The following is a 48574-nucleotide window of genomic DNA, read 5'->3' on the forward strand; positions in this document are numbered from 1 at the left end:
GGTGGTCCTCCTCGGGCGAGCCCGGTTCGAGCACGGTGTCGGCGTCCAGCCCAGAGCGGGTCCGGACCGGGCCGCCGGGCGCGGAGCCCGGGGGTGGACCGGCCCGCTCCGTCGTGTTCGGGAGCGGCCCTACCGCCGGCGCTCGCGGGCGGCGGTCAGCCGGCCCCGGACGGCGGCATGGACCTCGGCCTCCTCGGCCGGGTCGGCGGCGAGGCGGCGCAGGCGCTCCAGCACGCGGGCGTCGCCGGTGGTGGCGACGTGCCTCGCGGCGAGCTCCCGGGTCGACTCCTCGCAGTCCCAGAGGCACTCGACGGCGGGCCCCTCCGGGAAGTGCACATCGGTGGCGGCGAGCGCCCGGGCGGCCCGGCCGCGCAGGTCCGAGGAGACGGCCTCCCCGTAGATGTGGCGCAGGACCGGGACGGCCCCGGTGGCGGCCAGCCGCCCCGCGCCGTCGACCAGCGTCCCGAGCCCGGCGTCGGCGCCGGAGACCCCGTGGAGCGAGACCCAGCGGCGCAGCCCGGCCACCACCAGCGGGCCGTCGGCGGGCTCCCCCGCGTCGGCCAGCAGCCGGACGGCGGCCTCGCCGAGGGCGCTGTCGGCGCCGCCGGTGGCCGGGTCGGCCCAGCGGCGGGCCTGGGCCAGCGCCTCCGGGCCGCGCATCCGGCCGAGCAGTTCCAGGGCGAACCGGACCATCCGGTCGTCCACCTCGGCGGCGGCCGCCTCGATCAGGCCGGCGGCGGCCGGGTCGCGCTGGTCGACGAGGTAGCGCAGGGCGGCCCGGCGGGCGCCGGGCAGGCCGCCGCGGGCCGCCTCCAGCACGGCGGGGCGGTCCTCGGGGCGCACCACGGCGGCCAGGCAGCGGGCGGCCGCGGCGGCGCGGCGGTCCACCGCGTCGGGGCGGGACGGCGAGCCGGCGTCACGGGACGCCTCGGGGCGCACCGGGCCCCCGGCGAAGGCGGCGGCGCCGAGGCCGCCGAGCTCGCCCTGGTCGGCCCAGGCGAGGACGTCGGCGGTGGACCAGCCGGGGGTGACGCCGCTGCGGTTCAGCTGGCGCTGCCACAGGTCGAAGGGGGACTGCTCGCTGGCCGCCGCGACTCTCGGGTGGTACGCCGCCCAGAGCCGCCAGGGCCTGGGCTCGTAGGCGCCCCGGATGGTCTCGCGCAGCTCGGCGTCGCCCTCCGGCCCCGGTGGGAAGTGGTCCAGCACCGCGGTACCGAGCAGCAGCAGGCCGCGGTCGTCGTCGCGCAGCGCCAGCTCGTCCAGGGCCCAGGCCCAGTTGGTGCCGGTGGCGGCGTACTCGCGGAGCATGAGGAGGGCGTCCCGGCGGCCGTACGCGGCGAGGTGGCCGAGGACGGACAGGGCGAGGCCGGTACGGGCCTCGTCCTCGTCGAGGAGGTCCTCCGGGGAGTGGAGGTGGTCCTCGATGCCGTCGAGGGAGGCCTCCAGCTCCATGTAGAGGCGGGCGTAGTAGAGGGAGCGGTTCTCGACCTGCCAGTCGGCTCGCGGATCCCTGGTGACGCACTCCTCCAACGCGGCGATGGCCTCGGTGCGGTCGGCGGCCAGCGCATGGAGCTGCCCGTCACCGCGACCTCGCTGCAGGAGGCCGAGGAGGCTGGCACTGGGTGCTATCACTGGCTCGAACATGAGGTCAGCATCCGTTGCGGCGGTCGTAGTGGCAACGGGATTTCCGTCGCCGGGGTCTCTGGTCGGTACTGCGGTGGGCGCCCGGGCGCCGGAATCACCGAAGGTTACCGCCTCGGACAGCCCGTCGCACACAGGGCGACCGACCCTTTGTGCGCACTGGCATATGCCGGGGGAACTTTGTCGGCGTTCTGTCCAAATCGCCGACGGGTGTCGGACCGCTGTGCGACAGTCGTTCCCACGCCCGTCGGCCGACCGCCGCGAACGGATGACCGGACATGCCATGCCCCTGACACCACCGCCCGGCCGCGACCCGGTCGCCGCGGCCGAGTGGGATCTGCGCACCGACGACGTGCGCTGGTCCGCCGAGGCCTACCGGCTGCTCGGCTGCGACCCGGGCCACGGCCCGCTCAGCCTCGACCGGCTGCCCGACCGGCTGAGCGAGGCGGACCGGCCGCAGCTGCGCCGGATGATGACCGACGCACTGGTGCACGGCCGGTCCGCCGTCGGCACCCTCCAGGTCCGCCGGCCCGGCGGCGGGCACGGCATGGTGGAGTGCGCCGGCGAGCCCGTCCTGGGCACCGACGGCACCGTCACCGCCCTGCGCATGCTGCTGCGCCCGGCGAACCCCTGCTAGCGCGAGCGCGCTAGGCGAGCTGCGGCCGGTACTTCGCCCCCACCGTCCTCAGCTCCCGCCCCAGCTCGTCCCGCAGCTCGTCGACCACCGCCACCCCCCGGTAGCGCGCGGTCAGCCGGTACATCTCCCGCAGCCGGTCCCACGTCCGGTGCGAGGAGTTCTGGCCGATCAGGTTCAGCACCTTCTTGACCTGGGCGTCCGCCGCGTCCGGCTCCCCGGTGAGCCAGTGCACCGAGGCCAGCGTGATCCGGTCGAACAGCGCCGAGCGCAGCTGACCCGTCCCCTCCCGCAGCGCGATCACCCGCTCGGCGTGCCGGCGGGCCTCCCCGGCGGCCGACAGGTCGTGCTCGGCGAGCGTGCGCAGCACCAGCGCCTGCATCCCGCGCAGCTCCGCCTCGTCGAAGACCTGCATCCAGGACGGCGGCGGGCCGTCCACCTCCTCCGCGAAGAGGTCCTCCGCCTCCCCCAGCAGCCGCCAGGTCGCCTGCGACTGCCCGATCGAGGCATGCGCCCACGCCTCGACCGTGTTCAGCATCGCCCGCGTCCTCGGCAGCATCCGGCCACCGCCCGCCCGGGCCGCGGCCATCAGGTCGATCGCGTCGTCGGCCCGGCCGAGGTGCACCATCTGGCGGGCCGCCCGGGAGATCGCCTCCCCCGCGCGCGGCCGGTCGCCGGCCTCCTTCGCCGACTCCGCGGCCAGCATGAAGTACTTCTGCGCGGTCGGCTCCAGCCCCACGTCGTGGGACATCCACCCCGCCAGCACCGCGAGGTTCGCCGCGACCAGCCACAACCGCCGCTCCACGGCCGCGCTGTGCCGGTGCGTCAGCAGCCCGCCCACCTCGTTGAGCTGACCGACCACCGCCTTGCGCTGCAGACCGCCGCCGCGGGCCGCGTCCCAGGCCCGGAACACCTGCACCGCGTGCTCCAGCGCCTCCACCTCGTCGGGCCCGACCGGACCCGCGTCGTACAGGTCCACCACCGGCCGGGCACCGCCCTGGGTGACCACCGGTCGCGGACCGGGCACCGAGGCCGCGTACGCGACCGCGTCCCCGCCCAGCCAGCCCTTCAGCGAGTCGGCGATGACCGCCCCGGCCGTGAGCGCGGCACCCGCGCCCACCAATCCACGTCGGTTCAGCATGAGGTCCATTCCCGTGAACTCGGTGAGGACCGCGGCCGTCCGATCCGGCTCCCAAGGCGACGTGGTGGCGGACTGCGCCGCTCCGGTCCTGGTGGGCCGGTGTCGTTCCAGACCGAGGTCCTCAGTGGTGACGACACGGCCGAGCCGCTCCGTGAACACGGCTGCCAGTACCCTCGGCACCGGATCGCGCGGGATCTCCCCCTGCTCGATCCACCGCCGCACCCGCGAGGTGTCGGTGGAGAGCTGCTGCTGCCCCATCGCGGCACCGCGCCTGTTGACCAGCCGCGCCAGCTCGCCCTTCGACCATCCGGTCAGGACGAACAGATCGGCGAGTCGGGTGTTGGGTCCCCTGCTCACGTGAAGCCCCCAGGTTCCTCGGCTGGTCCGAGGCTAGAGGTTCCGTCATGTGCCGGGCGAGCATTCGCCAGGCTTCGCCAGGGTCCGCCACATTACCAACCACCGTCATCCGGGTGTGATGTAGAGGTGCGCCACCTCGCCCCCGGGTCGGGCGGCGTCCCAGGCCGGTTCGGGGGTTCCCCCGCGCGGGTCGCGGGACGTCCCCGGTCGTCACCCGAGGGGGTGGCGCGGCCGGGTGGCGCGGGGGCGCCGGGCACGGCCACGGCAGAACCGGCCATCCGCATTCCCCAGGGTGCGGACGGCCGGTCCACCGCCGCAGCACGGGGTTCCGGCCCCGGCGTCCGTGCCCGGCGCCCGCGCACCACCCGCCGGACCGAACAGGGCCGGCCGCCGGACCAGGAACCCGGCGGCACCGGCCCGGCCCGCCCCCCGCGGGACGCATCCGAGACGGACCAGGAAGGGACTTCCCTCACCCCATGTACTCCTCAGCGACCTCCCCGACGCCGACCGCGATCCGGACCGCGCTGCGACCCCCCACCGCAGCCGCCGGCCGTCCCGGCCCGAAGCAGGTCCCGCCGCCGTCCCGGCCGGCCGCCCCCCGCGGCGCCGTCGACGGCCGGCCCGCGGACCCCCGGGGCCAGGCCGCGCGGACCGCGCTGGGGCTCCGCTCGCCCGAGACCGCCGCCCCGGCCGGGCCCCGCGGCCCCGGGATCCGGATCCCCGCCGCCCGACCCGGCGACGGCCGGTCGCTGCGCCCGCCGACCCGGCCGGGCCAGCCCGTGACGCAGGAGCGGATCGACCCCTCGGCGCTGCAGACGCCGTCGGTCCGGGCCGCGCTCGCCGGCGTCTCGCGGATATGTCCCGCGTTCACCCCGCGCCAGGTGCTGCGTGAGGGGAGCCGCCACATCCTGGTGGCGGGAACCATCGGCCGGGCGCCGGTGGTGGCCAAGTGCCTCGCCCCGCAGGCGGTCCGGAGCGCGTACTTCGACCAACTGGTGGCCGACTTCCACCACGAGGTCGCGGTCTACCGGGCCTTCGTCCGGCACCGCCCGCCGGTGCGGCTGCCCCGGCTGGTGGCGGCCGACCACGACCGCTGCGTGCTCGTCATGGAGCGCGTGCCCGGCCGGCCGGCCGCGCGGGAGCGCCACCCCGCCAACGCGCCCACCCCGGGCGAGGTGCGGGCGCTGCTCACCGCCGTCCGGACGCTCAACCTGTGGCGGCCGCCGACCGACGTGTTCCAGCCGCGGCTGGACTACCAGTTGGAGATCGCCCGCTACCACTCGGTGGGCCAGCTCACCGACCGGGACGCCGGGGACCTGCGCGGCCTGCTGCACGGCCTCGGGCACGCCCCGCTCCAGCTCTGCCACGGCGACGCGCTGCTCAGCAACATGCTGCTGGCGCCGTCCGGTCCGGTGCTGGTCGACTGGGAGCAGGCCGGCTGGTACCTGCCGGGCTACGACCTCGCGGTGCTCTGGAGCGTCCTCTCCGGGGACACCGCGGCCCGCCGGCAGATCAGCCAACTCGCCCAGAGCGGCGGCACCCTGGCCCGGGACGCGTTCCTGGTGAACCTGGTGCTGGTCCTGATGCGCGAGATCCGGCTGTACGACGTGCCGGGCGCCGGCGAGGAGCAGCGGATCATGATCCGCCGGCTCTACGACGACGCCGCGCTGGCCCGCCGCGCGGTCCGGGCCGCCGTCGGCACCCGGTGACGCCGTCCGGGCGCCGGCGCCCGGTCAGGGCCGGGCGCCGCGCTCCAGGGCGGCCCGGCCCGCGGCCTCCAGGACGGCCTCGTCGGGGGCCAGGTGGACCCGGCTGCTGAGCACGTCCCGCAGGTAGCGCTCCAGCGGGTGACGGCGGCTCAGCCCCGGGTTGCCGGTGAGCGAGACGGCCTGCTGGACGGCGGACATCGCCGCCCGGGTGGCCAGCAGATGGGCCGGTCCGGTCCGGGCGACCGCGTCCGGCTCGGCCCGGTCCACCCGGGGCGCCAGGCCGTGGACGAGTTCCTCGGCGCCGATCAGCTGGGCCTCGATCTCGCCCAGCGCGCCCCGGTAGCGGGGCAGGCTGCCGAGCGGCTCGGTGAGATTGGCCGGAGTTCGCTGGTGCAGGAACCGGACCAGCCAGTCCTGGGCCGAGCGGGCGACCCCGACGGCCACCGCGGAGAGCGCCAGATCGTGCCAGGCCCGGGCCAGTTCGGCCGCCGGGACGGCCCCGGCGGCGTCGGACGCGGCGGCCGCACCGGAGCGCGCGGACGAACCGGACGCGCTCTTTCCGCCGCCGCTCCTCGTCGGGTTCAGGCCGAGTGCGAGTTCGGCGGGAACCCGCACCTCGTCCAGCACCACGTCGTGGCTGGCGCTGGCCCGCAGACCGAGCTGGTCCCAGGTCGGGTCGACCTCCAGGCCCTCGCTCTCGCCGCGCACCAGGAAGGTTCCGGTCCGGGGTTCCGCTTCGTCGGTCCGGGCGGTCACCGCCATCCAGGCCAGCGCCTCGGCGCCGGTGCAGTACGTCTTCCGGCCGGTGAGCCGCCAGTCCGCGCCGTCCCAGCGGGCGACCGTGGCCGGCGGCTCGCCGCTGCGGCCGCCGGGCTCCATCCGCAGGGTGTTGACCAGCGCCGGACCGCGCCGGGACTCGGTGAGCAGCCGCCGGTAGCCGGCCGTCGGCCAGTTCGCGGTCCGCGCCTGCTCGGCGTGCTGGAGCAGGGTGAACGCGGTGACCACGGCCACCGAGGCGTCCCCGCGCCCGAGTTGGGACAGCACCTGGACGGTGTCGGCGAGCGAGCCGCCGGGGCCGCCGTACCGGCGGTCGACGGTCAGGGTGAGCAGTCCGGCCTCGTGCACGGCCTCGATGCCCTGGTAGGGGAAGGTCGCGTCGCGGTCGTGCTCCTCGGCCCGGGCGGCCAGCAGGTCGACGACCCGGGGCAGCCCGGCGAGGGCGGCCGCCACGGGGGACGGGACGGCGGGCGGCTGGTCGGCAGCGATGGTGCTCATGGGGCAGGTGCCTCCGGGCGGCAGCGTTGGCTCTGACTCCTCGACACGCCGGGACGGGCGCGCGGTACCGGTAGGCGACCTCGGGGAGCGGCGGAACGCCCGCCCCCGGAACCCGGGCTCGGCGGTTCACCCGCCCCCGGACCGGCGCCGGCCGCTCGGCCGCCACCCGCCGCCTCGGGGACGAATCCCCCTCAGTGGCCCGGACACGCCGCGCTGGCGGTGCGCCGCAGGTCGAGGTAGCTGCGACGGGTCAGCAGCGGGAGACGGCACGACATGTCCGCGACTTTACGAAGCCGTGATCGAGGCCGTCAAGCAGCGTCCGGGGCACGGAACGAACGGGCCGGCGGGAGCGCCGTCGAGAGCCGGACGGGAAGCGGAACCCTGCCCTCCGGGGCGGGGTTCCGACGCTCGTCAGCCCTGCTGGAACATGTCCGCGGGCAGCGGCTTGAGCAACTGGTAGAGGTCGTCCGAAATCGGTCGGTCCCAGGAGGCGATGGTGACCTGCACGCCGTCACTCCGGCCGAACTGGGCACAGAAGACCCGGCCCTCGCTGACCTTGACCTTCTTCACGATCAGCAGGTCGTCCCCGAGCATGACCGGGAAGTCCTCCGCCGAGACGAACTCGACCGGTTCCTCGTCCCCCAGCGCCGCGAGCAGCTGGCGCACCTCGAAGGGCACGCTGTCGCCGGTCTCGCGGGCCGGCGAACCCTCGGGGAGGTTGCCGATGAACATCGCCGGACCTCTGCCGCCGAACAGGTCATAGCGCAGGAAAATCCCCTGGCAGGAGCCGTCCGGGCCGGTCATCATGGCCGCGCCGAAGTCGCCCGGCCAGTCGCCCGGGTCCATGGCGAGCACGTCGAAGTCCGGGCCGGTGGGCTGACCGGAGCGACGGCGGAGAAAAGACATGGGAACATCGTACGTGCCCGGCACACCACGCTCGCGGGGTGGGTGGGGCGCCGGACGGAGATCCACGCTCAGAGACCAATGTTGACTCTGAGCAACCGTCCGGGCTACGTTCGGTTCAGCACGACAGCCGTTCTGGGTTTCACCCTTCGGGGGGACGGCATGTCGCAACGCGGCCCTACACGCGTTTCCCTCACTGTGCACACCGTCGTGCCGATCCGCCGAGCACCCAGCTTCGACGTCGCACACCGCACAGCACACAAGCCAACAGTTCCATGCACCACAGGCAAGGTTCGCGGGGCCCCGGCCCGTCGCTCCCGCGGATCTGCTCGGGACGCCGCCGCGTGGGGGCGTGCGGGTCCCGAGCACCCGGCACCGCCGTCCGAGTCGCTCTCGGATTCGGTGCCATCCTCCCGGCGACTGCCGGCCCCTCGTGGGCCGGGACCGGCCGACGCACCCCCGGTGCGCAGGGGATGACTGGGAGGAGACTCGGCAGCGCTGCCGGGTTGCACAGCAGGCGCCGTGTCTGGCCGCGTGGGGGCGGTGGGCACGGCGTCTGCCTGTGTTCATACTCTGAGCTGCGTTTGTGCAGCAGTCAACAGAAATTATGACGGGGCACGCTCAAATGTGATCGGAACGATGACCACCGGAGACCTTCGGGCACGGCGGGACCCGGTCGTGGTCCTCCGGGTGCGGCCGGACGCCCCGCGGGACGTCCGGCCGGATCCGGTCAGGTGAGGTCGAACTCGCCGTCCCGCGCGCCGAGCACGAAGGCCCGCCACTCCCCGGGCGTGAACACCAGGACCGGACCGTCCTCCTGACGGCCGTCCCGCATGCCGATGTAGCCGTCCACGAAGGCGATCTGGACATCGCCCACGCCCTGGCTGCTGCAGAGCCAGGTCGCCCCGGTGAAGTCCACCTTCGGCTTCCCGTTCGCGCCGAGCCCGGCCGCTCCCGCCGACTCCGCCTCGACCGACTCCACCCCGGTCCCGCTGTTGGCTGCCACTGCTGGTCTCTCCTCCCGACGGCCTGAAGGGCCCCAGCCTAGTCACCCGCACGGCCCCGGTCAGCGGGATCGGAAGGACTCCCCCGGGCGGGGCCGACGGCCCGTCGGCGACCCCGGCCCGGCCCCGCCGGGCGCGTGTCCCGCGCGGGCGGGGGCAGGCGAACTGCCAGAGTGTGGGAAGCCCCCACCGGGCCCCACCGGGCCCCACCGAACGCCCCGAGGAGCAGCCGATGAGCCGCCGGGACGGCACCCGCGCCGATGTCATCCCCATCTCCGACGCCCCCTCGGCCCACCCCCCGGCGCCCCGCACCCCGGCCCCGCTGCCCCGGCCCGCCCCGGGCCGGCCGCCCGCGCACGGCCGGGTCGGCGTCGTCCTGGTCTCGCACAGCCAGGAACTCGCCAACGCCGTACGCGCCCTCGCCCTCGCGCTGACCGGTGACGACTCCCCCGTCCCGGTGGCCGCGACCGGCGGGGACCTGGTGTCCGGCCCCGGGATCAGCGCCGTCCTGGTCGCCGCCGCCACCCGGCGGGTGGACCAGGGCCACGGCGTGGTCGTGCTGGCCGACCTCGGCGGCGCGGTGACCACCGTCCGGGCGCTGCTCGCCGAGGCCGACGAGCACGGCCTGCCGTTCCCGGTCCGGTTCGCCAACGCCCCGTTCGTCGAGGGCGCGGTGGCCGCGGTGGCCACGGCCACCGCCGGCGGCGACCTCGCGGCGGTGCTGGACGCCGCCGAGGAGGCGTACCGCCAGCCCAAGGGCTGACCTCCCCGTCCGCGGCCCCCTCCAGGGCCCCTGACGGGCGCTCCGTGGCCGCTCCGTGGCCGCTTCCTGCCGTTCCCGGGCATCCGGCCCACGGCGGGTGACCGCGCGGCTACGATCGGGCACGGGAGCGGCCGAGGGGCCGTCCGGCCGTGAGAGGGGAACCTCAGCCATGCGCGTGGTGGTCACCGGCGGCGCCGGGGTCGTCGGGGGCACGCGGCCGCCGCGTCCTCCTCCCCGGCCGGCGAGCGGGTACGTCCCGGGTCAGGGAAGCAGCGCGCCGTTCCACTGGAAGCCGGCCTCGGCGTGGCCGGACACCGCCCGCTGGATCCAGGCGAGTTCGGTGGCGCCCATCGGCGGCAGCGCGTCCAGCGCGTACCAGCCGACGTCGAGCGTCTCGTCCTCGTCCACCCGGACCTCGCCGCCCACCGGGCGGCAGCGGAAGACGACCTCCAGGTACTGCGTCATGTCGCCGTTGGGGTAGGTGACCTCCGGCGAGACGGTGACCGTCACCAGCCGCTCCGGGACGGCGACGACGCCGGTCTCCTCCAGGCACTCGCGGACCGCCCCGTCGGCGGGCTGCTCGCCCGGGTCGAGGATGCCGCCGGGCGGCGTCCAGTTGCCGTCGTCGGCGCGCTGCACGAGCAGCACCCGGCCGTCGTCGTCCAGGACGACCGCGACGACGGCGCTGAGCCAGAGCATGCGGGGGCCGACCACGGCGCGCAGGTCGGCGAGGAACTCGGGAATGGCCATGGCCCGCACCCTATCCGGGCACGGGCCGGAGAACCGCCGGGTCGCGCCGCGGCCGAATTGTGGGGCTGTTGACCCGGAATTGTGAAAGAAAGGAGAAGAAGTTGGCGGATGAACTGAAAACCCGCCGATCCGACCCGCCGGACCCGATCGGGTGATAGGTGTTTGCGCGGTTAACGCCCCGCCCGAATCCCGGTCCGCCGTCCCCCCGCTCCGCGGTCCGCGTTCAGGCCGCCGCCCGGCGCCGGCGGAACAGCGCGAAGCCGATCCGGCCGAGCAGCAGCACACCGGCCGCGAGGCAGCCGGCCACCGCCATCGCCCACGCCGGGCCGTCACTGTCCGGAACCACAACCGCCACCACGATCCCCAGCGCAAGGCAGGCCAGGCCCACCAGCGCGAGCGGTACCTGGTGGGTGACCAGCGGGCCACCGTGACAGTACCGCGCCATCCGGGTCGCGCCGTGCGGGTGGACGTGATCACGTTCCGCATCTGCCATGAGCCCAAGGTACCCCCGCGCCGCCACGCGAGCAGCATGCGGGAGGCGATCGGGCGGACACCCTCGGTGACACCCGTGGCGGGGCCGGCGGGTGGGGAGAGAGGTGTTCCCGACGCCGTCGCGACGTTGTCCCGGGCGTGTTCCCGGCTGGTCCCGGACTCGTCCCGGAATCGTTCCCGGTCTTCGAAGAAATCTTGCCGGTCCGGTACAACCCTCAATGGGGCGCAGTTGTCTCCCTTACATTGAGCGATCCAGGAGCCGTCCGCGGTGCGGGTTGGGAGTCCCCGCCGCGGGCCGGAAATACCCAGGGGGCGGAGCCGCCGCGCCCTGGAGTCGGAGGCCGGGCTCCGTCCTCCGGCGGTACCGCCACGCCGCATCGGCGACCGAGGGGGAACCGTGCCGCAGTCCCATTCCACGACGTCGACCTCCGGCCCCACGGCCCGGACCAGGGCCATGGTGACGGCCCTGTCGGACCTGCGGCCACCGCCGACCACCGCCGCACCGCCCAGGCCCCCCACCGTGACGACCGACGGGCAGCCGATCGTCACCACACCGGCCGTTCTCCCGCCGGCCGTTCTCCCGCCGGGCGGCCGTGCCCTGCGCTCCTCCGCCCCGCTGATCTGCCCCCGGCCCGCCCGCCGGCCGGCCGAGCCCGAGCGGGTCGACCACCCGGCCGGCCACCCGGCCGACGCGCGCGGGGAGTGGCTGCGGTTCGCCCCCGTCCAGCCGCTCTTCCGCGCCCGGGCGGCGCAGCGGCTCGCCGTGCTCGCCTACCACGGGGTCACCGACCCGCGTTCGTTCGGCGCCCAGCTGGACCGGCTGCGAAGACTCGCGACGCCCGTCTCGCTGGCCGCCGTGCAGCAGGCCGTCACCGACCGGCGTCCGCTGCCCGCCCGCAGCGTGCTGGTGACCTTCGACGACGCCGACCGCAGTGTCCTCGCCCATGCGCTGCCCGCGCTGATCGAACGCGGCATCCCGGCCGCCGCCTTCGTCATCTCCGAGCTGATCGGCACCGAGAAGCCGTTCTGGTGGCACGAGGCGGACTTCCTCGCCCGGCACGGCGGCCGCGCCCGCTCGCTCGACTGCGGCCACCCCTCGCAGTTGCTCCGCCGGCTCAAGGCGATGCCCGACCCGGACCGCCGGCGCAGCCTCCAGGAGCTGCGGGTCAGCGCCGACCGGCGCCCGCCCGGCCAGGACCAGCTCACCCCCGCCGACCTGGTCGCACTGCGCGAGGGCGGGGTCGCCATCGGCAACCACACCCAGGGGCACCCGTGCCTGGGCCGCTGCGACGACGCCACCGTCCGCGCGGAGATCACCGGCGCCCACGAGGCCCTCACCCGCTGGCTCGGCGAACCCCCGGTCGCCTTCGCCTACCCGGACGGCGGCCACGACGTCCGGGCCGAAACCGTCCTGCAGGAGCTGGGCTACCGGCTCGGCTTCCTCTCCGACCACCGCCTCGGCCCCCGGCTCCCCTCCCACCCCCTCCAGATCAGCCGCCTCCAGGTGGACTCCACCACCAGCACCCGGCGCTTCGACACCATCCTCTCCGGCCTCGAACCCGCCTACCGCCGCTGGCGCGGCCACGCCGCCTGACCCACCCCGCGCAGGAAGTCGCCCCACCGACTTCCTGCGCCCGGCCCGGCCGACCTCCCGGCAGAACCCTGCCCCGGGGCGGATGCCGACGCCCGCCGCCTCGACCACCCGGCCGCCTCCCGCACCGGGCCCTGGCGACTTCCCACCACAGAGACAGCTGGCAGAACCCTGCCCCGGGGCCGGAGACCGACGCCCGCCGCCGCGCAGGAAGCTACTCCACCGACCTCCCGCGCCAGGAACACGACCACGGCGAACGGTGAGCCGCGGCGCCGCCGGTCCCCGCCGGTCCACCCGGGCGGGGGCGGCAGCCGCCGGGTCTCTCCCCTCCTCCGCCCCACCCGCGGGAGGGTTGTGCGGCCGGGGTCAGGAGGCGGGGGCGGTGAGGCGCCGGCGGCCGGAGGCGACTGTGCGGCCGAGGTCAGGAGGCGGGGGCGGTGAGGGAGAGGGTCTGGGGGTAGGCGAGGGCGACCGGGGGGAGGGTGGTGGGGGTGCCGGCGTGGAGGACGGTGAGGGTGCCGGAGCCCTCGCGGGTGGGGTCGAGGACGCGGCGCAGGGCCTGGGCGGCGACCGGTTCGGCGGAGCCGTGGAGGGTCAGCGACGGCAGGGCGGTCGGGGCGACGGCGGCGCGGATGCGGTCGGCGACCAGTTCGTAGTGGGTGCAGCCGAGCACGACGGCCGCGGTGCCGGCCGGGGTGCGGGCGGCCGCGTCGGCGATGGCCGCGTCGATGGCCGCGTGGTCGCCGTGATCGACGGCGTCGGCGAGCCCGGGGCAGGCGACCTCGGTGACGGCGGCCGCCCCGGCGAACTCGCGGATCAGCCCGCGCTGGTAGGCGCTGCCGGTGGTGGCGGGGGTGGCCCAGATGGCGACCGGGCCGCCGAGCGCGGCGGCCGGCTTGATCGCCGGGACGGTGCCGATGACCGGCACCACGGGCTCCAGTTCGGCGCGCAGGGCCGCGAGCGCGTGGACGGAGGCGGTGTTGCAGGCGACGATCAGCGCGTCGGGCCGGTACTCGGCGGCGGCCCGGGCGCAGCCGAGGGCGAGTTCGGTGATCTCCTCGGGCGTGTGCGGGCCCCAGGGCATCGAGGCGGGGTCGGAGGAGAGCACCAGATCGACGTCCGGACGCAGCGTCCGGAGCGCGGCGGCGGCGGCCAGCAGGCCGATTCCCGAGTCCATCAGTGCGATCTTCACGGGTCAAGACTTTAGTCGATGGCCCCCGCCGGGCCCCTGGTGCGGCAGACTGCCCGGGTGACCGTCCTGCTGTGGATCGCCGCGCTCTCCCTGCTGGTCTGGCTCTGGCTGGCGGGCTGCCACGGGCTGTTCTGGCGCACCGACGTCCGGCTGCCGCCGCGCCGCGCGCCGGAGCGCTGGCCGCGGGTGGCGGTGGTGGTGCCGGCCCGGGACGAGGCCGGGGTGCTGCCGGTGTCGCTGCCCAGCCTGCTGGCGCAGAAGTACCCGGGGCGGGCCCGGGTGGTGCTGGTGGACGACCACAGCGCGGACGGCACGGGCGCGCTGGCGCGCTCGCTGGCCGCCCCGGGCGGCCTGGAGCTGACGGTGACCACCCCTCCCCCGCTGCCGCCGGGGTGGACGGGCAAGCTGTGGGCGCTGCGGCACGGGGTGGAGCTGGCCGGGCCGGACGCCGAGTACCTGCTGCTGACCGACGCGGACATCGCGCACGGCCCGGACTCGCTGGCCGAGCTGGTGGCCGCGGCGGAGAGCGACCGGCTGGACCTGGTGTCGCAGATGGCCCGGCTGCGGGTGGAGACGGGCTGGGAGCGGCTGATCGTGCCGGCCTTCGTCTACTTCTTCGCCCAGCTGTACCCGTTCCGGTGGAGCAACCGGCCCGGTGCGCGGACGGCCGCGGCGGCGGGCGGCTGCTCGCTGGTGCGGCGGGAGGCGCTGGAGCGGGCGGGCGGGGTGGCGGCGATCCGGGGCGCGGTGATCGACGACGTGTCGCTGGCCCGGGCGGTGAAGGCGGCCGGGGGCCGGACCTGGCTGGGGCTGGCGGAGCAGGTGGACAGCGTGCGCCCGTACCCGCGCCTGGAGCAGCTGTGGCGGATGGTGTCGCGCAGTGCGTACGCCCAGCTGCGGCACTCGCCGGTGCTGCTGCTGGGGACGGTGCTGGGGCTGGCGCTGGTGTACCTGGTGCCGCCGGTGGCGACGGTGGCGGGGCTCGCGGCGGGCGCCTGGCCGGTGGCGGCGGCGGGCGGGGCGGCCTGGGCGCTGATGGCGGGGACCTTCGTGCCGATGCTGCGCTACTACGGGCGGCCGGCGGCGGCCGCGCCGCTGCTGCCGTTCACCGCCTCGCTCTACCTGCTGATGACGGTCGACTCGGCGGTGCGGCACTGGCGGGGCCGGGGCGCCGCCTGGAAGGGCCGGACGTACTGAGCCCGGGTGGGCCACACTGGTCGGATGGACCGTCAGACGATCTCCCGGCTCGCGCACGCCCGCCATCCGGTCGCCGCGCCGCTCTCCGACGGGTCGGTGGGCGCGCTGCTGGACCGGGCGCTGGCGCCGGACGAGGAGGGGCGGGCGCTGGACCTGGGGTGCGGGCGGGCGGCCTGGCTGCTGCGGGCGCTGAGCGCCCGGCCGCGCTGGCGGGCGGTCGGGGTGGAGGTGGACGCGGCGGCGCTGGACCTGGCCCGGGAGTCGGCCGAGGCGCTGGGGGTGCAGCGGCGGGTCGCGCTGCACCACCAGGACGCCCGGGAGTTCGCCGGCCCCGGGCGCTTCGAGCTGGTCCTGAACGTCGGCGCGACGCACGTCTTCGGCGGCCTGCTGCCGGCGCTGGCCGCGGCCCGGGAGTTCCTGGCGCCGGGCGGCCGGGTGCTGGTGGGCGAGGGATTCTGGGAGCGCGACCCCTCGTCGGCGGCGCTGGCCTCGCTCGGCGCCACGCGTGAGGAGTACGCGGACCTGGCCACCACCGTGGACCGGGTGACGGCGGACGGCTGGACGCCGGTGGCGGGCCATGTGAGCGGCCAGGAGGAGTGGGACGACTACGAGTTCTCCTGGACCGGCTCGCTCGCCGAGTGGGCGCTGGACCACCCGGAGCATCCGGACGCCGCGGACGCCCGGGCGGCGGCCGACCTGCACCGCGTCGAGTGGCTGCACGGCTACCGGGGGACGCTCGGCTTCGTCACGCTGCTGCTGCGCCAGGGCTGAACGCCCGCGGCACGACGGCTACTTCTGGGTGCGGGCGAGGAAGTCGTCGATCAGCGGGGCGATTTCGGGCAGCTTCTCCTCCAGGGCGAAGTGCCCGGTGTCGAACACGTGCAGTTCGGCGTCGGGGACGTCGCGCAGGTAGGCGCGGGCGCCGGCTTCGGTGAAGAACGGGTCGTTGCGGCCCCAGACGATCAGCGTGGGCGGGCGGTGGGAGCGCAGCCAGTGCTGCCAGCGGGGGTAGAGCTCGACGTTGCCGTGGTAGTCGAGGGCGAGTTCGACCTGGATGTCCTTGCGGCCGGGCAGGTCGAGGTGGCGTTGGTCGAGGGTCCAGCCGTCGGGGGCGACCAGGGTGGGGTCGCCGGTGCCGCCCTCGTACTGGGAGCGGGTGGTCTCCGGGGTCAGGATGGCGCGGGCGCGTTCGGCGGCGCCCTCGACGCCGGGGCGGTTGGCGATGAACGCGCGGGCCTGGTCGGAGAGGCCCTCCTCGTAGGCGTTGCCGTTCTGGACGACCAGGCCGGTGATCCACTCGGGGTGGCGGGTGGCGAGCCGCAGGCCGACGGGGGCGCCGAAGTCGAAGACGTAGAGGGCGAACCGGTCGAGGCCGAGGGCCCGGCAGAAGCCCTCGACGACGTCGGCCAGGGTGTCGAAGCGGTAGCGGAAGGCGCCGGGGGCGGGGCTGTCGCTGTGGCCGAAGCCCGGGTAGTCGGGGGCGATCAGCCGGTAGCGGGTGCCGAGCGCGTCGAACAGCCGGCGGAACTGGTGGGAGGCGGAGGGGAAGCCGTGCAGCAGCAGGAGCACGGGCGCGTCGGCCGGGCCGGTCTCCCGGTAGAAGACGCGCAGGCCGTCGACGTCGACGTGACGGTGGTGGACGTACGGGATCGTCAGCTCGCTCATACTAACCATTAAACACATGAGTATCGGTTAGAGGAAGAGCCGAGCCGTCGGCGATCGGACCCGAAGAGGGGCGGGTCGGCCTTCGGTGCGGCCGGCCCGCCCCGGGGCGGTCAGGGGGAAGGGTGACGAGGGGTCAGTACAGCGCGTGGGCGTGCGGGTGGCGCTGCTGGTCCTGGGCGACGAGCCGGTCCAGCTCGGCCGGCATCGCCTCGACGCCGCCGGCGTTGGTCGGCGAGGTGCGGGCGTCGCCGTGCACGACCACCGTCGGCAGTTCCTTGATGCCGTAGCGGATGAACAGCGCGGCCGCCTCGTCGACCGACTTGGCCACCTCCTGCGAGCGGTGGACCTCGCGGAAGCGCTGCGCGTCGACGCCCTGGCTCTGCGCCCAGGCGGCGGCGGTGTCCTCGGTGGTGAGGTCCCGCCCGTTGGTGTGCACGGCCCGGAAGGCCTCGGCCTGCAGGCGCTCGACCAGGCCGAGCCGCTCCAGCGTGTAGTACAGCCGGGCGTGGGCGCGCTGCACGGACTCCTCGCGGCTGCCCGGCCAGATGGCGGGGACGCGGCGCAGGTCGACGTCGGCGCGGTGCCGCTCGGTCCAGGCCTGGAGCGGCTGCTCGAGTGCCTGGGAGTGCCCGCAGTCGTACCAGAAGAACTCGAGCGCCTCGGTGCGGGCGCTCTCGCGCACCGGCTGGATGGTGTCGAGGCGGGAGAACGGGCTGCCCCCGCGGGGCGGCTGGTGGCTGGCGGCGGCGGCCTGGAGCGGGGATGCGGCGATCCCGGCGGCGACGGCCAGCAGCAGGGTGGTTCGAAGGAGGGGCTTCACACCCGGAGTGTGACGGGTGACGGGGCGTCGACGGCCAGTCGTCCCGGTGCGTCGGGCCGGGATTCGCCTGAACAGCGCACCCGGCCCGGCGCACCGGGACGCGTCAGCCGCGTCCGCCCGGTCCGCCGCGCTCGCAGACCTCGCCGAACAGGCGCTGCCAGGCGTCGGCCACCACGTCGAGGTCGCAGTGGGCCAGCGCGTGCGCGCGGGCGGCGGCGCCGAATCCGGTGCGGTCGCCGGCCAGCACCTTGGCCAGCGCCTCGGCGAGGGCGGGCGGGTCGCCGGGGGCGACCAGCGCGCCGGTGGTGCCGTCCTGGACCACCGAACTGACCAGGCCGACATCGGTGGCGACGGCCGGCAGGCCGGCCAGCGCGGCCTCGATCAGCACCCCGGGCACACCCTCGCTGTCACTGGTGAGCAGCACCGCGTCGGCGGCCCGGTAGAGCGGGGCCGGGTCGGCGAGGGTGCCGAGGAAGTGGGTCCGGGCGGCGCCGGGATGTCGCTCCAGGGCGGAGCGTTCCGGGCCGTCCCCGGCGACGGCGAGGCGCACGTCGGGGAGCCGGTCGAGGGCGTCGAGGGCGAGGTCGAGGCGTTTCTCGGGGGCTATCGCGCCGAGCCAGGCGACCAGCAGGCCGTCCGGCGGCAGCCCCAGGCCCTGCCGGGCGGCGCGCCGGTCGGCCTCGTCGCGGGCCTGCGGATAGCGGTCGGCGGCACGGCCGTTGGGGATGGTGCGGACCTTGGCGGCGGGCAGCCGGAAGCGTTCCACGAGCAGGTCGCGGCCCTCGTCGGCGACGGCGACGACGGCGGCCGCGCGGTGCAGCAGGGCGCCGGTGCGCAGCCGGCGGATCGCGCCGTCCGTCCAGTGCCGGGGGTCGCCGAGGGAGACGTAGACGAACGGGGTGCGGGTGCCGGCGAGGGCGAGGGCGCAGGCGGGGAGGGTGGCGGATCCGTGGGCGACGACGAGGTCGGCGGTGCGGGCGGCGGCGCGCAGGGCGCCGAGGGTGCGGGGGTGCAGCCGGCCGGGGCCGAGGACGGTGGTGGGGTGGGTGCCGGGGTCGTCCGGGAGCGCGTCCGGGTGCGGTGCGAGGGCGCGCAGGGCGGAGGCCTGGCCCCGGCGGCGCAGTTCGCGGTGGAGTGCGAGGGCGAGGCTCTGCGCGCCGCGGCGGCGCGGATCGGTGATGAGGTGGAGGATGCGGGGGCGGGTTCCGGTCGTCCTGACCGGTGTCGCTTCAGGCATGGGAAAGACCTTGGCACAGCCTCCGGCCTGGGACGACCCCTTCGCGTAACCCGGCGGTGGTCCGCGCGCCGTCGCGGGTACTCCTGAAGGGCGCCGTGCGAGAGCCGTCGTGCGCCCCACGAAGGGTCCGTGCGCCCTGTTCAGCGCTGTCGTCCGCCCCCTGACGGTTCGGCACCGGCCTTCCGGCGGCGCTCCGGGTGTGACCGAATCGCTGGCGGGTGCCGGTCGCGACCTGCGATGCTGAGCGCCAGTCAGGGCGCCGTCCCGGCACGGGAGACCGGCCGCGCCCAGGAGGGCGGGGGTTGGCCTGTGCATGTGCTCCATGTGATCGACAGCGTGAGCCGGGCCGGCGGGGCCGAGCGGAGCCTGGTGGCGATGGCCCCCCAACTGGTGCGGTCCGGGGTGAAGCTCGACGTCGCCTACCTCCGGGACTCCCCCGGCGGCTTCCAGCCGGAGCTCATCGCGGCCGGGGCCGATGTGTTCGGCGTCGGCCGGACCACCCGGGGGCGCACGGTCACCGCCCTGCACCGGCTGATCCGCGAGCGCCGCCCGGACCTGGTGCACACCACGCTCTACGAGTCCGACGTGCTCGGCCGGGCCGCCGCGCTGACCGCCCGCACCCCAGTGGTGACCAGCCTGGTCGACGCGGCGTACGGGCCGGAGCACCGCAACGCGCGCGGGCTGAGCCCCTGGAAGGTGCGGGCCGCGCAGACGGTCGACGCGGCGACCGCGCAGGGCACCCGGCGCTTCCACGCGCTGACCCGCTACGTGGCCGGGGCGATGGCACGCCGGCTGCGGGTGCCGCACCAGCGGATCGACGTGGTGCCGCGCGGGCGCGACCCGGAGCGCCTCGGCACCGTGACCCCGGAGCGGCGGGCCGCCGTGCGCGCCGCCCTGGAACTGGAGCCGGACGTGCCGGTGGTGCTGGCGGCGGCCCGCCAGCAGTACCGGAAGGGTCTGGACGTGCTGCTGGAGGCCTGGCCGCAGGTGCTGCGCGCGGAGCCGGCGGCGGTGCTGCTGCTGGCCGGCGGCGAGGGCCCCGAGAGCGAGCGGCTGCGGGCGCTGGCCGGGCTGAGCGGCGGGGTGCGCTTCCTCGGGCCGCGCGACGACGTGTTCGACCTGATGGCGGCCTCCGACGCGTTCGCCGTGCCCTCCCGCTGGGAGGGGCTGGGCAGCGCGGCGATGGAGGCGATGGGCGTCGGGGTGCCGCTGGTCGCCGCCGACGTGCCGGCGCTGCGCGAGACGGTGGGCTCGGAGGACTACGCGCGGCTGGTGCCGCCCGAGCGCCCGGCCGCGCTGGCGGCGGCGCTGGCCGACACCCTGGAGGACCGGGCCGCGGCGGGGGTGCGGGCGAAGGCGGCGCGGGCGCGGTTCCTGACCTCGTTCACGCTGCACCGGGTGTCGGCGCAGATGGTGGGGTTCTACGAACGCTCGCTGCGGCTGCGGACGGTCTGAGCGCTCCCCGGCGCGGCCCCCGGGGGGCGCCCCCGAGGTGACCGCCCGCCCCGGGGCGCGGAGGCGGTGGTCCGGATCCAGCCGTACGCGGAGCGTCTGCGCGCCGCTTGACCCGGACGCGTCGGGTCGCGGGCCCGTTACGCGGTTCGGGTGAACGCGGTTGGACCGGGGGCCCGCGCGGTCGGCAGGATGTCCGGCCGGGACCCGCGGTCCCCGTCAACCCTCCCCCGTACGTTTGGAGTTCCCGGTGTTCAAGGGATTCCGCAGCTTCCTGCTGCGTGGAAACGTCGTCGACCTGGCGGTCGGCATCGTGATCGGCGCGGCCTTCACGGCCGTGGTCACCGGGTTCGTCACGGCCTTCCTCACCCCGTTGGTCGGGGTGGCGACGGGCGCGGTCGGCGACTTCACCGAGAAGACCTTCGACGTGGCGGGCGCCCGGTTCCCGTACGGCGTCTTCGTCAACGCGCTGATCAGCTTCGTGCTGGTCGCCGCGGTGATCTACTTCGTCGTGGTGGTGCCGGTCGGCAAGCTCCAGGCGAGGCTGGAGGGCGACAAGCCGGCGCCGGCCGCCAAGGCGGACTGCCCGGAGTGCCTGAGCGCGATCCCGGCCGCGGCGGTGCGCTGCTCGTTCTGCGCCACCGAGGTCGCCGGCCGGCCGGGCTTCCCCGCCCAGCGCGGCCCCGTCGAGCAGGCCGTCAAGCAGAGCGCCGAGCAGCCCGCCGCGAAGACGGCGGAGCGGCCCGCCGAGCAGGCCCCGGAGAAGGTGGCGGAGCAGGCCGCCGAGGAGCCCGCGCCGGCCCGCTGAGCGGACCTCGGCCAGAGCGCGCCGGGCCCTCGCCGGCCCTGACGGGGACTTTATTCCCGAAACATTCACGAGCCCCCGCCGCGCCCCCGGCGGGGGCTCGAATGCGCCGGTGCGCGCCCCGCCCGCAGAAGTTTCTTCGACGGTGCCCGAACCGTCCACCGGCCCGTCACCGCACGGGTCTTCGGTACCCCCGTCCGAGGCCCGTTCGAGCGCCCGGGGCCGCGGAACAGTGGCCGGAACTCGCCGCCAAAATGTCCGTTCTTCCTACTTTCGAAACCTTTGTTCGGGCGAAGCTTGTGTAAACACTCGAACTGCTCGGCCTCCCAGTCTCCTCAGCAGGCTCGTTGTGGGCTTACCGTATGCCCCATGACCTCGCCCCGCTCCTACGACGGAGTCGGCTACCCCTCTCCGTCCTTCTCCTCCGGCACGCCCATCTACGACAGCCTCGTCGCAGAGCGCGGTGTCCCGCAGATCGCGCCCATCAACGTGCCGGCCGCCCTGCCGCCGGCCCTGTCGACCGGTTACGGATCCGGCCTCTCCGGCCCCTCCTACGAGAACAACCGGTACGGCACCGGGTACGACGCCCCCGGCGGCAACCTCCCCGCCCTGCCGCCGGCCCGCCTCGCCCTGGGCCCCGGCCCGAGCAGCGCGCCGTCCTCCTCCTCCGGCCCGGCCACCGCGTACATCCCGGCGCAGCCCGCGCCCGCGTACGCCGCCGCGCCCCAGCCGCCGGTCCCCGGCTACGGCGGCCCGCAGCCGTACCTGCCCGGCCAGCGCCCGCAGACCCCGGCCCCGGGCTTCACCCAGGCCGCCACCGGCGGGTACCAGCCGTCCGGCGGCCAGAGCTTCGGCGGCCAGAACACCTTCGTCGGCGGCCACGGCGGCCCGCAGACCTTCGGCGCGCAGCCGGCCGGCGGCCCGTCCGGTCCGCACCCGGCCGGCCAGCCGCAGGGACCGCAGTCCTTCGGCGGCCCGCAGGGCTTCGCCGGCCAGGGCGCCCAGCCCGGCGGCTTCGGCGGCTCCGGCGACCAGTCCTTCGGCGGCGCCCAGCTGCGCCCGGCCGTCACCCCGGTCGCCCCGGTCCGCCCGATGCAGCCGCAGCGGCCCGGCCCGTACGGCGAGCCCGGCCAGTTCCAGCAGGGCTACCAGCCCCAGGCCCAGGGGTACTGAGGCCGCTGACACACCTCCGGGCCGGCCCCACCCGGCCCCCACCCGCACCACCTAGCACCACCCGGCGCACCCACATCCGCCGGGCGTACGGAGAAACGGGTCATCCACGGACCGCCCGGAACGCCGCCCCACCCGGCGTTCCGGGCGGTCCGTGTGCATTCGGGCCCCAGGCCGGGCACCTCGGGGCGGCCCGGGGCGCGGACCGCGCCTGCCTCCGGTCCGGGCACGGCTGGCAGGATGGGGGAATGCAGCTCACCGGACTCCACGTCTACCCCGTCAAGTCCATGTACCGCCTGAGCCCCGAGAGCGCCCGCGTCGAACCGTGGGGCCTGGCCGGCGACCGCCGCTGGATGCTCGCCGACGCCACCGGCCGGTTCGTCAGCCAGCGCGAGGACGCCGCCCTCGGCCAGGTCCGCGCCGAGCTCACCCCCGCCGGGGCCCTCGTGCTCACCGCCCCCGACGGCTCCCGCGCCGAGATCCCCGCCCCCGCCGTCGCGGTCGGCGCCCCGCTCGCCGACGTCGAGGTCTGGGGCACCCGCTTCCGTGCCGCCGAGGCCGGCAAGGACGCCCAGGTCTGGATCGCCGACCACCTCGGCGACTACCGGCTGGTGCACCTGGACGACCCGCGCGCCCGGCCCGTCGACCCGGACTTCTCCTCCCCCGGCGACACCGTCTCGATGGCCGACGGCTTCCCGCTGCTGCTCACCAGCACCGCCTCGCTCGCCGAGCTCAACACGCTGATCGCCGCCGAGCACCCGGACGGCCACGAGCAGCTGCCGATGGAGCGGTTCCGCCCCAGCGTGGTGGTCTCCGGCAGCGAGCCCTGGGCGGAGGACGGCTGGCGGCGGATCAGGATCGGCGAGCTGACCTTCCGGGTGGTCAAGCCGTGCGGACGCTGCGTGGTCACCACCACCGACCAGGAGAGCGGCGAGCGGCGCGGCCCCGAGCCGCTGCGCACCCTGGCCCGGCACCACCGGCTGCTGAAGAAGGCGGCGTTCGGGCAGAACCTGATCCCCGAGCGCCCGGCCGGCGTCGAGGGCGACACGCTCGGCACGCTGCGGCTGGGCGACGAGGTCGAGGTGCTGGAGGACGGCGCGCACTGGCCGGCCGACCGCCTGGTCTGACGGCGGGCGCCCGCCCCCGCGCCCCCGCGCCCGCACCCGTGTCCGCACCCGCGTGCCGGAACCGGACGTGTGCGCGCTCGTTGAAGCAGTGCCGACGCACGCCGCGACCCGCGATGGACCGCCGGCGGACCCGGCGGGCCCGCAGCGGTCGTCCGCCCCGCCCCGCCCGTGCGGCCGGAGCACCCGCGCGAGCGCGCTACGGTGGGCGGACGACCCGCGCACCCCGGTGCGCCGCGTCCGGGCGCGCCGCGTCCGCGTGCGTCCGGTCCGCAGATCGCCGGCTCGATGAAGGTGGGGACGACAGACCGTCATGGCTGAGCACAGGGTCCGGGTCACCCAGGACAGCGCATCCCGCTGGCGGCGCCGCGCCGGCGAGTACGACACGCTCACGGAGGCCCTGGCGGCCGCGGAACCGGGCGACACGGTGACCGTGCGACCGGGCACCTTCCGGGAGAACGTGGTGGTGGACAAGGCGGTGACGGTCGTCGCCGCCCAGGGCCCCGGCAGCGTCCGGATCGACCCCGCGGGCGGGGTGCCGCTCACCGTCACCGCCGCGGCGACCGTCCGCGACCTGGTGATCGAGGGCAGCGACCGGTCCTCCCCTGCCGTGCTGATCACCGGCGAGGACGCGACCCCCGCGTTCAGCGGCTGCCGGGTGGAGACCCACTCGGCCGCCGGGGTCGAGGTGAGCGACGGCGCCCGGCCCACCCTGAAGGGCTGCGTGGTCGCCAACCCGGACGGCCTCGGGCTGCGGCTGCGCGGCGCCGGCACCGCCGCCGCCTTCGAGGACTGCGAGGTCGCCGCCGCCGGCCAGGCCGGACTGGCGGTGCTCGGCGGCGCGACCGCCGCGCTCGAGCGCTGCCGGGTGCACCACGCCGCCGGCGCGGGCGTGCTGCTCTCCGACCCGGGCAGCGCGGCCGAGCTGACCGGCTGCGAGATCTACGAGATCCGCGGCAGCGGGGTGCAGGCCGAGGCCCAGGCGGGCGGACGGCTGGTCGACTGCGACATCCACCGGGTCACCGGCAACGGGCTCACCCTGGACGGCGAGGCCGAGCTGGTGCTCACCGGCTGCCGGGTGCACGACGTGCCGGAGAACGCCGCCGACCTGCGCGGACGCGCCCGGCTCAGCCTCGCCCACTCCACCGTGCGGGACTTCGGGCGCGGGGCGCTGTCGGTCTGGGACCAGGGCACCGAGGCGAACGCCGAGTCCTGCCAGATCCACGGGTCGAACGGCGAGTACCCGGCGCTCTGGGTGAGCGACGGCGCCCGGCTCACGCTCACCGACTGCGCGCTGCACGACCTGCCGGACGCGCTGTTCGTGCTGGACCGCGACTCCGCCGCCGTCGCCGAGGGCTGCTCGTTCAGCCGGATCCGCAGCTCGGCGGTGTCGGTCAGCGGCGGCGCGACGGTGACGCTCACCGGCTGCCGGGTCCAGGAGGCGGGCACCGGGCTGTGGTTCCGCGACCACGGCAGCGGCGGTGTGCTGACCGGCTGCGAGATCTCCGACGTGGCGACCGGTGTGATCGTCACCAAGGGCGCCGACCCGGTGCTGCGGGACTGCACCGTCCGGGCCGGTTCGGACGCCGGCGTCTACGTCTCCGCCCAGGGCCGGGGCACCTTCGAGGACTGCCGGGTCTCGCACGGCAAGGGCTTCGGCTTCCACATCATCGACGGCTGCCGCACGGTGCTCACCCGCTGCCGGGCCGAGCAGAACGAGCGGGCCGGCTTCGAGTTCTCCGAGCCCGGGCCGGTGGTGGAGGGGTGCACCTCGGACGACGTGCCGGCCGCGTCCGCCGCGGCCGCCGAGATCCCCACCCCGCGCACCCAGCTCGCCGCCACCGCCGCGCCCCTGGCCTCCTCCGCGCCCGCCGCGGCGGTGATCGGGCCGATCCCGGACTGCCGGCCCGCCGAGGAGGCGCTGGCCGAGCTCGACGCCCTGGTGGGCCTGGCCACCGTCAAGCAGGAGGTGCGGACGCTGATCGACCTCATCTCGGTCGGCCGGCGGCGGCAGCAGGCCGGGCTCAAGGCGCCCTCGCTCCGCCGCCACCTGGTCTTCACCGGCGCCCCCGGCACCGGCAAGACCACGGTGGCGCGGCTGTACGGCGAGATCCTCGCCTCGCTCGGGGTGCTGCAGCGCGGCCACCTGGTCGAGGTGGCCCGGGTCGACCTGGTCGGCGAGCACATCGGCTCCACCGCGATCCGCACCGCCGCCGCCTTCGACCGGGCCCGCGGCGGGGTGCTGTTCATCGACGAGGCGTACGCGCTGGCGCCGGAGGACGGCGCCCGGGACTTCGGGCGGGAGGCGATCGACACGCTGGTGAAGCTGATGGAGGACCACCGGGACGAGGTGGTGGTCATCGTCGCCGGCTACACCGCCGAGATGGAGCGGTTCCTCTCCGCCAACCCCGGTGTCTCCTCGCGGTTCTCACGCACCGTCGCCTTCCCCGACTACACGGCCGAGGAGCTGCTGGAGATCGCCCGCGCGCAGTGCGCCGAGCACGAGTACGCGCTCACCGACGCCACCGAGCGCGCGCTGCTCGACCACTTCGCCGGCATCGAGCGCGGGCCCAACTTCGGCAACGGGCGCACCGCGCGGCAGGTGTTCGAGACCATGGTCGAGCGACACGCCATGCGGATCGCCCAGCTGCCCGACGCTTCCACCGAGGACCTCCAGCTCCTGGTGCCCGCCGACCTTCCGGCGCCGCGGCTGCCGTAGCGCGCCGGAAGGCCGGCGGGGCGGGAACCCGGGTGCGTCGCAGGCCCGTTGGGCCTGGTGTGGGCACCCTTCTCAGCGGCGCGGCCGGCGGTCTGCTGCTCCCGGCGTTCCTCGTCGTGGTCTTCTTCCTCGGGGCCGCCGGGCGACGGCTGCTCGCCCGGCGGGGCGGGCGCGGGGCCGGCGACCGTGGGGCCGGTGGGCGCGGGGCCGGTGGGCGCGGGGCCGGGGCGGCGGCCACCGAGGAACTGCACGCGCTGCTGTACCCGGGCAAGCGGGCGCAGTTGGAGCAGCGGCGGGTCGAGCTGGTGCTCCGGGAGGACGGGAACGGCGGGGCGCCGGGGCGGACCGGGATCGACCTCACCGGTGGCCGGGCGGTGATCCGGGGCCACGGCGCCCGCCGATCGTAGCGGCGGCGGCGCCGGTCAGACGCGTTCGCCGGCGAGCATGAGGGTGATCAGGAGGTCCAGGCGGTCCTCGGCGAGGTCGGCGCGGAGGCGTCCGCTGCGGGTGAGGGTGACCAGGCCGTGCAGGGCGGTCCAGACGACCTCGATGAAGGTGTCCGGATCGTGGGGCCCGGACACCTCGACCACCGGGGCGGCCAGGGCGGCGAAGGCCTCCTTGAGCTCGTCGGGGGCCTCGGACCGGCCGAAGGGCAGGCCGGTGGCGAGGGTGAACATGGCGTCGTAGAGGGTGGGGCGGGCGGCCGCGAAGGCCGCGTAGGCGCCGACCACGGCGGTGAACGCCTCGACCGGACCCTCGGCGTCGCGGGGCGCTTCCCGCAGTTCACCGGCGAGTTCCTCGAAGCCCTCCAGGGCGACGGCGGCGACGATCGCGTCCTTGCTGGCGAAGTGGCTGTAGAGCACGGGCTGGCTGTACTCGATCATCTCGGCGAGCCGGCGGACCGTCACCGCCTCCCAGCCTTCGTCCTCGGCGAGGTCGCGAGCGGTCCGGATGATCAGCTGGTGCCGTTCGGCGCGTTCGCGCTCGCGGCGGTCGTGAACTGTCACGCCCGAGATCCTAGCGGTGCTAGATGTTCGAGCGATGCTCGCACTGACGTTCCATCGGATACCTAGCACCACTAGAAACTCTGGCCTTCACCAGGGATTTGAGGAGGTCAGCCCACCCAGGCGTCACCGGCCAGGAAGGACTCCAGGTCCGCCGAGTAGGGCGCGATGTCAATCCGTTCGCCCGCCAACCACTCGTCCGAGTAGTACCGGTCGAGGTAGCGGTCACCCGGATCGCAGATCAGGGTGACCACGCTGCCGCGCTCCCCCGCCGCCCGCATCTGCGCGACGATCCGCAGCGCGCTCCACAGCCCGGTCCCGGTGGACGCGCCCGCCTTCCGGCCGAGCACCCGGTCCAGCATCCGCACCGCGGCGATCGAGGCGGCGTCCGGGACCTTCATCATCCGGTCGACCGCCCCGGGCACGAAGCTCGGCTCCATCCGGGGCCGCCCGATCCCCTCGATCCGCGAACCGCGGTCGCACACCGCGTCCGGGTCGTCGTGCACCCAGCCGTCGAAGAAACAGGAGTTCTCCGGATCGGCGACGCAGATCCGGGTGTCGTACTGCATGTAGTGGACGTACCGGGCGATGGTCGCCGAGGTGCCGCCGGTGCCGGCGGTCGCCACGATCCAGGCCGGCTCGGGGTGCGGCTCCAGGCGCAGCTGGGCGAAGACCGACTCGGCGATGTTGTTGTTGCCCCGCCAGTCGGTGGCCCGCTCGGCGTAGGTGAACTGGTCCATGTAGTGGCCGCCGGTCTCCTCGGCGAGCCGGGCCGAGGCCTCGTAGACCTCGTCCGGCCGGTCCACCAGGTGGCACTCGCCGCCGTGGAACTCGATCAGGTCGATCTTGGCCTGGCTGGTGGACTTGGCCATCACCGCGATGAACGGCACCCCGACCAGCTGCGCGAAGTACGCCTCGGAGACGGCCGTGGACCCGCTGGACGCCTCGATGACCGGCTTGCCGGGGCGGATCCAGCCGTTGCAGAGCCCGTACAGGAACAGCGAGCGGGCCAGCCGGTGCTTGAGCGAGCCGGTCGGGTGGGTGGACTCGTCCTTGAGGTAGAGGTCGATCCCCCACTCCGCCGGGAGCGGGAAGCGCAGCAGGTGGGTGTCGGCCGAGCGGTTGGCGTCCGCCTGGACCTTGCGGACCGCCTCCTTGAGCCAGCGCCGGTACTCCGGGTCGGAACGGTCCACGTCGGCCGTCGGATCGATCCCCATGTGCCACTCTCCTCGTGCGAGTCCTTGGAAGCCCCCCTCCGCTTGCTCACAACGAGTGTACGAGTGTCACGATAAGTAACATTATCTGAAGCTCCAGGCTCCGCTTATCTTCCCGCCCCGACCCCACCGGCCTACCCGGCCACCCGGCTACCCGGCTACCCGGCTACCCGCCGATCGGGCTACCTGGCGGTGACCGACTGCGGGTCCGCCAGGTACGGCAGCCAGCCCAGCTCGGCCGCACCGGCCAGCGCGCTGTGCTCCAGTTCGGCGCCGACGATCGGCACCCGGCCGCTGCGCCCCCACAGGCTGCGCTCGGCCACGACCGCGCGCAGCCGATCCGGCGCGGCCTCCAGCAGGTCCAGGTGCAGCCCGCTGAGCACCACCCGGTCCGGATTGAGGATGTTGGCGACCCCGGCCAGGCCGAGGCCGAGCCGGTCGATGACGTGCTCCACGGCCGCCCGGGCCCGCTCGTCGGTGGCGGCGGCCCGGCAGAGCTCCCCCGCCTGGTCGAGCAGTGGCCGCCCCGGCTCCGGCGTCAGCCCGGCGGCGGCGAACAGCGCGTCCGGGTCGGTCTCCGAGTTGAGGCAGCCCCGGTTGCCGCATCCGCAGGGCCGGCCCTGCGGATCGACGGTCAGATGGCCGACCTCCAGGGCGAGTCCGGCGCTGCCGGTGTGCAGCCGCCCGTCGATGACCAGCGCCCCGCCGACGCCGCGGTGGCCGGAGGTGACCAGCAGCAGGTGCCGCGCGCCCCGGCCGGCGCCGTGCCGGTACTCGGCGAGGGCGGCCAGGTTGGCGTCGTTGGCGATCGCGGTGGGCAACGGGTCGAACGCGCGCGGCCCGTGGTCGGCGCGCCCCACCTCCACGTCGTACAGGTCGGCGACGGGCGTGCCGCTGGGCCAGGCGAAGTGCAGCGCGGCGAGCGCGGTGCCGTCCGGCTCGGTGACCGGGTTGGGCAGCGCGAGCGCCGCGCCGAGGCAGCGCCGCTCGGTGCCGCGGGCGAGTTCGGCGCCCGCCTGGGCGACCGCGCGCAGCATCCGCACCGGGTCGGTGGCGGCGGGCAGCGGCAGGTGGACCGGCGGGTCGAGCAGGCCGCCGAGGCCGGCCAGGGTGACGCTCAGACCGTCGGCGTGGATCTGTCCGGCGACGACCACCGGGCCGGCCGGGTCGATGGCGAGCCGGTGCGAGGGGCGGCCGCGGCCGCCGCCGGCCGGGCGGGAGTCGACCGTGATCAGGCCGAGGGCCTCCAGTTCGGCGGTGACGGCGCCGGCGGTGGCCCGGGTGACGTCGAGCGCGCGGGTGAGCGCCGAGCGGGTCGGGGCCTGGCCGGTGTGGATCAGCTGGAGCGCGGGCCCGAGCAGCGTCCGCCCGCGGTCGGGGGCCGCGCGGCGGTGGGCGTCGCGCTGCGCGTCGTGGTCGGCCCCGGTCCCGGGCTTCGGGCTTGAAGGTGAGAGCTGCACGGACCTATTGTTACTTTGTGCCGCCCCGAAACAAAATCCATTCGCCCGGCCCCGTCCACCGATCGTCCCCCCAGTCTCGCAGCTCCTCCACCCAATCCCCCACCCCTTCCGCGCACTCGTCTGCCTCTTGGGGCACCGCCCGGCTCGCCCTCACCGCCTTCTTCGCCGTCGACGGCCTGCTCTTCGCCGCCTGGGTCGTCCGCATCCCGGACGTCCGCAGCCAGGTCAACGCCTCGCACAGCGCGCTCGGACTCGCCCTGCTCTGCGTCTCGGCGGGCGCCGTCGCCACCATGCCGCTCGTCGGGCGGCTCTGCCTGCGGTACGGCTCGCGGCCGGTCACCGTCGCCTCGCTCGGCCTGCTCGCGCTCTCCGTCCCGCTGCCCGCGCACACCCATTCGGTCACGGCGCTCGGCGGCGTCCTGCTGCTCTTCGGCGCCGGCTACGGCGGGGCCAATGTCGCCATGAACAGCGCCGCCGTCGAGATCGTCGGCGAGCTGGGACGCCCGGTCATGCCCAGCTTCCACGCCGGCTACAGCCTCGGCGGCCTGCTCGGGGCCGGCGTCGGCGGCCTGCTCGCCGGTCCCCTCACGGCCGCGCAGTGGCTCGCGCTGGCCGGACTCGCCGGGCTCGCGGTCTCCGTGGTGGCGGGCGTCGCGCTGCTCCGCAGCCCCACGGCGCGCCCGGTCGCCACCCGCCCCGCCGCCCCCGCGCCCACCGCCTCCTCCTCCCCCGCCCTCCCCTCCACCGGCCGGCTGCTCGTCCTGCTGCTCGGCCTCACCGCCCTCTGCACCGCCTACGGCGAGGGCGCCGTCGCCGACTGGACCACCCTGCACCTCACCGACGACGTCCACGCCGGCGCCCGGGTGGCCGCCGCCGGCTACGCCGCCTACGCGCTCGCCATGACCACCGGCCGGGTCGGCGGCACCTGGCTCTCGATGCGCCTCGGCCAGCACCGGGTGATGGTCCTCGGCGGCCTCACCGCCGCGGCCGGGATGCTGCTGGCGGCGCTCGCCCCGCTGGTACCGCTCGCCCTCGCCGGGCTGGTCCTGGTCGGGCTCGGACTGGCCAACATCTTCCCGCTCGCCATCGCCCAGGCCGGCGCCACCGGCGGCCCGCAGGGCGTCGCCCTCGCCTCGACGCTCGGCTACGCCGGCATGCTGATCGGCCCGCCCGTGATCGGCTTCCTCGCCGACGCGACCAGCCTCCCGCTCGCCCTGACCACCGTCGCCGGCACCGCGACCGCCGCCGCCGTCCTTCCACTCGCCGCCCGCCGCCGTGCGAGGATCGCGCCATGACGAACAGCCCCGCTCCGGTCCGGTTCCTGCGCGCAGCCGACCGGCCGGCCACGGCGTGGCGCAACGGGGGCGGGGTGACCAGGGAGGTCGCCGGCTCGCCCGCCGGCGCCGGACTGGACGACTTCCGGTGGCGGGTCAGCCTCGCCGACGTCGCCTCCGCCGGCCCGTTCTCCGCCTTCCCCGGCGTCGACCGGGTGATCACCCTGGTCGAGGGCCCGGGCATGGCGCTGACCGTCGACGGCACCGAGCACATCGTCGACGCGCCGTTCCGCCCGTTCGCGTTCCCCGGCGACGCGGCCACCGACTGCCGGCTGCTCGGCGGCCCGCTGGTCGACTTCAACGTGATGACCCGCCGCGGCCGCGCCACCGCCGACCTCGCCCTCGCCGAACGGCCGGGCCCGGTCACCGTCCCGGCCGGCACCACCGTCCTGCTGGTCTGCCTCGCCGGCACCGCCACCCTCGACGGCTCCCCCCTCACCCGCTACGACGCCGCCCTCCTCACCACCCCGGCCACCCACACCCTGCACCCCGACGGCGTCACCGCCGTCGTCACCTTCCGCAGCTGACACCGCCGGCACAGCGCGGCGCGGGAAGGCGCGGGACGGCGTACGACCTCGCAGCCACTCCCGCCCCGCACCTCACCACCGCACCACGGCCCGGCAGGATCCGGCTCCCGCGGCCGACCTCCACCGATCCGAAGGCCTCCCACTCGCCCGGCGACTCATCGCAGAACGGCGGCCGTCGGCCGTTCTTCGCCGGGGCACCGCGATGTGGTCCGCCGTCCCACCCCTCACGACCGAAGGCCGGCCCCCTCAGCCGGTCTCCACCGGAAGCCCCGTACTCAGGCCTCCGGATCGCCCGGTAGCCGCAGGTCCCAGCCGGCCAGGGCCCGCAGTCGCGCGGCGGTCACGCCATCAAGCGGGGACCGGGCGGCCCGTTGCGGAACGGCACGGCGTCCACCGGCGGACGGCCCACGACCACCGTGTGGACCGCCACCGGAACAGCCACCGGCACCCCGTTCCGGCTGAGCAGGACTCAGCCAGGACCCGAGCCCCCGGTACTCAGGCCTCCGGATCGCCCGGTAGCCGCAGGTCCCAGCCGGCCAGGGCCCGCAGTTGGGCGGCGGTCACGTCACCCGGGAGGGGCCGGGGCGGCTCGTTGCGGAACGGTGGCTGCCAGCCCTCCTCCGGCGTCCAGCGGCGGACCGCCTTCGCCGGGGCGCCCGCGACGACCGTGTGGTCCGGCACCTCGCCGCGGACCACCGAGCCCGCCGCGACGACCACGTTGCGGCCCAGCCGGGCGCCGGGCAGGATCACCGCGCCGGTGCCGATCCAGCTGCCGGAGCCGATCTCCACCGGCTCGTTGCGCGGCCACTGCTTGCCGATCGGCAGGTCGGTGGCCCGGTACTCATGGGCCTGGTCGGATATGTAGACGCCGGGGCCGGTCCACACGTCGTCGCCGAGCACGATCGACTGGTGGCCGACGATGTGGCTGTCGCGGCCGATCACGCAGCCGCCGCCGATCCGCACGATCGGCTCGGGGCCGAGGTCGAGCCCGGGCAGGAAGCCCGCGCTGATGGTCACCCGTTCGCCGATGATCGAGAACGGGCCGATGGTGATCCACTGCTCGTTGAAGACCGCGCCGAGCGGGAAGGTCAGCTTCGTCCCCGCGCCCAGCTCGCGGAACCGGTACGGCCCGGGGTTCTCGCTGGACACCGCGCCGGTCCGCTGCACCCACTGCCAGCCCCGGTGGACCAGCCGGCCCGCGGCGCGCCGGCCGCCGGCCCGGGCGGCGCTGAACAGGGAACGCGTGATCGACATGCGCTCACGTTACCGGCCCGTAGCACCCACCCGACGGAAAGGGCGGCCAAGGTCACACGCCCTGGTCGCCTCGAAACCGTGTTCGGAAACGAGTGTCCGGAATCCGCCACCGCTGCCAGACTCCCCCTATGGAGATCACCGCGCACATCGACGCGCTGCGCCGCGAGGGCACCCTGCTCGCCGACGCCGCCGCCCGCACCGACCTCACCGCCGCCGTCCCGACCTGCCCGGAATGGCAGCTGCGCGACCTCGTCCTGCACACCGGCCGGGTGCACCGGTGGGCGGCCGCCACCGTCCGGGACGGGCTGCCCGCCCCGATGGACGCCGAGCGTCACCAGGCCATCTGGGGGGAGGAGCCGGACGACGCCGACCTGGTCGAGTGGTTCCGCGCCGGCCACGCCGCGCTGGTCGACACGCTCACCGCCGCCCCGGCCGATCTGGACTGCTGGACCTTCTTCCCGGCGCCGAGCCCGCTCGCGTTCTGGGCCCGCCGCCAGGCCCACGAGACGGCCGTGCACCGCATCGACGCGGACGCGGCCGCCGGAACCGAGGGACCGCACGCCGACCCGGACTTCGCCCAGGACGGCGTCGACGAGTTGCTGGGCGCCTTCGCGATCCCCGCCCGCTCCAAGGTCCACAGCGAGCGGCGGCGCACGATCCAGATCAGCGCGAGCGACGGCCCCGGCCGGTGGCTGGTGACCATCGGCCCGGAGCCGCTCACCGTCGAGCGCGCCGAGCGGCCGGCCGACCTGACCCTCACCGGCCCGGCCCGCGACCTCTACCTGCTGCTCTGGAACCGCCTGCCGGCCGGCACCGGACGGGTGGCCACCGCCGGGGACGCCGCGCTGCTCGACCTGTGGCGCGAGACCGCCGTCATCGGCTGACGCACCCGGCGGGCCCGGCGCGCCCAGCCCGCCCAGCGCGCCCTGCGGCGCGTCAGCGCACCCAGCGCGCCGGGCGCTTCTCCAGGAACGAGCGCATGCCCTCCTGTGCCTCCTCCGAGCCGAACAGCCGCGCCGACAGCTCCACCAGTTCGTCGGCGTCCCGCTCGAAGGAGCGCACCACCTCGGCGTTGGCGAGCCGCTTGGACTGCGCGAGGCCCTGCGGCGAGCCCAGCCGCAGGGCGTCCAGCAGGCCCTTGAGCGCGACCTCGGCCGCCTCCGGCGCGTCGACGGCCTGGGTGACCAGGCCGATCCGCGCGGCCTCGGCGGCGTCGAAGACCTCGCCGGTCAGGTAGTAGCGGGAGGCCGCGCGCGGGTCCAGCTTGGGGCGCAGCGGCAGTGAGATGACGGCCGGTGCGAGCCCGAGCCGGACCTCGGTGAACGCGAAGGTGGCGGCCGGCCCGGCGAGCGCCAGGTCGGCCGCGCCCACCAGCCCGAGGCCGCCGGCCCGGACGTGGCCGTCGATCACGGCGATCACCGGCTTGGCGCAGTCCACGATCGCCCGCTGGAGGTCGACCAGTCCGCGCGGTCCGACCGTCGGGTCGGCGCCGGTCGCCTCCGAGAGGTCGGCGCCGGCGCAGAACACCTTGCCCGCGTGCGTCAGCACCACCGCGCGCACCTCCGGATCGGCCGCCGCCCCGGCGAGCCCGGCCGTCAGCTCGGCCATCAGCCGGGTGGAGAGCGCGTTGCGGTTGTGCGGCGAGTCGAGCGTCAGGGTGGTGACGGCGTCCTCGGTGGCGACGCGGACGAGGGGCGCTTCGCTGGTCATCGGTGCGGTCCTGCTTTCCGGCTGAGGGTGGGTCGGAACGGACGACCGCCACCCGTGGCCGCGGGCGCCCGGACGACTCTGACATGCCCGCCCTCCCCCCGGCCAGCCCCCTTGCCCGACCGCCCGGGGTGGATCAGAGTCGCGAGGTGTCGGGTTCGACGCCGAACGGCTCCGGCAGCCCGACCGCCGCCCCGAACGGAGGCGGCCCGTCCTCGACCGGCCCGTCACCGCAGGTGCGGGAGCGGCCCACCGACGGTAAACGCGTGGTGTGGTGATCGGCTGTCGGCCACGATGGACGCATGACCATGGAATCGCAGGGGAACTCATCTCACCTCACCCACATCGCGGAGCCGCCGGGGGTCGCTCCGGGGACGGGGTACACGCAGGTCGTCTCGGGGAGCGGGCGGCTGGTGGCGGTGTCCGGGCAGGTGGCGTTCGACGAGGAGCGGCGGCTGGTGGGGGTGGGGGATCCGAAGGCGCAGGCGCGGCAGGTGTTCGAGAACCTGCGGCGCTGTCTGGCGGCGGCGGGGGCGGACTTCTCGCACGTCGTCAAGCTGACGTACTTCCTCACCGACGTGGGGCACCTGCCCGCCGTCCGCGAGGCCCGGGAGGAGGCGCTGGGCGACCTGCCGAACCCGGCGTCGTCGGCGGTGCAGGTCGCGGCGCTGTTCCTGCCGGAGGTGCTGATGGAGATCGAGGCCTTCGCGGTGGTGCCGGAGTAGGCGGCTCAGGCCGGTGCGACCGGGCCCCGTCGGCGCGCCCAGCGGACGGCGGGGCCCATCGCGAGGCCGGCGCCGGCGAGCAGTGCGCCGAGGACGGCCCAGCCGATCAGGCCGTGACCGATGACGGCGGTCGACACGACGGCCGGGCCGATCATCAGGGCGGCGGCGCTGCCGGCGTTGAAGACGCCCTGGTAGGCGCCGTGGGCCCGTTCGCCGGCCAGGTCGTAGCTGAGCGCCCATGCGCCGGCCTGGCCCAGGACCTCGCCGATCGCCTGGAGGGCGACGCCGACGAGCACCACCATCGCCGCGATCGAGGCGGGGGCGCCGTGGGCGAGGGCGATCACCAGGCAGGAGGCGGCCAGGAGCAGCCCGGCCCGGCCGCAGGCCCGCGCGGCGGCGGCCGGGTGCTCGGTTCCGCGGGTGGCGCGGACCTGGAACGCGATGACCAGCACGGTGTTGACGACCAGGGTGGCGGCCACGGTGATCCGGGGCGCGTCGGTGCGCTGGACGATCCACAGCGGCACGCCGACCTCCAGCATCGCGAACTGCAGGGCGAGTACCGAGCTGAGCGCGGTCACCAGCAGGAACGGGCCGTCCCGCAGGGCCGGGTTGCGCTCGCGGGCCGGTCGCGGCCGCGGCCCGTGGTCGGCCGGGTCCTTCCGGGAGGCGGCGCCGGGCACGGGCAGCCGCAGGTACATCGCGGCGACCAGCAGGTACGAGGCCGCGTCGGCCAGGATCGCCGTCAGGTAGCCGGTGCGCGAGTCGATCTGGAGCGCGATCGCGCCGACGCCCGTGCCGAGGCACATCCCGACGTTGGTGACCACCCGCAGATAGGCCCGGCCGGCCACCCGCTTGTCGGCGGGCAGTACCTCGGCGTAGAGGGCGTTGCGCACGGCGGCGGAGCCCCGGTCGGCGGCGGCGACCAGGCAGGCGACCGCCACGAACGCCGGGTAGCCGCCGACGGCGGTGTAGCCGGCGGTGCCGAGGCCGGTGAGGGCGGTGAGCGCCACCAGGATGGGCTTGGTCCCGCACCGGTCGGCGGCCCGTCCGGCCGGGACGCTGGCGACGACGCCGCAGAGTCCGGCGGCGGTGAGCCCGAGGCCGAGCTGTGCGGCGCTGAGGCCGAGGCAGCGGGTGAAGAAGAGCACGCCGACGGAGAACGAGAGGCCGCTGCCGACGGTGTTGAGCAGGGTGATCCGGGCGAGCCGGCGCACCGTCGGGTCGGGGTGCAGCAGCCGGGAGGTCCTGGGCGCGGGCGGCGTGGGACTCGGTGCGGCGCTCGCCGCCGGTGAGGTGGTCATGCCCATGATCCCACCCCGGTGCCGTCGTCCGGCAGTACTGATTTAGGCTGCACCTGAAACGTCCGAGGGGGAGGCGGTGTGCACCGGTTCAAGCTCGGCCTGGCGGACCTCGCCACCACCTGGTTCGCCTGTTCGCCGATCCAGGAGGCGGCGCTCAGCCTGCGGATGTGGACGCATCCGGGGGTCTATCCGCTGCAGTCCGCCGCGTTCGAGCGGCTGCGGCCCTCCTTCGAGCGGCTGGACTCCGCGCTGCTGCTCTCCCTGGTGGCGGCGAACCGCTGGATCCCGGACTTCCTGTCGCCCCGTCCGGCCGTGCCGTGGCCGGACTTCCGCGGCGAGCTGGCCGCCGTCCGGGCGCTGCCGCCGGAGCTGTTGCGCCCGGAGCTGGAGCAGACGTTCCTGCCGCACCGTCAGCCGCTGCCCGCGGTGCTGGCGGCGGGGCTGGCCGATCCGGCCCGGTTGCTGGCGCGGATCGCGGACGCGCTGGAGGAGTACTGGGAGCGCTGTCTGGCGCCCGGGTGGTGGCCGCGGGCGCGGGCGGTGCTGGAGGCGGACCTGGTCTACCGGTCGCGGGTGCTGGCCCAGCAGGGCGCGGCGGCGCTGTTCGCCGACCTGGACCGCCGCTTGTGCTGGTCGGACGGCGTGCTGTCGATCAACCGCCGCTGGACGGACGGGGACGGCGAGATCACCGTGGACGGGCGGGAGCTGGTCCTGGTGCCGACCTTCTTCGCCCGCGGCGCGATCACGATGATCAGCAACGACCGTGCCCCGCAGATCAGTTACCCGGCCCGGGGGCAGGCGGGGATGGCCGGCCCGCGGCCGCCGGCGACCTCGCGGGCGCTGGAGCGGCTGCTCGGCGCGCCGAAGGCCCGGCTGCTGGCACTGCTGGCCGAGCCGGCCTCCACCACCGATCTCGCCTACCGGCTGGGCGTCACGCCGGGCGCGGTCAGCCAGCACCTGGCGGTGCTGTACGCGACCGGGCTGGTGACCCGGGCGCGGCACGGCCGTTCGGTGCTGTACCGGCGCAGCCCGCTCGGCGACGAGCTCTCCGGCGAGCCGCACCGCGCCTAGCGCGGGAGGCCGTTCCGCCGGTTCCGGCCAACTCCACAGTGGTACAGACCTGTTGACGCATTGGTCTGTACCTCCTACAGTGCCCATGCCCCCGTCTCCCCACGGCGGTGGGCATGTCACGACCCAGGCACCATCCCGTACGGTTCGGCGTCACCCTGTCCAACCCCCACAGTCGCAGGGAGAACCATGTCCGTTCGATCCCGCACGCGCCGAGGCCGCCACAGGCTGCTCGCGCTGCTCTCCGTCCTGCTCCTCCCGCTGGCCGCGATCACCGCCCTGGCCACTCCCGCCAACGCGGCGGGCAAGCTCACCGCCGCGTTCACCAGCGAGAACAGCGGTTCCTGGTGGAAGGGCACCTACATCGTCAGGAACGACAACACCACCGCCGTCAACGGCTGGACCATCGAGTTCGACCTGCCGGCCGGCGTGACCATCCAGAACAGCTACAACGGCACCGCGACGGTCAACGGCCGCCACGTCACCGCGGTCGCCGCGTTCTACAACGCCAATGTCCCGGCGGGGCGGACCACCGAGCCGTACAGCTTCTGGTTCGTCGCCAACGGCCCGATCGGCACGCCGACCGGCTGCCGGATCAACGGCGACAAGTGCGACGGCAGTTCGGACGTCCTGCCGTCCGCCCCGGGCACCCCGACGGTGACCGACTCGACGGCCCACAGCCTCGCGCTGAAGTGGCCCGCCGCGACGGGCGGTGACTTCCCGGTCGCCTCCTACGAGGTGCTGAACGGCACCACCGTGGTCGGCACCAGCACCACCGCCGACGCGGTGGTCACCGGCCTCACCCCGGCGACGAGCTACACCCTGACCGTCCGCGCCAAGGACACCCGGGGCAACCTCGGCCCGGTGAGCGCCTCGGTCACCGCCTCCACCTTCGACCCGTCCACCGACCCGACGCCGCCCACCGCGCCCACCAACCTGCGGACCACCGCGGTGGGTTCGAGCGACGTGACGCTCGCCTGGAACGCCGCCACCGACAACCTGAAGGTCGCGGCGTACGACGTCTACCAGGACGGCGCGCTGGTCAGGACGGTGACCGGCTCCACCCTGACCGCCACCGTCGGCAGCCTCTCCCCGTCCACCTCCTACACCTTCACCGTCAAGGCCCGGGACGGCGCCGACAACGCCTCCCCCGCCTCCGCCGCGCTCAAGGTCACCACCTCCGACCTGGTCGGCGCCGGCAAGTACGCCCGGGTCGGCTACTTCACCCAGTGGGGCATCTACGGACGCCAGTACTTCGTGAAGAACCTCGACACCTCGGGCAGCGCGGCCAAGCTCGACGTCATCAACTACGCGTTCGAGAACATCGACCCGGTCAACCTCACCTGCCTGGCAGGCGTCACCAAGGGCACCACGTCCAACCCGCAGGACCCCGACCAGGGCACCGGCGCGGGTGACGCGGACGCCGACTACGCCCGCCCGATGAGCGCCGCCCAGTCGATCGACGGCGTGGCCGACGACGGCTGGGGCAAGCTGCGCGGCAACTTCAACCAGCTGAAGAAGCTCAAGGCCAAGTACCCGCACCTCAAGATCGTCGCCTCGCTCGGCGGCTGGACCTTCTCCAAGTACTTCTCCGACGCGGCGGCCACCGACGCGTCCCGGCAGAAGTTCGTGAAGTCCTGCATCGACGTCTGGATCAAGGGCAACCTGCCGGTCTACAACGGCGCGGGCGGCGACGGCGTCGCGGCCGGCATCTTCGACGGCATCGACATCGACTGGGAGTGGCCCGGCTCGCCCGACGGCCACGCCGGCAACCACTACAGCGCCAACGACAAGGACAACCTGACCGCGCTGCTCGCCGAGTTCCGCAAGCAGCTCGACGCGCTCGGCGGCTCGCACAAGCTGCTGACCGCCTTCACCCCGGCCGACCCGGTCAAGATCAACCAGGGCTGGGACCTCTCGAAGATCTTCAACTACCTGGACGTCGCCAACATCCAGGGCTACGACTTCCACGGCGCCGGCAGCGACAACTCGTGGGAGCCCAACCGCGCCGGCCACCAGGGCAACCTCTACGTGGACGCCCAGGACCCGTACACCACGCACTTCAGCGTCGAAGGGGCCGTCAAGCCCTACCTCGACGCCGGGGTCAACCCTCGCAAGCTCACCATCGGCCTGGCCTTCTACGGCCGCGGCTGGCAGGGCGTGGCGGACGGCGGCGTCAAGGGCGAGTGGCAGAGCGCGACCGGCGCGGCCCCCGGCCAGTTCGCCGAGGAGGCCGGCACCCGCGGGTACAACAACCTGATGACCACCTTCCCCAACCTCTCCGTCTACCACGACGAACAGTCGGTGGCGACGTACGGCTACACCGGGGCGGGCGGCCAGTGGTGGACCTTCGACGACGCCTGGTCGATCGGCAAGAAGACGGCCTGGCTGAAATCGAAGGGCCTGCTCGGCGCGATGATCTGGGACATGACCGGTGACACCCCGGGCGGCACCCTGATCAACGCGGTCGACGGCGGCCTCAAGTAGCACACCGCTCCGGAGCGCGCCGGGTCCGGCGGGGCACCAGCCCCGCCGGACCCGGCGTCACGTCGTTGCCCGCCGGTTCAGCGCGAGGCGAGCGCGGCCAGGCGGCGGGCCGAGCGGTACTGCCGCAGGACCTGGGCGAAGGTGAGGTGCCCCTGGGTGGTTCGGGCGAACGCCCGCCACGCCGGGTCGACCAGGCAGACCGCCGCGTGGAACAGGTACGGCCGCCGCTCGAAGGCGTTCAGCATCTGCTTGCCGGCCCGCATCTCCACGCCCAGGCCCGCCTTGATCGCGAAGGCGTAGTTCAGCGCCTCGCGCCGGACGTCGGCCGCCGTGCCCGCCTCGGCCACCTTGACCGCCCACTCCCCGGCCAGCCGGCCCGAGCGCAGCGCGTAGGAGATGCCCTCGCGGGTCCACGGCTCCAGCAGTCCGGCCGCGTCGCCGGCCACCAGGACCCGGCCGCGCGACAGCGGCGAGTCCTCGGCCCGGCAGCGGGTCAGGTGCCCGGACTCCACGCTCGGCGGGAAGCCCGACAGGCCGAGGCGGCGGATGTAGTCGGCCAGGTACTGCTTGGTCCGCTCGCCGTCGCCGCGCGCCGAGATCACCCCGACGGTCAGGCTGCTGGACTCGGTCTTCGGGAACACCCAGCCGTAACTGCCGGGCAGCGGGCCCCAGTCGAGGTGGATCCGGCCCGCCCAGTCGGCGGCGACGTCCGCCGGGACGGGGATCTCCGCCTCCAGGCCGAGGTCGATCTGGTCGAAGGAGACGCCGACGTGCCGGCCGATCCGGCTCGCGCTGCCGTCCGCGCCGACCACCGCGCGCGCCTCGAAGCCGCGCCCGTCGGACGCGGTGACCAGCGCCGTCCGGTGCTCGCCGCCGCGCTGCTCGACGCCGGTGACGGTCACTCCGGTGACCAGCACCGCCCCGGCCTGCTTGGCCGCCTGGACCAGGCGCAGGTCGAACTCGTCCCGGTTGACCAGGCCGAACAGCATCCGCTTGGAGCGCCTGGTGCGGGTGAACCGGCCGCGGTAGGCGAAGGTGACGGCGTGCACCCGGTCCTGCAGCGGCAGCCTGAAGTCCGGCGGCAGGCTGTCCCTGGAGGGGCCGATGATGCCGCCGCCGCAGGTCTTGTACCGGGGGTGCTCGGCCTTGTCGAGCAGCAGCACGCGCCGGCCCTGCACGGCCGCGGCGTGCGCGGCGGAGGCGCCGGCCGGTCCGGCGCCGACCACGACGACGTCCCAGACGCCGTCCAGCGGGTCCGGCCGGTCCGGCCCGTCGGCCTCGGCGTCGAGCGGGCTACGAGAATCGGGGCTTCCGGAGTCAGTCACGGGCAGCAATCCTATGCGGCCGCTCCCGCCGCCGTCGGCCGCACCGCCCCCGAACGCGCGACCGGACAGCCGGTCGGGCGGAACGGGCGGGCCGCCCCCGGACGCTCCCCACGGGCCCCGCGTCCGGCTCCGCCTATGATCGGCTTTACCCACCGTCAACGCCGTTCGCCCGCACCACCCCCTCGGACGGACCAGCCTTCCCGGAGCACACCCGATGCCGCAGCAGCCCCTGGCCGACGCCGTCCGGTCCCTGATGGACCGCGCCCGCACCGACCTCGCCGACCTGGTCGCCTTCCCCTCGGTCGCCGACCCCCGCCAGTTCCCGGCCGAGGAGTGCGAGAAGGCCGCCCGCTGGGTCGCCGACGCCTTCGCCGCCGAGGGCCTGACGAACATCCGGCTGCTGGACACCCCCGACGGCACCCAGTCGGTCTACGGCGAGCTGCCCGGCCCGGCCGGCGCGCCGACCGTGCTGCTCTACTCGCACTACGACGTCCAGCCGCCGCTCGACGAGGACGCCTGGCTCAGCCCCGCCTTCGAGCTCACCGAGCGCGACGGCCGCTGGTACGGGCGCGGCGCCGCCGACTGCAAGGGCAACATCCTGATGCACCTGACGGCCCTTCGGGCGCTGCGCCAGGTGGACGGCGGCTACCCGGTCGGACTGAAGGTCATCGTCGAGGGCTCCGAGGAGCAGGGCACCGGCGGCCTGGAGCGCTACGCCGAGGCCCACCCCGATCTGCTGGCCGCCGACGCCATCGTGATCGGCGACACCGGCAACTTCGCCCCCGGCCTGCCCACCGTCACCGCCTCGCTGCGCGGCATGACCGTGGTCGACGTCTCGGTCCGCACGCTGGCGGGCAACCTGCACTCCGGTGCCTTCGGCGGCGCCGCCCCGGACGCCCTGCAGGCCCTGGTCAAGGTGCTCGCCTCGCTGCACGACGAGAACGGCGACGTCGCGGTGGCCGGCCTGGCCACCGACCAGAGCTGGAGCGGCGTGCAGTACCCCGACGAGCAGTTCCGCGCCGACGCCAAGGTGCTGGACGGCGTGGCGCTCACCGGGACCGGCAGCGTCGCCGACCGGCTCTGGGCCCGCCCCTCGGTCACCGTGCTCGGCATCGACGCCCCGCCGGTGATCGGCGCGACCTCCTCCGTGCAGGCCTCCGCCAAGGCCTCGGTGAGCCTGCGGGTGCCGCCGGGCATGGACACCGCCGCCGCCCAGCAGGCGCTGGTCGCCCACCTGGAGGCCCGGGTGCCGTTCGGCGCACGGGTCACCGTGGAGCGGCAGGGCAACGGCGCCGCGTTCAGCGCCGACACCTCCGGCCCGGCCTACGAGGCGATGGGCGAGGCGATGGCCGAGGCCTTCGGCACCCCGATGGTGGCCTCCGGCGAGGGCGGCTCGATCCCGCTCTGCAACACGCTGCGCACCCTCTACCCGGCGGCCGAGATCATCCTGATCGGCGTCGAGGAGCCGACCACCCAGATCCACGCCGTCAACGAGAGCGTCGACCCGCTGGAGCTGGAGCGGATGGCGCTCACCGAGGCGCTGTTCCTGCGCCGCTACGCCGAGCTGCGCCCGCTCTGACGCTCCGGCACCGGGCCGCGCCGTCCACCGCGACGGCGCGGCCCGGCCCGGTCCGGCGCGCCCGCTACCCGCGCGCCCCCGCCGTACCGCGCACGCCGTCCACGCTGGCCGCGCCCCGGCGCACGCCACCCATGCCTGCCACGCCCGCCACGGCCGCCCGGCCCAGCGCCCAGCCGACCGCGCCGGCCGCCAGCCCCGCGCCCGCCCCGAAGCACAGCTCCGCGAGCGGTCCGCGCCGCAGCGGCACGAGCCGGTGCACCACCCCGGCCGCGGTGGCCGCTCCCAGCACCGCCGCCCCCGCCCGCCGGGCCCGCCCCGACAGCTCGACCGCCGGAGGGACCGGCTCCGCCGCCCGCGCCGCCCGCACCGCGTACCCCGCCACGGCGGCCAGCGCCGGCGCCGAGGTGCCGTACTGCAGCACCTCGTACAGCGGCGGGCCGCCCGCCACCGGCCGCTCCAGCACCGGCACCAGCCGCGCGCCGAACCGCCCCGCGTGGGTGAAGCCGTCCCAGCCGACGTGGCTCGCCGCGCCGAGCGCCGCCGAGAGCGCGAACCACCCGAGGTCCGCGCCCGACGGCCGCCCCCGCCCGGCCCGGCGGGCCGTCAGCGCCTCGGCGGCGCCCGCCCACCGGCCGGGCAGCAGCGCGACCAGCGGCCCGCGTACCAGCCCGTGCCAGCCCGCCACCAGCCCGGCCGCGAGCGCCACGTCCAGCGTCGGCACCGCCCACCAGCGGTGGGTCGCCCCGCCGTGCCGGTACACCCCGGGCAGCAGCGACTCGGCGAAGAACGGCACGTCGGGCGCCAGCGACCCGGCGACCAGCGCCGAGGCGATCAGCGGCCCGCGCTCCCCGGCCGCGCGCAGCAGGGGCAGCACGGCGGCCGGGTGGCTCAGGGTGAACGGCATGCCCTCATCCTGCCGCCGTCCGGGCGCGGCCGTCGCCCGCGCCCGTCTCGGCGCGCGGTGCGGCCGTGGGGCGCGTGCCGCCCGCGCTCACGCCGCGTCGGCGGCCCTCGCCAGCCCCACGCCGGCCCGGCGGCCGGCCTCCAGGTAGCGCAGCTCCCCGCAGCGGCGGGCGTCCAGCGCCGCCGCCAGCCGCCGGTGGCGGCCCGGCGGCAGCAGGGCGGCGGCCTCCTCCAGGCTGACGAACCGCCAGCCGCGCAGTTCCTCCTGCTGGAGCAGCAGCCCCTGCCGGGCGGTGGCGTCCAGCAGCCCGCCGTCGTAGACCAGGCGCAGCCCGCCCCGGCGCGGGCCGGTGCGCGGCTCCCAGTCGACGGCGAGCAGGCGCAGCGCGGCCGGGTCCAGGCGCAGGCCGAGTTCCTCGGCGGTCTCCCGCAGGGCGGCGTCGGTGGGTGCCTCGCCGCGCTCGACGACGCCGCCGGGGAACTCCCAGTCCGGTTTGTAGACCGGGTCGACGAGCAGCACCCGGTCCTGCTCGTCGAAGAGCAGGACGGCGGCGGCCACGGTGTCCCCGGTCGGGTCGGCGCTCTGGACGATCGGACAGCGGGCCGAGCCGTCGCCCACCAGCTGGGCGAGCCGGGCGGCGGTCTCGCGCGGGGTGAGGCCGGAGGTGTCGACGAGCCGGGCGTCGCGGCGCAGCCAGCGGCGGGCGGCGCGGTAGCGGGGCAGGTGCTCCAGGCACCACTGCCGGATGCGTTCGCTGCGCTCGGGGTCGTCCGGGATCTCCTCGCGCCGGGTGATGCGCTCGCGCAAAATCGTTTCTTCAGGGTCCAGGACGAGGTGGTGCACGGCGATCCCGTTGGCGGCCAGCGACCCGAAGATCTCGTCCCGGTAGTCCTCCCGCAGCAGCGTCATCGGGACCACCAGCGGCCCCGGCACCTCGCCGAGCAGCGCCGCCGCCGTCTCGGGGACCAGCCGGCGCCAGGCCGGCAGGTCCTGGAAGTCCGACACCGCCGCCATCCGGTCGGCCGGCAGCATCGCGCGCAGCCCGAAGCCCACCAGCTCGGGATCGAACAGCATGCTGCCGGGCAGCAGTTCCACCAGCTCGCGGCAGGCGCTGGTCTTGCCCGCCCCGAATGTGCCATTGACCCAGACGATCACTCACGCCCCCATGTTCTCGACCTCCCCCGGCGCCGTTCGCACCGGGCGGCGCCCCCGTCAGCCGTGTCAGCGCCACCCGAGGTGGTACCCCCGTCGCGGCGGTCCCCATACCTCCACGTCCGCCCCGCTCATGGCGGTTCCCCGCTCCGCTTGACAGGGGCATGTGCCCAGGTCAGAGGGCCTGCGACGATTCCTGTACACCCCCCGCCGCGCCGGAGCGCGCCGCCCCGGCCGCCGGAGCCCGGCACCATCCCGCGCGCCCCCTCCACACCTCCCGCGCCCCACCGTGCGCAGGTTTCCCCGGCCCGCCGACGCCCCGTCGGCGCCTCGCCGATGCTCCACGGACGCCCCGCCCGACGCCCCGCCCGACGCCCCGCCCGACGCTCCGCCGGTGCCCGGACCGCGGTGGTCCGGGCACCGGCGGAGCGGTACGGCCACGCGTCAGGGCCGGCCCATGTGGGTCGGGTAGTAGCCGCTGCTGATCCGCGAGGTCCGGATCGACGTGCCGGGCCGGGCGGCCTCCACGTACTGGTTGTTGCCCAGGTAGACCGCCACGTGGTGGATCCCGCGCGCGGTGCCGTCGTCCGACCAGAACAGCAGGTCGCCGCGGCGCAGCTGTGCGGCCGTCACCGGCGTGGTGGCCGCGTACTGGTCGTTGGCGACCCGCGGCAGGGAGATGCCGCCGCGCCGGAAGGCCTGCTGGACAAGGCCGGAGCAGTCGTAGCCGTCCGGCCCGTTGCCGGCCGTCCGGAACGGCTTGCCCAGCTGGGCGAGCGCGAACTGCACCGCCGTCTCGACGTCACCGTCCGCCGCCGGGGCGGCGGAGGAGGACGAGGGGGCCGTGTCCGCGGAGGAGGAGCCCGAGCCGCCCGTGCGGGCCAGGTAGACGTCGTAGTGCGAGGTCCAGCGCCACTGGCCCTGGCTGTTGCGGAACCAGTAGCGCGAGCCGTCCCACCCCTGGGTGATCCCCCCGGACGAGCCGGACGCCCGCGTGCCGGAGGTGCCCGACGCCGCCGCGCCGCCGGTGCGCGCCCGGTAGACGTCGTAGTGCGAGGTCCAGCGCCACTGGCCCTGGCTGTTGCGGAACCAGTACCGCGAGCCGTCCCACCCCGCGTGGGCCGGCGCCGGCTCGGCCGCCGCGGTCCCGACGCCGGTGCCGAGGCCGATCACGCCGGCGCCGGCCGCGATCACGGCCACCATGCCTATCCCCCGGCGGATCCGCGCCGCACGGGAAGGGCGGCCACCCGCCGCCGGCCGGGAGGAGGAGGCGGCGATGTGCTGCCCGGTCGCGTCGTCGGCGGCATCCGGTGCGCCGGTGTTGACGGTCGTCATGCTGCTGTCTTCCTTCGCTGATCGCGTCGGTCGCGTCGGTCGCGCCGCACGCTGGAGCTGAACGCTGGACGCGGAGCGCGGGGCCCTGGTCGGCCCCGGCCGCGCCGCTTGTCACGTTAGGCACGCGTCCGCTCACGCCGCGCAGTGGAGTGCGCCAAAGGAAGGCTCACGCAAGGTGAGCGCCCGTCATCCGACCCGGCGCCGGATGACCGCCCGTCACCCGTGTGCCGAGTCCGCGAGCAGCTGCTTCTTCAGCACCTTTCCCAGGGCGTTCCTGGGCAGTTCGGGCACCAGCACCACCCGCCGCGGCCGCTTGTGCACCGAGAGCCGCTCGGCCACGAAGGCCGTCAGCTGGTCCCCCGTCACGGAACCGTCCGGAACGACGTACGCCACGATCACCTGGCCGAGGTCCTCGTCCGGCACGCCGACCACGGCCGCGTCGGCCACCGCCGGGTGGTCGCGCAGCGCCGCCTCCACCTCGCCGGCGCCGATCCGGTAGCCGCCGCTCTTGATCAGGTCGACGGAGGCGCGCCCGACGATCCGGTGGAAGCCGTCCGGGCCGATCACCGCGACGTCCCCGGTGCGGAACCAGCCGTCGGCGGTCCAGGCCTCGGCGTCGGCGTCCGGCCGGTTGAGGTAGCCGCGGAACAGGGTGGGCCCGGCCACCTGGAGCTCGCCGACGCTCTCACCGTCGTGCGGGAGCGGCCCGCCGTCCTCGCCGACCAGCCGGGTGCGCACCCCCGCCACCGGCAGGCCGACGCTGCCCGGGCGGCGCTCGCCGTCGGCCCGGGTGGAGACGGTGATCAGGGACTCCGTCATGCCGTAGCGCTCGATCGGGGCGTGGCCGGTCAGCGCGGCGAGCCGTTCGAACACCGGGACCGGCAGCGGGGCGCTGCCGGAGACCAGCAGCCGGGCCGGGGCGAGCCGGGCGGCCGCCTGCGGGTCGCCCGCCAGCCGGGACCAGACGGTCGGCACGCCGAAGTAGAGGCTGCCGCCCGCCGCCGCGTACCCGGCGGGGGTGGGCCGTCCGGTGTGCACCAGCCGGCTGCCGGTGCGCAGCGCTCCGAGCACGCCGAGCACCAGTCCGTGCACGTGGAACAGCGGCAGGCCGTGCACCAGGGTGTCCTCGGCGGTCCACTGCCAGGCGTCGGCGAGCGCGTCGAGGTCGGCGGCGACGGCGGAGCGGCCGATCATCGCCCCCTTGGGCGCGCCGGTGGTGCCGGAGGTGTAGAGCACGAACGCGGTCGACTCCGGGTCCGGCTCGGCGTAGGTGGTGGCGGAGCGCTCGTGCAGGTCGACCGGGAGGCCGGCGATCCCGGCGTCCTGCGGCGGGGTGTCGGCGGCGGCGTGGGCGAGCAGGACGGCGCCGGAGTCGCGCAGGATGTGCGCGCGCTCCTTGGGGCCGGAGTCGGGCGGCAGCGGCACCACCGGCACCCCGGCGAGCAGCCCGCCGACGACGGCGGCCACGGTCTCGGCGGTGGGCCGGGCGAGCACCGCGAGGGCGGGGGCGCCGGCCACCCGGTCGGCGACGGCGGTGGCCGCGCCGAGCAGCCGCTCGCGGGAGAGCCCGGGGCCGTCGGAGATCCGCAGTGCGTCGGCCGAGTCGCCGGAGCCGCCCTGAAGCGCCGTCAAGAGTGTCATGCGTCTGCCCTCGCCCCTGTCCACGATGTCCACGATGGTCGGCGGCGCGCGAGGGTCCGCCGCGCGCGCCGCCGACCGACTCTACGGGCCGCCGGCCGCCGGCCGGGTGTCCGGGCGAAGGACGGCGGGGGCGCGCCCGGGAAATCCCGGACGCGCCCCCGCGTCGGTGCGTTCCGCCGGATCAGGCCTTGCGGGCCTTGACCTCCGCGGTCAGCTGCGGCAGGACCGCGAACAGGTCGCCGACCACGCCGTAGTCGACCAGCTCGAAGATCGGGGCCTCGGGGTCCTTGTTGACGGCCACGATGGTCTTCGAGGTCTGCATGCCGGCCCGGTGCTGGATGGCGCCCGAGATGCCCGCCGCGATGTAGAGCTGCGGGGAGACCTGCTTGCCGGTCTGGCCGACCTGGCTGCTGTGCGGGTACCAGCCGGCGTCGACGGCGGCGCGCGAGGCACCGACGGCCGCACCGAGCGCGTCGGCCAGTTCCTCGACGACACCGAAGCCCTCGGCGGCACCGACGCCGCGGCCGCCGGAGACCACGATCGCGGCCTCGGTCAGCTCCGGGCGGCCGGTGGACACGCGCGGGGTGCGCGAGACGACCTTGGCGGCGTTGCCGGTGAACGCCACGGTGACGTCCTCCACCGTGCCGGCGGCCGGGGCGGCCTCCGGGGCGACGGCGTTCGGCTTGACGGTGATGACCGGGGCGCCGTGCGACACGGTGGACTTCACCTGGAAGGAGGCGGCGAACACCGACTGAGTGGCGACCGGACCGCCGTCGCCGGCCTCCAGGTCGACGGCGTCGGTGATGATGCCGGAGCCGATCCGCAGGGCGACGCGGGCGGCGACCTCCTTGCCCTCGCCGGAGGAGGTGACCAGCACCGCGGCCGGCTCCACCGTCTTGGCGATCTGGGCCAGGGC

40 protein-coding genes and 2 pseudogenes are annotated in these 48574 nt (G+C 75.6%); 19 read left to right on the forward strand and 23 right to left on the reverse strand.

Translation table 11 applies throughout. The annotated features are described in order from the left end of the window. Positions 1–129: 129 nt before the first annotated feature. Positions 130–1644 carry a HEAT repeat domain-containing protein gene (locus ABTX81_RS37045; RefSeq protein WP_350554867.1) on the reverse strand — a complete coding sequence of 505 codons (1515 nt, stop codon included), beginning with the start codon at positions 1642–1644 and terminating at the stop codon, positions 130–132. 280 nt (positions 1645–1924) lie between these two features. Between ABTX81_RS37045 and ABTX81_RS37050 the strand changes: the two genes are divergently transcribed. Beyond that, entirely contained in the window at positions 1925–2278 is a 354-nt protein-coding gene (locus ABTX81_RS37050; RefSeq protein ID WP_350554869.1) for a hypothetical protein, read from the forward strand. 10 nt (positions 2279–2288) lie between these two features. Here ABTX81_RS37050 and ABTX81_RS37055 read toward each other — a convergent pair whose 3' ends face one another. Further along, positions 2289–3773, reverse strand: a complete 1485-nt coding sequence (locus ABTX81_RS37055) for a DNA-binding protein NsdB (RefSeq protein WP_350554871.1) — start codon at positions 3771–3773, stop codon at positions 2289–2291. Positions 3774–4454: 681 nt separating this feature from the next. Between ABTX81_RS37055 and ABTX81_RS37060 the strand changes: the two are divergent. After that, positions 4455–5482 (forward strand): annotated as a pseudogene (locus ABTX81_RS37060) (aminoglycoside phosphotransferase family protein); the annotation flags it as partial. Between the two features lie 24 nt (positions 5483–5506). Here ABTX81_RS37060 and ABTX81_RS37065 read toward each other — a convergent pair. From ABTX81_RS37065 to ABTX81_RS37075, 3 genes are all read right to left on the reverse strand, one after another. Continuing rightward, positions 5507–6757, reverse strand: coding sequence for an acyl-CoA dehydrogenase family protein (locus tag ABTX81_RS37065; RefSeq protein WP_350554875.1), 1251 nt, complete (start codon positions 6755–6757; stop codon positions 5507–5509). A gap of 411 nt (positions 6758–7168) precedes the next feature. Beyond that, positions 7169–7663, reverse strand: a complete 495-nt coding sequence (locus tag ABTX81_RS37070; RefSeq protein ID WP_350554877.1) for a hypothetical protein — start codon at positions 7661–7663, stop codon at positions 7169–7171. A 727-nt stretch (positions 7664–8390) separates the two neighbouring features. After that, complete coding sequence (locus ABTX81_RS37075; protein WP_350554936.1) at positions 8391–8642, reverse strand: DUF397 domain-containing protein; 252 nt, start codon at positions 8640–8642, stop codon at positions 8391–8393. Between the two features lie 254 nt (positions 8643–8896). Here ABTX81_RS37075 and ABTX81_RS37080 point away from each other — a divergent pair, with 254 nt between their 5' ends. Beyond that, on the forward strand, positions 8897–9427 hold the full coding sequence (locus ABTX81_RS37080; protein ID WP_502892940.1) for a PTS-dependent dihydroxyacetone kinase phosphotransferase subunit DhaM: 531 nt from the start codon (positions 8897–8899) through the stop codon (positions 9425–9427). Between the two features lie 261 nt (positions 9428–9688). Here ABTX81_RS37080 and ABTX81_RS37085 read toward each other — a convergent pair whose 3' ends face one another. Continuing rightward, the gene (locus ABTX81_RS37085; RefSeq protein WP_350554879.1) at positions 9689–10177 is read right to left on the reverse strand and encodes an NUDIX hydrolase; all 489 of its coding nucleotides are present in this window, start codon (positions 10175–10177) and stop codon (positions 9689–9691) included. 223 nt (positions 10178–10400) lie between these two features. Then, positions 10401–10670 carry a hypothetical protein gene (locus tag ABTX81_RS37090; protein ID WP_350554881.1) on the reverse strand — a complete coding sequence of 90 codons (270 nt, stop codon included), beginning with the start codon at positions 10668–10670 and terminating at the stop codon, positions 10401–10403. A 519-nt stretch (positions 10671–11189) separates the two neighbouring features. Between ABTX81_RS37090 and ABTX81_RS37095 the strand changes: the two genes are divergently transcribed. Beyond that, positions 11190–12263 (forward strand): polysaccharide deacetylase family protein, encoded by a 1074-nt coding sequence (locus tag ABTX81_RS37095; RefSeq protein WP_350554883.1) that lies wholly within the window; start codon positions 11190–11192, stop codon positions 12261–12263. Positions 12264–12681: 418 nt separating this feature from the next. On the opposite strand, the gene ABTX81_RS37100 is transcribed toward ABTX81_RS37095, so the two are convergent. Continuing rightward, a complete protein-coding gene (locus ABTX81_RS37100; protein WP_350554885.1) occupies positions 12682–13452 on the reverse strand; it encodes a glutamate racemase in 771 nt (256 codons plus the stop codon). Positions 13453–13518: 66 nt separating this feature from the next. Here ABTX81_RS37100 and ABTX81_RS37105 point away from each other — a divergent pair, with 66 nt between their 5' ends. Together ABTX81_RS37105 and ABTX81_RS37110 are read left to right on the forward strand one after the other, a co-directional pair. Continuing rightward, entirely contained in the window at positions 13519–14649 is a 1131-nt protein-coding gene (locus ABTX81_RS37105; protein WP_350554941.1) for a glycosyltransferase, read from the forward strand. A 24-nt stretch (positions 14650–14673) separates the two neighbouring features. Continuing rightward, positions 14674–15420: an SAM-dependent methyltransferase gene (locus ABTX81_RS37110; RefSeq protein ID WP_350554887.1), complete on the forward strand. Its 747-nt coding sequence runs from the start codon at positions 14674–14676 to the stop codon at positions 15418–15420. An 18-nt stretch (positions 15421–15438) separates the two neighbouring features. On the opposite strand, the gene ABTX81_RS37115 is transcribed toward ABTX81_RS37110, so the two are convergent. The 3 genes from ABTX81_RS37115 to ABTX81_RS37125 all read right to left on the reverse strand — a co-directional run bounded on the left by ABTX81_RS37115 (position 15439) and on the right by ABTX81_RS37125 (position 18371). Next, complete coding sequence (locus ABTX81_RS37115; protein ID WP_350554889.1) at positions 15439–16314, reverse strand: alpha/beta fold hydrolase; 876 nt, start codon at positions 16312–16314, stop codon at positions 15439–15441. Positions 16315–16447: 133 nt separating this feature from the next. Then, positions 16448–17134: a thiol:disulfide interchange protein DsbA/DsbL gene (locus ABTX81_RS37120; protein ID WP_350554891.1), complete on the reverse strand. Its 687-nt coding sequence runs from the start codon at positions 17132–17134 to the stop codon at positions 16448–16450. Between the two features lie 103 nt (positions 17135–17237). After that, positions 17238–18371, reverse strand: a complete 1134-nt coding sequence (locus ABTX81_RS37125; protein WP_350554893.1) for a glycosyltransferase family 4 protein — start codon at positions 18369–18371, stop codon at positions 17238–17240. Between the two features lie 237 nt (positions 18372–18608). On the opposite strand from ABTX81_RS37125, the gene ABTX81_RS37130 reads away from it, so the two are divergent. The 6 genes and pseudogenes from ABTX81_RS37130 (at position 18609) to ABTX81_RS37155 (ending at position 26048) form a co-directional block, all read left to right on the forward strand. Continuing rightward, positions 18609–19826: a glycosyltransferase gene (locus ABTX81_RS37130; protein WP_350554895.1), complete on the forward strand. Its 1218-nt coding sequence runs from the start codon at positions 18609–18611 to the stop codon at positions 19824–19826. A gap of 247 nt (positions 19827–20073) precedes the next feature. Further along, a pseudogene (gene mscL, locus ABTX81_RS37135) lies at positions 20074–20484 on the forward strand (large conductance mechanosensitive channel protein MscL); the annotation flags it as partial. 513 nt (positions 20485–20997) lie between these two features. Further along, a complete protein-coding gene (locus tag ABTX81_RS39760; RefSeq protein WP_502892941.1) occupies positions 20998–21801 on the forward strand; it encodes a DUF6643 family protein in 804 nt (267 codons plus the stop codon). Positions 21802–22046: 245 nt separating this feature from the next. After that, positions 22047–22925, forward strand: coding sequence for an MOSC domain-containing protein (locus ABTX81_RS37145; protein WP_350554897.1), 879 nt, complete (start codon positions 22047–22049; stop codon positions 22923–22925). 310 nt (positions 22926–23235) lie between these two features. Beyond that, a complete protein-coding gene (locus ABTX81_RS37150) occupies positions 23236–25641 on the forward strand; it encodes a right-handed parallel beta-helix repeat-containing protein (RefSeq protein WP_350554899.1) in 2406 nt (801 codons plus the stop codon). 59 nt (positions 25642–25700) lie between these two features. Next, a complete protein-coding gene (locus tag ABTX81_RS37155; protein WP_350554901.1) occupies positions 25701–26048 on the forward strand; it encodes a DUF6191 domain-containing protein in 348 nt (115 codons plus the stop codon). A gap of 15 nt (positions 26049–26063) precedes the next feature. Here the strand turns inward: ABTX81_RS37155 and ABTX81_RS37160 are convergent, their stop codons facing one another. From ABTX81_RS37160 to ABTX81_RS37170, 3 genes are all read right to left on the reverse strand, one after another. Further along, positions 26064–26648: a TetR/AcrR family transcriptional regulator gene (locus ABTX81_RS37160; RefSeq protein WP_350554903.1), complete on the reverse strand. Its 585-nt coding sequence runs from the start codon at positions 26646–26648 to the stop codon at positions 26064–26066. A 107-nt stretch (positions 26649–26755) separates the two neighbouring features. After that, a complete protein-coding gene (locus tag ABTX81_RS37165; RefSeq protein ID WP_350554905.1) occupies positions 26756–27862 on the reverse strand; it encodes a PLP-dependent cysteine synthase family protein in 1107 nt (368 codons plus the stop codon). A gap of 179 nt (positions 27863–28041) precedes the next feature. Further along, complete coding sequence (locus ABTX81_RS37170; protein ID WP_350554943.1) at positions 28042–29220, reverse strand: ROK family protein; 1179 nt, start codon at positions 29218–29220, stop codon at positions 28042–28044. Between the two features lie 116 nt (positions 29221–29336). Here ABTX81_RS37170 and ABTX81_RS37175 point away from each other — a divergent pair, with 116 nt between their 5' ends. Together ABTX81_RS37175 and ABTX81_RS37180 are read left to right on the forward strand one after the other, a co-directional pair. After that, positions 29337–30614, forward strand: a complete 1278-nt coding sequence (locus tag ABTX81_RS37175) for an MFS transporter (RefSeq protein ID WP_350554907.1) — start codon at positions 29337–29339, stop codon at positions 30612–30614. After that, positions 30611–31180 carry a HutD/Ves family protein gene (locus tag ABTX81_RS37180; protein ID WP_350554909.1) on the forward strand — a complete coding sequence of 190 codons (570 nt, stop codon included), beginning with the start codon at positions 30611–30613 and terminating at the stop codon, positions 31178–31180. Before ABTX81_RS37175 ends, ABTX81_RS37180 begins: the two co-directional genes overlap by 4 nt. 495 nt (positions 31181–31675) lie before the next feature. Here the strand turns inward: ABTX81_RS37180 and ABTX81_RS37185 are convergent, their stop codons facing one another. Next, positions 31676–32434 (reverse strand): acyltransferase, encoded by a 759-nt coding sequence (locus tag ABTX81_RS37185; RefSeq protein WP_350554911.1) that lies wholly within the window; start codon positions 32432–32434, stop codon positions 31676–31678. Positions 32435–32562: 128 nt separating this feature from the next. On the opposite strand from ABTX81_RS37185, the gene ABTX81_RS37190 reads away from it, so the two are divergent. Next, entirely contained in the window at positions 32563–33318 is a 756-nt protein-coding gene (locus ABTX81_RS37190) for a maleylpyruvate isomerase family mycothiol-dependent enzyme (protein WP_350554913.1), read from the forward strand. Between the two features lie 52 nt (positions 33319–33370). Here the strand turns inward: ABTX81_RS37190 and ABTX81_RS37195 are convergent, their stop codons facing one another. Next, positions 33371–34144 carry an enoyl-CoA hydratase family protein gene (locus ABTX81_RS37195; protein ID WP_350554915.1) on the reverse strand — a complete coding sequence of 258 codons (774 nt, stop codon included), beginning with the start codon at positions 34142–34144 and terminating at the stop codon, positions 33371–33373. A 305-nt stretch (positions 34145–34449) separates the two neighbouring features. On the opposite strand from ABTX81_RS37195, the gene ABTX81_RS37200 reads away from it, so the two are divergent. Further along, positions 34450–34866, forward strand: coding sequence for a RidA family protein (locus ABTX81_RS37200; RefSeq protein ID WP_502892943.1), 417 nt, complete (start codon positions 34450–34452; stop codon positions 34864–34866). 5 nt (positions 34867–34871) lie between these two features. Here the strand turns inward: ABTX81_RS37200 and ABTX81_RS37205 are convergent, their stop codons facing one another. Then, positions 34872–36167, reverse strand: coding sequence for an MFS transporter (locus tag ABTX81_RS37205; RefSeq protein WP_350554919.1), 1296 nt, complete (start codon positions 36165–36167; stop codon positions 34872–34874). A 78-nt stretch (positions 36168–36245) separates the two neighbouring features. Between ABTX81_RS37205 and ABTX81_RS37210 the strand changes: the two genes are divergently transcribed. Then, positions 36246–37238 carry an ArsR/SmtB family transcription factor gene (locus ABTX81_RS37210; RefSeq protein ID WP_350554921.1) on the forward strand — a complete coding sequence of 331 codons (993 nt, stop codon included), beginning with the start codon at positions 36246–36248 and terminating at the stop codon, positions 37236–37238. A gap of 186 nt (positions 37239–37424) precedes the next feature. Then, the gene (locus tag ABTX81_RS37215) at positions 37425–39722 is read left to right on the forward strand and encodes a glycosyl hydrolase family 18 protein (RefSeq protein WP_350554923.1); all 2298 of its coding nucleotides are present in this window, start codon (positions 37425–37427) and stop codon (positions 39720–39722) included. A gap of 77 nt (positions 39723–39799) precedes the next feature. Here ABTX81_RS37215 and ABTX81_RS37220 read toward each other — a convergent pair whose 3' ends face one another. Continuing rightward, positions 39800–41047 (reverse strand): geranylgeranyl reductase family protein, encoded by a 1248-nt coding sequence (locus tag ABTX81_RS37220; RefSeq protein ID WP_502892942.1) that lies wholly within the window; start codon positions 41045–41047, stop codon positions 39800–39802. Positions 41048–41261: 214 nt separating this feature from the next. Between ABTX81_RS37220 and ABTX81_RS37225 the strand changes: the two genes are divergently transcribed. Next, on the forward strand, positions 41262–42626 hold the full coding sequence (locus ABTX81_RS37225) for a dipeptidase (RefSeq protein ID WP_350554925.1): 1365 nt from the start codon (positions 41262–41264) through the stop codon (positions 42624–42626). A 64-nt stretch (positions 42627–42690) separates the two neighbouring features. Here ABTX81_RS37225 and ABTX81_RS37230 read toward each other — a convergent pair whose 3' ends face one another. The 5 genes from ABTX81_RS37230 to ABTX81_RS37250 form a co-directional block, all read right to left on the reverse strand. After that, positions 42691–43530 (reverse strand): DUF4184 family protein, encoded by an 840-nt coding sequence (locus ABTX81_RS37230; protein WP_350554927.1) that lies wholly within the window; start codon positions 43528–43530, stop codon positions 42691–42693. A gap of 87 nt (positions 43531–43617) precedes the next feature. Beyond that, positions 43618–44685, reverse strand: a complete 1068-nt coding sequence (locus ABTX81_RS37235) for an NUDIX hydrolase (RefSeq protein WP_350554929.1) — start codon at positions 44683–44685, stop codon at positions 43618–43620. Between the two features lie 441 nt (positions 44686–45126). After that, positions 45127–46017 (reverse strand): C40 family peptidase, encoded by an 891-nt coding sequence (locus tag ABTX81_RS37240; protein WP_350554930.1) that lies wholly within the window; start codon positions 46015–46017, stop codon positions 45127–45129. Between the two features lie 216 nt (positions 46018–46233). Beyond that, positions 46234–47658 carry an acyl-CoA synthetase gene (locus tag ABTX81_RS37245; protein ID WP_350554932.1) on the reverse strand — a complete coding sequence of 475 codons (1425 nt, stop codon included), beginning with the start codon at positions 47656–47658 and terminating at the stop codon, positions 46234–46236. Positions 47659–47839: 181 nt separating this feature from the next. Further along, the coding region (locus ABTX81_RS37250; protein ID WP_350554934.1) for an electron transfer flavoprotein subunit alpha/FixB family protein at positions 47840–48574 on the reverse strand (735 nt) is incomplete at its 5' end.

This window comes from Kitasatospora sp. NPDC097605 (assembly GCF_040302725.1).
Taxonomy (GTDB): Bacteria; Actinomycetota; Actinomycetes; order Streptomycetales; family Streptomycetaceae; genus Kitasatospora.

Bases quoted from the DNA above. Each gene is read 5' to 3' on its own strand.
- ABTX81_RS37165 (WP_350554905.1), bottom strand. From the start codon at position 27,862: ATGGGGATCGATCCGACGGCCGACGTGGACCGTTCCGACCCGGAGTAC.
- ABTX81_RS37085 (WP_350554879.1), bottom strand. From the start codon at position 10,177: ATGGCCATTCCCGAGTTCCTCGCCGACCTGCGCGCCGTGGTCGGCCCC.
- ABTX81_RS37045 (WP_350554867.1), bottom strand. From the start codon at position 1,644: ATGTTCGAGCCAGTGATAGCACCCAGTGCCAGCCTCCTCGGCCTCCTG.
- ABTX81_RS37180 (WP_350554909.1), top strand. From the start codon at position 30,611: ATGACGAACAGCCCCGCTCCGGTCCGGTTCCTGCGCGCAGCCGACCGG.
- ABTX81_RS37195 (WP_350554915.1), bottom strand. From the start codon at position 34,144: ATGACCAGCGAAGCGCCCCTCGTCCGCGTCGCCACCGAGGACGCCGTC.
- ABTX81_RS37190 (WP_350554913.1), top strand. From the start codon at position 32,563: ATGGAGATCACCGCGCACATCGACGCGCTGCGCCGCGAGGGCACCCTG.
- ABTX81_RS37245 (WP_350554932.1), bottom strand. From the start codon at position 47,658: ATGACACTCTTGACGGCGCTTCAGGGCGGCTCCGGCGACTCGGCCGAC.
- ABTX81_RS37215 (WP_350554923.1), top strand. From the start codon at position 37,425: ATGTCCGTTCGATCCCGCACGCGCCGAGGCCGCCACAGGCTGCTCGCG.
- ABTX81_RS37125 (WP_350554893.1), bottom strand. From the start codon at position 18,371: ATGCCTGAAGCGACACCGGTCAGGACGACCGGAACCCGCCCCCGCATC.
- ABTX81_RS37205 (WP_350554919.1), bottom strand. From the start codon at position 36,167: ATGACCACCTCACCGGCGGCGAGCGCCGCACCGAGTCCCACGCCGCCC.
- ABTX81_RS37150 (WP_350554899.1), top strand. From the start codon at position 23,236: ATGGCTGAGCACAGGGTCCGGGTCACCCAGGACAGCGCATCCCGCTGG.
- ABTX81_RS37145 (WP_350554897.1), top strand. From the start codon at position 22,047: ATGCAGCTCACCGGACTCCACGTCTACCCCGTCAAGTCCATGTACCGC.
- ABTX81_RS37080 (WP_502892940.1), top strand. From the start codon at position 8,897: ATGAGCCGCCGGGACGGCACCCGCGCCGATGTCATCCCCATCTCCGAC.
- ABTX81_RS37070 (WP_350554877.1), bottom strand. From the start codon at position 7,663: ATGTCTTTTCTCCGCCGTCGCTCCGGTCAGCCCACCGGCCCGGACTTC.
- ABTX81_RS37110 (WP_350554887.1), top strand. From the start codon at position 14,674: ATGGACCGTCAGACGATCTCCCGGCTCGCGCACGCCCGCCATCCGGTC.
- ABTX81_RS37050 (WP_350554869.1), top strand. From the start codon at position 1,925: ATGCCCCTGACACCACCGCCCGGCCGCGACCCGGTCGCCGCGGCCGAG.
- ABTX81_RS39760 (WP_502892941.1), top strand. From the start codon at position 20,998: ATGACCTCGCCCCGCTCCTACGACGGAGTCGGCTACCCCTCTCCGTCC.
- ABTX81_RS37185 (WP_350554911.1), bottom strand. From the start codon at position 32,434: ATGTCGATCACGCGTTCCCTGTTCAGCGCCGCCCGGGCCGGCGGCCGG.
- ABTX81_RS37225 (WP_350554925.1), top strand. From the start codon at position 41,262: ATGCCGCAGCAGCCCCTGGCCGACGCCGTCCGGTCCCTGATGGACCGC.
- ABTX81_RS37200 (WP_502892943.1), top strand. From the start codon at position 34,450: ATGGAATCGCAGGGGAACTCATCTCACCTCACCCACATCGCGGAGCCG.
- ABTX81_RS37115 (WP_350554889.1), bottom strand. From the start codon at position 16,314: ATGAGCGAGCTGACGATCCCGTACGTCCACCACCGTCACGTCGACGTC.
- ABTX81_RS37230 (WP_350554927.1), bottom strand. From the start codon at position 43,530: ATGCCGTTCACCCTGAGCCACCCGGCCGCCGTGCTGCCCCTGCTGCGC.
- ABTX81_RS37090 (WP_350554881.1), bottom strand. From the start codon at position 10,670: ATGGCAGATGCGGAACGTGATCACGTCCACCCGCACGGCGCGACCCGG.
- ABTX81_RS37240 (WP_350554930.1), bottom strand. From the start codon at position 46,017: ATGACGACCGTCAACACCGGCGCACCGGATGCCGCCGACGACGCGACC.
- ABTX81_RS37065 (WP_350554875.1), bottom strand. From the start codon at position 6,757: ATGAGCACCATCGCTGCCGACCAGCCGCCCGCCGTCCCGTCCCCCGTG.
- ABTX81_RS37130 (WP_350554895.1), top strand. From the start codon at position 18,609: ATGCTGAGCGCCAGTCAGGGCGCCGTCCCGGCACGGGAGACCGGCCGC.